This is a genomic window from Sphingomonas epibiotica (assembly GCF_039615155.1).
In the GTDB taxonomy this organism is placed as follows: Bacteria; Pseudomonadota; Alphaproteobacteria; order Sphingomonadales; family Sphingomonadaceae; genus Sphingomonas.
This window is the reverse complement of sequence record NZ_JBDGHY010000013.1, coordinates 1-56,247: the sequence shown is the minus strand read 5'-3', so window position 1 is coordinate 56,247 and position 56,247 is coordinate 1. Positions and strand designations below refer to the sequence as shown.

Genomic DNA, 56,247 nt, shown 5'->3' with positions numbered 1-56,247 from the left:
ATAAGCACGTCGCATATATCGGTGCCCCTTTGGATGCAGACTGGCCAGGTTTCGGGGGGAGCTGGCCGGGCAGCGATGTCCGATATGGCAAGTTATCTCTACACCCCACAGGCTTGCTCAATCACACCCTACCGTCCACGCGGCGATTTTCCAGGCTGGCTCGAAGCTCGGCGGGCTCAATATTACCCCTTGATCCAGGCCGTGGCGTGCGAAGCTGGTGTGCCAGTCGGGCTTTTCGATGCACTGGTGGCCCAGGAAAGCCGCTATGACCCATTGATCGTATCACCGAAGGGCGCCGTTGGCCTTACCCAATTGATGCCCGGTACAGCGCGTGGACTTGGGGTTTTCAATTCGAGAGATCCGTTGTCGAACCTGAGGGGAGGGGCCAGATACCTCCGCGCGCATCTGGATGAGTTCAAGCGGGTCGATCTAGCCTTGGCCGCGTACAATGCAGGTCCAGGACGCGTTCGATCGATGCGCCGTATTCCGCCGTTTCGCGAGACGATGGACTATGTCGCAGCGATCACTCGAGGGTGGAGCACCGGATCGTTCAGGACAGCATCGATTCAGACCGCCGGTTTGGCAGTGGGTCGACAGGAATTCCGGGGCAGGGGGGTCCAGTTACTCGCTTACACATCTACAAGAGTATCGAACCCGAGGTAGTGCGCGTAATAGATCGCAATTCCGAGGATCGCCGGCGCGCCGAGCAGATAGTTGATCTGCCAACGTATCCACAACCGGGGTGCAACGAGTACCTTATCGAGGACGGTCGCAGTTGGGAGTTTCCTAGTTCCCAGACGATAATCGTAGGCGGTCTTTATCATCGCGAGGACAGCGCACAGCGCCACCATGACGCCGACCGCGGCATAGAGTGAAAGCCAGGCCTGAAGTGTCGCTTGGGGCATGCCGACCACCTAGCAGCAAGATGCTGACGGTCCATTAACCGCTGAATCGCGCATTAGTTACCAGGAGCTGGCGCGCCGTGTCGGCGATCATCGTGCCCAGGCCCTTGTCTCCCATCACCATCGAACTCATCAGACCCTTGGCCTGCTCGAGCGTCAGTTGCGGTGGAAACGGCACGACCTCGGGATCGGTCTTCACCTCGATGAGCGTCGGGCGATCGGCGGAGAGCGCAACTTCCCACGCCGGCCCAAGCGCGGATGGATCATCGACGTAGATGCCGCCAAGCCCCAGCAATTCCGCGAAGCGCGCGTAGGGGACGTCCGGAATATCCTGCGTCGTCGGGAAACGCGGATTGCCTTCCATCACCCGCTGTTCCCACGTGACCTCGTTGAGATCGCCGTTGTTGAAGACGCAGACGATGAAGCGCGGATCGCGCCACTGCTTCCAATATTTCTGGACGGTGATGAGTTCGGCCAGATTGTTCATCTGCATTGCGCCGTCGCCGACCAGCGCCACGACGGGCCGATCAGGATAAGCAAACTTGGCCGCGATCGCATAGGGAACCGCAGCGCCCATAGAGGCTAAACCGCCCGAGAGAGAGGCACGCTGCCCGACCTTCACGCGATAGTCGCGCGCGTACCAGTTGGCGCATGAGCCCGAATCCGAGGTGACGATCGCGTCGGCGGGCAGACGCGGCGACATTTCCCAGACCACGCGCTGGGGATTGACGGGCTTTGCTTCCGCCATGGCGCGTTCCTCGAGCGTCTGCCACCACTGCGCAGTCGCCTTCTCGATGCCTTCGCGCCAACTGCGATCATCCTTGCGCTGGAGCAGCGGGATCAGCGCTTTCAGCGTTTCGGCCGCATCTCCATGCAGGTTGACCTCGACGGGGTAGCGCAGCCCCAGCATCGATGCGTCGATGTCGACCTGCACGGCCCTCGCCTGCCCGTCTTTCGGCAGGAACTCGGCCCAGGGAAAGCCCGTGCCGATCAGCAGAAGCGTGTCGCACTCGCGCATGAGGTCGGACGATGGCTTGGTCCCGAGCAAGCCGATCGCCCCGGTCACGAACGGCAGATCGTCAGGCAGGACATCCTTGCCGAGCAACGCTTTGGCGACGCCGGCGCCAAGCAGGTCGGCGACCTCGGTCACCACGGCCGACGCGCCGCGGGCTCCCGCCCCAATCAGGATAGCGACCTTGGCGCCTGCATTCAGTACCTCCGCCGCGCGCGCGAGATCGGCGGGCTGCGGGACGACGATCGGATGTGCATAGCCGGTGCCCGAGCGGGTGAAGCCGTGCGCCTGGCCCGGCTCCTCATATTTCGTATCCTGTATGTCCTTGGGCAGCACGATGGTTGAGACCGCGTTGCCCGCGACCGCGATCCGGATCGCGCGATCGGTCACATGGCGGACCTGCGCCGGCGCGCTCGCCTCCTGCACATAGGCGGCGACGTCGGCAAACAGTCGGTCGAGATTGAGCTCCTGCTGATAGCTTGCACCGCGCACGGTGCTCTCGGCCTGGCCCGCGATCGCGAGGACCGGGACATGGTCGAGCTTGGCGTCATAGAGCCCGGTGATCAGGTGGGTCGCGCCCGGACCGCCGGTCGACAGGCAGACGCCGAGCTCGCCGGTGAATTTCGCATGCGCCGTCGCCATGAAGGCCGCCATCTCCTCGTGGCGGACCTGGATGAACTCGATGCCCGAGCCTTCCTTCTCGGCGCGCTGGAGCGCCCCCAGCACGCCATTGATGCCATCGCCAGAATAGCCGTAGATTCGGCTCACGCCCCAATCCTTGAGGCGCTGGACGAAGAAATCGCTCGACATGCGGGCCATGCCGCCCTCCACTTTGGGATTTGGTTTCGAGCCGGAGAGGTTCAGTCACGCATGCTCGCGCTGACGAGAAGAACGTCGCAGTGCGCACAGGCGTTCCCGCCGGTCGGCGGCTTCGCCCCCATCGGTGCGCGCTAGGGCCGGCCCGACGGCGAGCTCGCTTCTTCGGTCGTTGAGGCATGTCGGTGTCGCTCACTGCCCAACCGCGCCAGGTCATCGGTTTGCGACTGTCCAAACGCGGACAGCTAAAACCTGTCATTCACCGCCGAAACGCTTCGCGAGACGCGCACTCGCTCCGCTCTTGGCCGCCAGCTTCGCGCCATAGCGCATGACCGTCTTGGGATCGCGCCAGCGATAGGCCTGCATGATGGCGGGCAGGCTCTCTCCTGCCGCAAAATTGTCTTGCGCCACGCCAACCCGGATCGAATGGCTCGACACGGCCGCGACCCAGCGCTCGAGCTCGGCCTCGCTCATCGCCCCCAGCAGTTTCTTGTCGAATGCCTGGCGGATCAACCGCTTGTAGATGAGCGTGATCGTGCCGGGGTTGAGCGCCTCCTCTCCCACACCGCGGATCGAGCCATCGAACCAGGTTTCGACGCGCCGGAACAGGGCCCCGCGCGCAATCCCGGCCTTGTCGCACCATTCAGCGATCGCGCGCATGGTCGCGGGCGAGAGATAGGCGAGAGCCCCCTGCCCTTCCTGATCGGTCTTGCTGCGGCCGATCTCGACCACCCCTGCCCCGTCGACGTCGGGCCCGTCGATATGCTCGATACGCATCGCCGCGAGTTCGGAGCGCCGGCAGCCGGTATCATAGTTGACCTGCAGTAGCGCGCGATCGCGCGCGCCCAGGAGATCGCGGCGCGTGGCCTTGAGGAGGACCGCGAGGCTCACGCCGCTCGCCGGCGCGTCGAGATCGCTGACATCGCCCTTGTAGCGGATACCCCGCGCCTGCGTCTGGCGGGTGCCGAGAAGCTTGCGCGCCGCCTTGTGCTCGAGCTGCACGAGCGGGGCTGCGGTCGGATCGTCCAGCCCCGCCATGCGATAGGCCCAGCCGATATTGACGAGATAGCGCGCGATCGTCGCGGCCGCCCTCTGCGGCGTCGCCCGCGTCGCCTCATCATGATCCTGACCCGACAGCGCGCGGACATAGGCCGCGACGGTCTCGGCGGTCGCCTCCCCTGCCCGCACTCGGGTGCGCCGGCACCAAGCATCCCAGAGCTTCATGTCGGAAAGGAACGCGCGGATCGTGTTCGGCGACCAGGCCCGCGCCGCGGCCGCGATGACCTGCGGATCGACCGCCGCCTTGTCGATAGCCAGCGCGCGGACCTCGCCCACGACGTCGTCGGCGCCGGCGGGCGGCGTGCTTTGCCTGCGGGTGAGGGCCGTTTTCGCCATGACGGCGAGACATAGCCCGGTCCTTCTCATAATAATAGGGTCGTGATAATCTCCCATTATCACGACTACGCATACGAGCCAATTTGACTGAGAGCAGCTCTGGGTTAAAAGACGGCGTGGACGCGCCTCTCTCGAACAGCCGCTACGGCCCCGCCTACAGCGCGAAGATGGTCTCCGCGATCGCCTCCTGCACGGCCGCCATTACGCGTCTCGATGCCCGGTTTTGCGTTAGTTCGGTGGCATCGGCCTGGGCACGCCGCGCCGCCTGGAGTGGCTACACCCGGGCCCTGCAACTGCAATCGGCCGAGATCGACGAAATTGACGTATTTTCCTGGGGCTGCGGGCTGCAAATCCCCGGCCGGCCGCTGCGGTCGACCAACCTCGACCTGTTCGATCGCTTTCCCGCCTGGGAAGCGGCGCTGCGCGATCCCGACCCCCTCGCCTGGCGCGACGCGCTCCCGACCGCGATCGGCGAGATCGAGATAGCCGCGGACCATTCGCCGCTGATCCGCGCGCTCGATCGGGTCCGCCAGCATGCGCGTCTCGACAGCACCGCCCTGCCCTGGCTCTCGCTGCCCTTCGCTCTGCGCGACAAGGGGATGGTGACCACTCCCCTGCCCTGCCTCGTGGGCGGCGTGAAGGCGTTTAGGCTGAAGCGAACTGTCGGAGACGAGGACTGGTATGCGGCCATGCGCAGCCTTGAGGCAAGCGCCACCGCAAACCTCGCACGGTTGCACGAGCTGGAAAAGCTCCATCGCGCGGCCCAGCATGCGATCGTCGCGGAATATCGACCTGGCCACCTCCCGGGGCTCGCGGCCCTCCTCCATCACCGGCCACTGCTCTCGCCTCAGTCGCTGGCGGAGCTGCTCAGCATGAGCGTTGCCGGCGCGAGCAAACTGCTGGGCCGTGCCGTCGACTGCGGCTTGCTCGTGGAGATCACCCAGCGGCGGACCTGGCGCGTGTTCCTGAGCACGGACCTTGCCATCGAGTTTGGCTTTGCAGCGCCCAAGCGTGGACGGCCGCGCAACGTGGTCCCTCCCCCGCCAGCGAGCCGCGAGCTGTCGGAGGTCTTCGATGCCTTCGATCGCGAGATGGAGAACATCGACAAGCTTCTCCAGCATCGCGCCGAGAGTTTGTGAACGACAGTCCGCAGGAGGATCTTTCGCTTGCCGCCCGGTCTGATGAACCGGTCTATCAACCGGAGCATCCTTCTGTCGAACGATTGGAATGTCGTCGGCTGGCTGGGGCCTCTCTACCGAGGTGCGCCGGCAAACCTTTCACCAAAGGGGTAGCTGCCTCCCCTCCCCTGTTCGCAATTCATAGCGCTGGATGCAGCAAGAACTGATTTGCCGGCGAGCGCGGTCTCGTTCCCCTTGTCCCAGTGGTGAAACACGAGCTCTGCAGTCGGCGGCTATCGTCTATCGATAGTTGAAGGCGGTAGCTGCAATGTCCAGTCCACGGGTTCTCTGACCCACAACGGCATGCTTCTCGTGATCAGGCTTGGCAGGAAGGCCCCACAGCGGCCTTCTGGGCGCTTTGCTTGCCGTGGGGATAGCCGAGAGCGGAAACACGCTGTGCGGGCTGCTGGCGGCGCTCAGTGCAGGTCGGACTTCGTTCGGGTCTTGGAAAATGGCTCCTGTCACGGTGCCCTCGGCGACCTGAGCGTAGTGAGGTGCTCCGCGATGGCTGGCTTGCAAGGAGTCTAGGCGCCGCGATAATCGACGTCGATCTGCGGTCGGGTGTGTGAGGCGACGCACGCGACGGAGCTTTTTGGGTGGACGACGTGCTTAGTGCGCGGCGATCGTCCCTTCCCCTTCTTCCCAATCAATTCTTCAAAAGAAGGGAGCGCCGCAGGCGTGTTAATCTCTTTAGAGAATAGGATAAAAAGTTAAGCTGTGGATGGATCTTTCGCGACTCGCCGATTCAGCGCGAGTCGGGAGTTCAGCGCCGTTCCCATTATACCGTTTGGCCGTTCCTGAAATACCCTGCGGGGCGTTCCCATTGAACCGTGATTCGGTTCCTCATGTACCGTGCCCCGTTCCTGAAATACCGTGGGCACGGCGCGGGCCACAGGACGTCTCCAAGGGAGTAAAACGCGTTTTACTCGTCCGCAAAGTGGCTGTTTTCCGTGCCTTTCAGGCATGTTACACCCGGCAGCGCTCGTTGTCGAACTATAGGCGTCAGGCGAGGCCGCCCTGTGTTCGGAGGAGTCGAGCGGCATTTCCGCGGTCCTCCCGAGTCCTTGGGCGAATCATTGACGGTCTTTTAGGAACGGGACCCTGCGGAACTGACCTAAAACGGCGATGATCTCGACGTTTTGTTGCCTTGAGCGCATCCCGCTCGGCTGCCTGGACCGCGAAGTTTCGAGGTTTCTCGGGAGCCGGCCAGTGATCTCGACGGTACATTGAGAACGGGGCTTGGCCAGGCGATGGGCGCCGATTGTGGATGTCTAGCGCTCCCGGAGGCGTTTGCAGTCGAAGCATTCACGGTATTTCAGGAACGGCATCGAAGCAGCGAGGATGACTCCCCCTCCCCTCCCCAGCCTCTTTGGAGCGTCGACAGTTTGACCTTTAGAGTCCTCTAGCAAGGAGGAACCCCTCCGACTTCAGTCGGATACTGGCTTCAGCCACAGACTCGCGTGCTAGCCTGTAACCTCGGGAAAAGCGGAAGCCGCCGAAGGCGTGAAGCTTCCGCTTTTCCCGAGGTTACAGGCTATGGCGTATCGGTCCGGTTGTCACACCACATTCCATCATCGCTACCATCTCGTTTGGGCGCCGAAGTATCGGTACAAGGTGCTGATCGGCGATGTTCGGCTACGGGTGCGCGAGATCATCCGTCAGGTCTGTGCCGAGATGGGCGTGAAGATCATCAACGGCGCGCTGTCGAAGGACCACGTACACATGTTCGTCGAAATCCCGCCGCACGTCTCGGTCAGCGACTTCGTGCGCCGGGCCAAGGGGCGCTCATCCCGCAAGATCCAACAGGAATTCGAGCACATCCGCAAACGATATTGGGGCCAACGCTTCTGGCAGCGCGGCTACTTCTCGACCACATCCGGCAACATCACCGATGACATCATCATGCGTTACCTCGACCGACATACCCACAAGGACGGCTTCAGCCCCACCGCTTGATCCTACCGGCGTCAGCCGGTCAGTGATTCAGCTATCAGATCCGGGCAATCTGATCACAAATCCCACCCTATAAGCGCCGTTCTCTAAGTACCGTGACGGCTGCCTGGAGAGGTGGAACGGGCGATCCTCCCGCTGGCGCAGCTGTGCCCGGCAAAGCTCATCCGAGAAGAAGGCTGGCAAAGGATCGCGCGTGGTTGGATCTTCGCAGCCCACGCACATTTGATGGGGCGCCATACAGACGGGTCCGGGGCCCGGCTCGTTACTTCGGGAACGGTCCACACGGATAAGTTGACGTGCGCGCGCGAGCCATTCTCGACCCTGTTCCTGAAAGACCGTTTTGGCGGATTGCGCCTACGGCGTCGATCAGTTGACCGGACGCTGCTTCGCGCAAAAGGTCGCGAATATCTGTGTGATGTTCTTCGCGTCGAACGCTATCTCGCGCTGCCGGAGGAAGTTCCGGAAATCGTCTCCAACGAGACCGTGGTCGCGTTGGGGGCTGGGCAGGTTGGCGCGGGCGATCGCACCGAATGCCGAATGCGAGATATGCCCGCTCGAGGGGAAGGAGATAGCCGGTTCCTCGGGCGCCTTTTCCTTGACGGCCGCAGGCGAGGCTTGGGCGAGGGCAGGGGAGGGCTTGCCCTCCTCGGACGGCTCGCGATCGCGCCTGGTCATGCGCAGCAGCGGTTCGGCATCGTCACGCTGTTCGATGTCCAGGGAGTAGCCTGGCAGATCGTTCTCCCGAGCGATCTTGGTCATCTCGAACTTGAAGCGCCGATAATCGCCTTCCGCGCCGGATTTCTCGAAGAGCGTTGGCATCGAGATGGCGAAACCGTCGCTTCCGGCCCCACCCGCATGTTTGCGCGCGACCCGATAGAGCCAGCGTTCGCGCCCGCCTGTGAGCGAGAAATAAGCCGGATCGATGGCGAGCACGCCGCCGTCCATCAACACCCCGTCGTAGAACCATTTCGCGAGGGTAATTCTCATTCCCCGCACGTTTCCGGACCGATCCTTAAGCTGGCTGTGACTGTCGATCCAGGAGAAGGTGGTCTCGACGGCATCTCCTGAGCGGATGTTCGTCTTCACCGTGGTCGATTGGAGCCTGTCGAGGGCATTGCCCAGAAGATCGTAAGCGCGTCCACCAACCTCGCGCTTCAGAGTCTTCAGCATGTCGTATGGGACGACGTGGAGCGTCTGCGGGATGTCGTTGGCACCTCGCCGCTTGTGCTCGATCAAAACTGACGCGCAGTAAATCAGTATGTCGAGGTCGTAGATAGTCGCCAGACCATATTCCGAATTAGCGGAGACATGGACGGTGATCTTACGATCCGGACTGACATAGTCGATCGGCTTGAGTCGCTTGCGCTTCGACAGCGAGAAAAAGGGCCGCTCCATCGTTTCGCGCTGATCCCGAAGAGGAAGCGCAGTCAGCTGAGGGAGAAAGAGGTCTACTTGACCGTCTTCGCGGTGATCCTGTTGCATCTCGTGTCCCGTGGCATCGGTAAAACGCATTTTACCGGGAGCCAACTAATTGAAAATAAAGCGTTAAACTAGATTTTACTCAATTTCGACTGAACTTCGCACTCTCAAGGGCAGGGCGGAGCGCTTCGAGGATCTCGTCGACCGACGCTGTGCCCTTGGGGTTGATGTTGATCGTAATTCCCTTGGCCCGTGTATCAGCAAGAACCTGTCCGATCTCGCGACCCGAGGCGGCGGTGAGGGCCGGCTTGGCACGGGGTACAGGCTTCTTCGACGCCGCGGGAGCCACTGCGGCTGCGGCCAGGCGCTCACAGACCTTGATACCCTCAATCTTGTCGCTTCCAGCGTCCTTCAGCGCCTGTTGCTCGGCACCGAGGGCTATAGCTGCGGCGATGATCGCGTCGCGGTGCTGTTCGTTCTTCAGCAGGGGCGAGAGCCGCATGCCGTGTCGGACCTTGAGGTCTCCGGGCTCGGCGAACGCTGCCACGACCTCGTCCGGCAACTCCGCGAGCTGGAGGAGGTTGTGGAGGTTCTGCTTGGCGATGGCCAAGCGATCGGCCATCTGCGTGCGAACCCCGTTGTAATATGCGTCGACAGCGTGCCTGTAATTGCGCGCACGCTCCAAATCGGTGACGTCCTCGCGCTCTCGATTTTCCAAATCGGCGAGCCGGAAAGCGGCCTCGTCATCGAGCGTCTCGATACGCGCTACGAGCTCGATTTCGCTATGGTTGTTGGCATTCAGCCAGGAAACCGAGAAATGCCGGCGGGTGCCGACGATCAACTCGTAGGGGGTCTCGGCGTTCGGCGTCCGCCGCACCACAACCGGCTCGCGGTTCGTCCCCTCCTCGCGGATGGAATCAATGAGCGAGGCACAGCGTTCGTGGCTCAGCGCCGCATGATCGCGAGCATTGCCCGGCCAGATGGAGCATTCCGAGGGCTTCAGACGGATAGTCGGACGTTTGACCGTGCGGGCGATTTCATCGAACGCAATACCACGCCGCTCCAGGAATGAGGGCGTCGAAGGTTCGTCGACCGGCTTATCGCGATCGACCAGCGCCTCGGCATCCGCGACTTCGGCCACGGACGTGGGGGCAGGGGTCGTGCCGATGCTTTCGATGGCATTCGCCAGTAGGCTGCGACGCCGGCCCCCTGCGCTGCTCATGCCGCCTCCGTCAGTCTGTCGGTGCCGACCTGCGCCATACGCGACGGCCACTGCTTGCAAATATCCTTTTCGATCTCGCGAAACACCATGTTGAGGTTGTCACGGCACCGCGTGTACGTCTGGTGCGACCCATATGGTTTGTTGATTTCGTAGATCGACGACATCGACAACCCGGCATTCTTGATCTCTTCCGACAGGAGTATCGGCGTCGACAGCATCTGGCCAGCGTAGGTCTTCTCCATGACCTGAAGCATTTGAGCCTCGTTGGTCCTGTTGGGCTGGAACATGGTGCAGACGACGCGAATGAACCCGTAGTCGATCGAAGTGTCGAACTTCGAGACGAGGTCCATCGCTTCGCGACAGGTCTGCATGAAGTGGATTGTCGAAAGATAATCGAGTTGCCGAGCCGGCACGGGGATCAGCAAGCCGTCCGCGGCCGTCAACGTGTTCACGCCCAAAAAGCCCATGGCAGGGGGAGGATCGAGGATAACGACGTCATAGTCGTGCCGGACCTCTTCCAGGCCAATTCTCAGCATGCGGAACGCGCCGGCAATGGCGGTAGGGCCCTCCTCGATGGTTGCTGTCAGTTCCCACTCGGTGTCCTGGAGGCCCAGGTTGGCGGGGCAGATATCGATATTCGGCCACGCGGTCTTTTGGATCGTCTTTCGCAGCGAATCGGCTTCGTCGATTCTGGGGGAGAGGAAGTTCGAGAGCGTGTGCGTCTCGTCCACCAATGCCTCTAGATTGACGTCGAACATAACACTCATCGACGCCTGGGGATCGCAATCGACAACAAGAACGCGATATCCCCGCAGCGCAAGGTAATCTGCAAGATGCTTGCCCGTCGTCGATTTGCTGACGCCGCCCTTGAAGTTCTGCACGGCGATGACGACCGCGCGCTCGGAGGGCAATTTACCCATCTTGATGCCGAGCTTCTCGCGAATGGCGATCAAATCTTCGACCGTGTAGAATCGGCGTCCGTTGGTGGCCGTCTTGGGGGCGGGCAAGCGTCCGCGCGCCTCAGCCTTGGAAAGCGCTTCCGGCGTTCGGCCGAGCAATTCAGCGGCGACTGTCGCCCCCATTGAAATGTTCAGCGTTTTGCGATCGGATGGATCAATGGCCGCCTGTCGCAGCACGGTCTTGGCATTCTCGCACGAGGTAATCATCGCATCGAGAATCTGACCCGACAGCATGGGCATGTCCCCTTTTTGAACCCAAACCGGCCACGGTTCGTGAAAAGCACCGCATAATGGCCCCTAATCCCGGACAGATATGCCAAATGCAGGGTGGTTAGTCAAATAGGGTGACCTGACCCGGCGTGCGCAGGGACAAGCCCTCTTATTGCCCCCGAGTCCCGGACCATCCGCGTGTGTATCATTTCGCCTATAAACCCGGACGAAAATCAAGATGAGTCACTCGCCAGCACGCGCCGCTTGAGGACTTATCCTCAAGTCTTGTCCGACTTTGAAGCTCAGACAACGGGCATTCACAGCAACGCGAATCATCTCAAAGATGATTGGCGGGCACAGCGTCAGAGATGGAACCTCTCAGTCCACGGCGATTCGGCTCGAGCCGGGACTATTCGCTCCAACAACTGCTTTCGAGACATGAAAAGAGTCGCGTCTCGCACGACCCATCGCGCGATCTGTTCCGTCTTGCTTCTCCGATAACCTCTAAAACGGTGTTCGTGGAGAAGGGGAGGGGGGCCGAGGTTGTGAAAGGAGCCGATCATGGCCCTCACAGCCGAACGACCTTCGCAGCAACTCATCGATCTTGTTGGCGCACTTGGCGGCACATGGCACGGCAGAACCGCCATGTGCCTTTGCCCGGCGCATTCCGACAGCACCCCAAGCCTGTCGATCCGCCAGGGCAATCGCGGAATTCTAGTGACCTGCTTCGCCGGATGCGACCGGGAAGACGTTCTGCGTGAACTCCGACGCGTGCCCATTCGCGACCATTTCAGCTATACCGATACTCCTGCCGTCTCTTCCGGCAATGCCAGCCGGCTATGGGATGACGCCCTTTCCCTCGGAGGCACGCTGGCAGAACGCTATCTATAGCGGCCTGCAATGATGCTCGACCAAACGCGCAATAGAGGGGAGTTTTCGGCGCAGATTAGTTGAGACGGATGGCGTTGCTCGACGCACATTGCGTGAGACGCAGCGCACGATCGGTGAGACGGACGCACAATGCTGATACGCTGACGCAGGATGCCGGTTTGGCGCCATCACAGCGGCAACCCTGCCGCCCTCATCTCGTCGGTGAGTTCACGGGTCCGCACCGGGTCGAGGCCACCATGCAGCAGCTTTCGGAGCTCGGCGAGCTTGGTGTAAACCAAATCGGGTCAACCTCCACCAAGGCCTTTTTCAGCGATCTTCAACTGCTGTGACATCAATTTGAAGCAAACGTGCTGTACACATCGCATGTTAAAGCCTGGAATTAATATCAAAGCTAATCGGAGCCTGCGGTGATGGAAAGGCGCAAGTCACCTCGGCTACTAGGCGTTTTGGCTATTGCCTTGGCGGCGCTTGGCGTTGTCAGTTCCCTGGTTCTTCGTCAATCTGGATCCTATAGCGATAAGCGCGGCGAGGTCCAGGTGGTCACCGGCTCCTCTGCATTGCCTTCCCTGACCCCCAGCGCTATCTCCTCACGCGTGGCCGATACCACAGAGGAGAAGAGTAGCGCATTCGATATTTCAGGCGATCCGGAACGGGTCCGGCGTTCCCTTCACAGCCAAAGCCGCGATCTCGCATGGGCACCGGGTACCGAAGGCAAGATCAGAGAAGTATTTGCCTCGGCTGGCGCTCCCACGCAAATTTCCGTAGATTGTCGATCAGCCGGATGCGAAATCAAGGGTGAGCTTTCGGGCCTTAGCAGCTCAAACTTGCCGCAAGTGTTAAATCGGATCGCTGGCGAACCAGTCAACAAAGCTTTGCGCGCAAGCGGCTTGACGCCAGACAAAAGTCCAACATACAGCATTATTTCAAACGACCCGGTGAGGGTATCGTTTAGCAGAGTCGTCTCGCGTGATATCGCTCAGGTGGAGCGATAAGAGATGCCGTTTCGCTTTATCATACGATCCGTGGCTCTCAAGGGATTGTTTGTATTTACCGGCTGCATTCAACTTTCTGCATGCTCAGCTGTAGCGCCGTACGTAGCGGCATCTCCACCTACCGATATCGTGATCCCGGAACATTTAAATGGCCGGCTGTCGTACCGCGGCAACTGTACCTACCTTATGGTTTCTGGATCAAAGCGGACGCTGATCTGGCCTCATGGTCATGTGTGGGACAGCACCGCGAAGGCAGTGAAGGCACCCGATGGCCGCCTCTTCAAAAGTGGAATGCAGGTTACGATCCGCGGCGGTGATGGGTCGATCGAGTTCCTGCAAGGCGATCCAGAGGCATATCAGCAGCTCCAAGCATGTGGAGGTCCGTACGTAACCAGTAGCTATGTTGAAGGAGAAGGGTGATGAAGAAGCGTGCTTTTCGGCTTGGCGCAGCCTGCGTCCTCGCCTCGGTCGCGATTTCGGCAGCGCATGCCGTATCGAACACGAAAACCATTCGACTTGCAACGTTTGACGAACCGTTCAACGATCCTGACGATGCGACTGCCAAACAGCTCTCGAAGACGGAGGGCCTTACTGTTGCAGAGGCGTCGCGACGTTTGCGGATCATGGGAGAGTTGGGGCGTCTGGCGCCCGCGCTCTCGGCACGTTTTCCCAAAGGCTTCGCTGGGGCCGAAGCGACTACGGGATCCGACTTCCGTGTTGCTATCTATGGTGTAGCTGCGGACCTCGAAGCGATCGGTAACGCCGCACGTCAGTTCGCCGGCAAAGGTGAACTCGCCAGCGTTCTCGATGTTCGCACTGCACCAGTATGAGAGTCTGAGATAGGGGCGCAGGCGCGGGGATATCTCTCATCGCTCGGCTCAAACGCTACGATCGCCACCAATGCGCGAACGGGGCAAATCAAATTATTGGTGAAAGATCCCACTTCCGCCCTCGCGGCGATTGTTGGCGGACGATTTCGTGCGGCGCCTGGAACGCAGATAGAGCAATTCGACGGCATTGCTCTCACGGCAACGGAGGTTCCGGGCGGCCAGAACTATCGCGGCACGTTCTCTAACGGCGACATCAATGAATGTACGCGAGGCTTTAACGTCAAACAAACCAACGGCTCGCTCTATGGCGTGACGACCGCAGGCCACTGCGAGAATAATGGCAGGGATGAAACCACCGGGGTTTCACTCGCATTTCGCCAAGAATGGGTGTCAAACGGCGTGGATAGCCAGTGGCACACATTCTCCGGCGGAAACAACTATCTGGTTGTTCCGAAGTTCTATAACGGTGCTGGGGTCGTTACCGTCACTGGAGCGCAAGGTGTCGCGCAAGGGCAGTATATTTGCAAGTATGGCCGATCGACAGGTCAGACATGCGGTTACACCGACCCATACACCTATACGGATAGTTACGGTGCCTTCTATAGAATGAACAGTAACTCGACCTATCCGCGGCAGAGCCTTGAGCAGCCCCCACCGGGTGGTCCGGGTTGATAGTTAGTGCATTGTCGTCTCCGCCGCCATTGCCGGTCGGAGGTGGAGCGAAGCGGAACCGGAGGCCGGCAATGGCGGTGTCGCCGCTTCCGGGGCGGGTGGTCGATAGCCGAGGCTGCTGTGCGGTCGGACAGTGTTGTAGTGACGCCGCCACGCCTCGATCAGCACCCTGGCTTCAGCGAGGGTGTAGAAGATCTCGCCGTTCAGCAGCTCATCCCGCAGCGAGCCGTTGAAGCTCTCGTTGTAGCCGTTCTCCCATGGCGAGCCCGGGGCGATGTAGAGCGTCTTCACGCCGATCTGCCTGAGCCAGGTCTGGACGGCGGCGGCGATGAACTCGCTGCCATAGCACATTGGGAAGCGCTGGTTCGGGAGCCGCTATGGCCCTGATGAAGACAAGGCCGCGTAGCGGCCGCAGGCTTCATTAGGGCAAGCCATGGCCGGACAGCAGGTATCTAAAGTGAGGTTGTCGAGACAACACTTTGGAGACTGACCGACCATGACCAAGCTCACCCCTACGCCTGCCGGCGCCGTGCTGGTAGCTATCGATATGTCCAAGAGCCGGCAGGAGGTTCTCATCGAGCGACCGGAAGGCGGCCGGCGCCGGCGGATGACCGTCATGGCGACCAGACAGGACTATGACGGCTTTGCCGAGCAACTCGCTGCCATCGGGCGCCGTATCATCGTTGGGTTCGAGGCGACGGGTAATTACCATCGTACGCTGGCACATCGGCTGCTGACGGCAGGGTTCGAGCTGCGCCTCATCTCGTCGGTCGCGCTCGCAAGAACGCGCGAGGCGCTGCACAATGGCTGGTACAAGAACGACCCCAAGGACGCGCAGGTCATCCTGCACATGCTGCGGATCGGTGCGACGCAGCGCTACGTCGATCCTCTCGCCGCGGGCATCAATGACCTGCAGGAGCTCTCGAAGACCCACGAAACGATCTCTAGGATGAAGACGCAGACCTGGCACCGCATCCTGACCCACTACCTGCCGCTGTACTTCCCCGAGATCGCCCGCTTCGCAGGCAACAGCCGGTCCGACTGGTTTCTCGCGCTCATCGAGCGGTTCCCCACTCCTGCCAGCATCACCGCGCTCGACGCTGGGGCATTCTCGGCAGCTGCCTGGCCTCTCATCGGCCGCAAGGTTTCCAAGGCCCGTCTTGTCAATGACATATACGAAACGGCCTGCGCTTCGGTGGCTCTGCCGGTCCCGGAGGATTCGGCAGCAATTACCATGTTCCGCATGGTCATCGCGCAGGGACGCAGCCTTATCCACCAGCGTGACGAGATAGAGCGGCTTGCCCATGACAGGCTGGCCGAGCATGTTGATTATAAGCTGCTGCGCAACATTCCGGGCATTGGTCCGATTAACGCGCTGACCATTCTGGCCGAGGCCGGTGATTTGCGTCGCTTCAACCATCATCGACAGTTCCTGAAGTTCTGCGGCCTCGATCTCGCAACGTGCCAGTCAGGCACGTTTCGTGGCCGCACCAAGCTGTCCAAGTACGGCAACGCGCGTCTGCGCCGCACCTTCTGGATGGCTGCCCAGGTCGCCGCGCGTCAGCGCGACAACAGTTTCCGTGACAAGCTCGGACGGTACACCGCCGGGCACGCGGACGATGCCGACCGTCGCCGCAAGGCGATGACGGCGCTCACCGCCAAGATGGCGCGCGTGGCTCACGCCGTCGTCAAGACGGGGACAGAGTACCGGCCGTTCCTCGAACGGTCGGATGCCAGGTGGAAGGACCCCTCTCTGCAAGTGCCGTGAGGGCGCTCGTCGAGCGACCCTGTAGATAATGTTCGGGCCTTCCACCTGGGTGCGTATCTCGTTTTAAGGATGGTGAGGACCACGGCCGCCCCGGCGCCGCTGGATCCTGTGTTTGCTATGGCAGGGAGCGATCCCGTTGACGGTGGAAGCCATCTGGCTCAGATTGCATGCCGCGCCGATGGTTGTCGGCGCATGGATATCTGCTGGCCCAAACCCGCCGCTGCTTCCCGACATAGGACGTTGTCCGACCTGATATGCGCGGGCGGACCACGCTCGATGAACAACTCGGCCAGCGCTGCCAGTACGTCTTCGTGTTTGAGCTGGCGCGCGACGACGAGTGCCAGGCACTCCCTGCTCGCCTCGTCGATAATGGTAAGGATGCGGAACTTGCGTCCGTCATGGGTGCGTTCCTCGACGAAGTCGTAAGCCCAGACATGCCCCGGATACTCCGGCCGCAACCGGATGCACGAGCCATCGTTCAGCCATAACCGGCCGCGTTTCGGCTGGCGCTGCGGCACCTTCAGCCCCTCGCGTCGCCAGATCCGTTCCACCCGTTTATGGTTCACCGACCAACCCGCCGCATGCAGCAGCGCCGTCACCCGGCGATAGCCGTAGCGCCCGTACTGCCTGGCAAGGGCGATGATATCCTCGGTGAGCGCCAGCTCGTCATCTGCCCCGAACGGCACCTTGCGCTGCGTTGACCGGTGCTGGCCGAGCACGCGGCACACCCGCCGCTCGGATACATCCAGCACCTCCCTGACCTGGTCGATGCAGCGCCGACGCCGTGCGGGGCTCAGAAGTTTCCCTTGGCTGCCTCCTGCAGGATGAGCTTGTCCAGCGTCAGATCCGAGATCGCCCGGCGCAGCCGCAGGTTCTCCTTTTCCAGATCCTTCATCCGCCGAGCCTGATCGGTCTTCAGGCCACCATATTCCTTGCGCCAGCGGTAGTAGGTCTGCTCGCTGACCGCAATGCGCCGACAGGCCTCGGCGGTCGTGCCGCCCTGACCCAGCATGATCTCAACCTCACGTAGCTTCCCGATAATCTCCTCGGGCTTGTGCTTCTTCGCAGGCATTCGTCGTCCCTTCCTTGGTCCAGACTGTAATAGTCGATGGACCACTCAGAAGGGGGCAGCTCAGTTACCGTCACTGGAGCGCAAGGTGTCGCGCAAGGGCAGTATATTTGCAAGTATGGCCGATCGACAGGTCAGACATGCGGTTACACCGACCCATACACCTATACGGATAGTTACGGTGCCTTCTATAGAATGAACAGTAACTCGACCTATCCGCGGCAGAGCCTTGAAGGCGATAGTGGTGGCCCGGTCTTCACCGGGTCGATTGCGCTCGGACAGGTTCACGGACGTGACGGGGGAAATCCGACGCCCGGCCCTGTCACTAACATGTATTTCACCCCGCTGACGGCTTGGGCACCGAACAACGTGACGGTCGGTGTTACCTGCTACTGCTGACGCTCCAAATTGAGCCGTCGTTGAAAGATTAAACAGGCGGAGACTGGCGCCGCTTTCTCGATAGGCGAGGAAGCGGCGCGCTATTAAGGCCCGCCCACGCATGAGTATATAGCGGCAGCCCCAAAACTTGCCGACGAGTTGCCGCAACCAAAATGACCTGTGAGGAGGCCGTTCCGGGAAAGGCGTCCATCAGGCTTGTGGCACGCTACAAAGTAATCAGAAAAACGACCGGGGCTGTTGAAAAATGCGCCGCTGGTGGCTGGGTCCGGTTGGGGGCGGAATGACACCCCAACGCGTAGCGATCCCGTCTCGCATGGGATGGTATTTCGGGAAAGCCATCACATTCCCAAATCCCACGTACGCAACGGAAGCGGGAACCGGCCCACGTGAATCGTAGAGGGCGAGAGTCGGACCGGCACCCGGACAAGTCAGCCCTATGGTGCCGGCCGCCTCGCATACCTTAGAACCGCTTCCGTATCGTCCCAAATACCTGACGTGGCGATCCTGCTTGCAGGGTGTTGTTGAGCGATGCTGCGGTGTTGAAAAATTGCCCCGATCCAAGTGCCGCAATGTATCTCTTGTCGAGAAGGTTTGCGGCGTTGATCTGGAGCTCTAGGCCGGCAAGCGGCCCATCTGCGGGGAAGCGATAGCCGAGCGCGGCATCGACCAGGACATAGCCATCAACCGTGACGTCGCCGGTGTAGGTAACGTTCCGCCGCGAAGTGTACCCTCCCGCCAGATTACCAAACAGACTGCCGTCGTCGTAGTTGATCTCGCCCTTTGCCAGATGAGCTGGCGTATCCACCGTTCGAACGCCCTTGGTGCGCACGGTGGCCGTTCCGTTTACGGTATCGTCGTCGTAAGTGCTGTCGTTGTACGAGTAAGAACCGATCAGCGACAGGCGGGGCATCACTCGGTACGTCGCTGCGACTTCAACGCCCCGGCTGGTCACGCTACCGACGTTCTGAAGAACGCTCGGATTTCCAAGAATGTTGGCGCCGCTGAATGCCGCGAGCAGCCGATTCTCGAATTTTACGTCGTAGACAGCCAGTACACCGCGCAGCGGACCAGCATTGAAACGCCAGCCGCCCTCGACCGTTCGCGATGTCTCCGGTTTCAACACGCCGCGGATAGCCTCGAATCCGACCTGCGTAGTGCCGAAGGGGCCGCGGAACGAGCTGATATAGGCGCGCATGTTCTCTGCATAATTGGCGAAGAACTCCTGCCGTCCAACGCGCCAGGTCGCGCCGATCTGCGGCTGGAACCAGTCTTTCGCGGCGATCTTCCCGTTGATGAACGGAGTGCCGAAGGTCGTTGTGATGCCGTTCTCGACCCGAGCGCCCTTGAAGCCACCCGCGATCGTCAGGGCATCGCTAAGTTGCCAACTGTCGCTGACGAAAAACTGATTGGTAACCGTGGTGAGATCGGTGAGGAAGTCGCTGCGGAACGGGCTCTTCAGCAGATCGGTCACGTCAGGCCGATTTGTTTGACTTACCGCGTAATAGCTACGGTCGGTCGTTGCATCATTGTCTTCGTGCCAGTAGCCGATCTGAAACGTATGCGCGCCCAGGCGAGCAGTCGCACGCGCTATGCCGCCATCCCGGTTGATGCCGTATTCGGTTGTTCGGACCGACAGCGGGAAGCCATCTGGGCTGAACGCCGCCGGCGTGTAAATGCCGCCGCTGCCGCGATCGTAGTGGTGATAGTATGTTGCGCCGAGATCGAGCCAGTCTGCCACCGGCACGTTGAGCGTCAGTGCGCCCAGCCAGTCCTTACGAAAGCCACCGCTGTCGTAATAGGTGTCGTTTACATTGGTATAGGGCGAGGGGAAGACCACGCCGGCCGTGGGGAATGGTAACGCTCGTCTGGCGGCCGCAGCCGTTTGATTGGCACTGACTTGCGACAGCAGGACTGCCGTGTCGAAGTCCGGCCGAAGGAAGTCGAGATCGTAGCCGATGCGGTCGAGCGTCGCCGGTGAGAGATCGGCGTAGTTCCGCTCCTTATGCAGCGAGTAGTTCAGCCACCCGGTCAGCGTGGCGTCGCCGATCCGCTGGACGACCTTGCCATTGATCTTGCGATCGGTCTGCTTGCCAAACCCCTTCCACTTGTCAGCATCGTGATAGACGCCTGACACCGAGATTAGCGTGCCAGTGGAAAGCAGGCCGCTATCGATCCGGCCGTAGAGATGCACAGTGTCGTACATGCCGTAGGTGCCGGCGATCTCGCCGCCGATCGTTTCGGAAGGCGCGCGCGATACGAATTCGAGATTGCCGCCTAGGTTGCTAGTCGAAGCAATCGCAAGTGAGCCGGCACCCTGCGACACGTCTACCCGCGCGATGTTCTCCGCCGCAATTGCGCGGCTGACGTGCAAGCCGTTGTGGCCGTTGTAGAACATGTCCCCAAGCGGCACGCCGTCTAACGTGTAGCCCATCTGGCTCTGATTGAAGCCGCGCACTGACAATCGCGTGCCCAGCTCGTAGCTGCCAAACGGATCGGAGCTTTGCAGCGCCACACCCGGCAACCGTGAAACCGCCTTCAGGGGCGAACTGCCGGGAGGAAGAATGTCGATAGCTGCCTTGGTGACAGTCTGCTCCTGCCTCACACGGCCAGAGCCATAGACGACAATTTCTCCCTGGTCTTCCGAGGCATCTGGTGCGCTGGCGCCTTCAGACGCTGTGGCAGCCGGGCGTTCTGGTAGAGCACCGGATTGTGCCTGGGCCGTGCCGGCGGCCAACAGCAAGGCGCTGACGGAGCTCAGCAGGAGCGTCTTCGAAATCATCTATTCCCCCTGGGATTTTAGCAGACTTTTCACCAAGTCTTGAAATGACGCCGCTAGGGACCTCTGATGGCGACAGCGTTGCGAAGCGGCGACACTTTCGTGACAATATGGCGATTCGTCATCAGCAGGTCACGCCAGGGGCGTACTCAGGATTTATGCTCGAGACGCTGCACCCAACCTGGCATCGCCGCGCTGTCATGATGGCAATGGCATCGCTAGCCATCATGCCATCGACGCCCATCGATGCTCATGCACGCACCGATATTGATCCGTTCGGACTTGGCGTCGCCAGCGGCGATCCGTCGGGCGACGGATTTGTCCTATGGACGCGGTTGATCGGGCGCGGCCTTGCTCCGCTCGATGCGAAGGCCGTCTCGGTGCGGTACGAGGTCGCTGCTGATCGCGGCTTTCGAACGATCGTCCGCCGCGGCGTCCTACCCGCACGGCCGGAAGCCGCCCACAGCGTCCATGTCGAGGTCGGTGGGCTGCCGTCTGGTCGTGCCTTCTGGTATCGCTTTCACGCGCTCGGGGCGACGAGCCCCATCGGCAGGACGACGACCGTACCGCAAACGTCCGCTCGGCTGCGGATAGCGGTAACGTCGTGCCAACATTGGGAGCAGGCTCGCTTCGGAGCCTACCGCGACATGATTGCGCAGCAGCCCGACCTAGTGCTCCAGCTTGGCGACTACATCTACGAGCAAACTTATCCCGATCAGGCAAAGGTCCGCTCGTTTGGCACGTCGGAGCCGCTGGACCTTGGCGGGTACCGGCAGCGGCATGCGCTCTACAAGACGGACCCCGATCTACAGGCCGCCCATCGCGCCTGCCCGTGGGTAGTGACGTGGGACGACCACGAAGTCCTCAACGACTATGCAAATCTCGCCAATCGGACCGGCGAACCCGCTGCCATGTTCGCGACGCGACGTGCCGCTGCTTACCAGGCATACTTCGAGCATATGCCGATCCGGCCGAGCATATGGCACGGTGCCAGTACGCCCCGGCTCTATCGAGCCGTCGATTGGGGCGACCTTGCGTCACTTTCCGTGTTGGATACGCGCCAGTACCGCAGTCCGTCACCCTGCGCTCCTGCCGGCATAGCGCGCAACGTCCGGCTAGACGGATGTGCGGAGGCCGCGGCATCGACGGGGACGATCATGGGGGCAACACAGGAACGCTGGCTCGACCAGCGGCTCGCCAGCGAGCATCGTCCGTGGACGCTGATCGGACAGCAAGTTTTCTTCGCGCCGCTTGCTCTTGATAGCGCAGGCAGAGCAACGTTCAGTGATCAATGGGACGGCTATACGGCGAACCGAAGCCGTATCCTGCAGGGCCTGTCACGATCCACCGTCACGAGCCCACTTGTCCTGAGCGGCGATGTGCATTCCTTTTGGGTCAACGACCTGAACGACAGCGGCGGGCGCCCGGTCGCAGGCGAAATCGTCACGTCCGCGCTAGCCGCGGCCTCACCCCCCAAGGGGCGCTTCGGCGACGCTCTAGCCAACAACGGCCACATACGGTTCTCCGACGTGGAGCAAGCCGGGTACGTACTGATCGACATCGGTCAAACGCAGCTAACCGCCGATCTTCGGGCGATCCGCGACCGTCAATCGGCCGATAGTCCTGTCGCCAGCATCGCCATGTTTGGGATGGCATGCGGAAGCCGCCGACTAGAGCGCGCGTGATTGCCCTCAAGCACGCTGGACCACCCGGGCGGCCGGGGTGGGCCGTCCTGTACATTTCGCAAATAGCTCGATCGCCTGATCGCAGACGAGGCAATGGCCTTCGCAGCAATCGTGCATGAGGAAGGCCACCAGGTCCGACAGCGCCGGGAAAATCGCGCTGTAGATGATCGACCGTCCCTCGCGACGGCTCACCACCAAACCAGCCTGTTCAAGCTGGCTAAGGTGAAAGGACAGGCGCGAGGGCGGCGTGCCGCCCAGCTCCTCGCCGATCGCGCCAGCAGAGCGGCCGTCTGCGCCTGCTACGACCAGCAGCCGAACAATGCGCAGCCGGGTCGCATTCGAGATGGCGGCGAACGCTGTCAGCGCTTGATTCTCATCCATGGTCAGCCCAATGGTTCAACATTATTTGAAATGTAGTCGCCCTGTTAGACGGCATAAGAGGCGATCGATGAACCTTAACCGGGTCGCCGCGAACGGGCCAGCCATCGCTCCTGTATCGCGGTCTTGCAGTGCGAAGTTCGCCGATAACCTGCTAATGCTACTTAGTCGCCATGGCTGGGTCGGTGCGCTTATTGCAATGTTCGTTGCGATCATGCTGGTTTCGCCGGCCAGCGCCCAGACGACCGCCCCGGTGCAAACGGCATGGCGGCTGCTCGATTACGTCGCAGTGGACTATCCCGAAGCGGTGAAGGGCGGCCAGATCGTCAGTCCGACCGAATATGCTGAAATGACGGAGTTCTCCGCCTCGGCACGCGAGCGGATAACCAGCTTGGCATCCTCGTCTGCCAAGGCCGATTTGGCGCGCCGGGCTACTGCACTGGAGCGGCTGATCGCGGCCAAGGCCCCCGCCGAAGCGGTAGGAACCGCCGCACGCAGCCTCGCTGCTGATCTCATCGCCGCGTATCCTGTGCCGCTCGCCCCGGCCGTCGCCCCCAATTACCTGCGCGGGCAAGCGCTGTTCAACCAGAACTGCGCGAGCTGCCACGCCATGACCGGGGACGGAAAGGGGCCGAAATCGGTCGGGCTAGATCCTCCACCGATCGCATTCATCGATAAGGCGCGCGCTCGCGAGCGCAGCACGTTCGCGTTTTATCAGGTGCTGGAACAAGGCATCGACGGCACCAGCATGGAAAGCTTTGCCGATCGTCCGCTTCAGGACCGTTGGGATCTCGCGCTATACGCTGGCACCTTCGCCTTTCCCGCTAGGGTCAGGACTCACTGATCAGAGCCAGAAGATGACGGTGGCTGCGAGGGCGATGGCGGAGAAGAAGACCGTCGGACATCGATCGTAGCGGGTGGCGACGCGGCGCCAGTCCTTCAGGCGCCCGAACATGATCTCAATACGGCTGCGGCGTCTGTAGCGGCGCTTGTCGTATTTGACGGGCTGGTGTCGAGATTTCCGACCTGGGATGCACGGTTCGATACCCTTCGCCTGCAAAGCATCCCTAAACCAGTCGGCGTCATAGCCCCGGTCGCCCAGGAGCCAGCGCGCTTTTGGCAGATCGTCCAGTAGCGCTGCCGCACCGGTGTAGTCGCTGACCTGGCCAGCGGTCATGAAGAAGCTGAGAGGTCGGCCGTTTGCGTCGGTGACGGCGTGAAGCTTCGTGTTCATGCCACCCTTGGTGCGGCCGATCAGCCGCCCGAGATCCCTTTTTTTACCCGCAGGCTCGATGCCGTGCGGTGTGCCTTCAAATAGGTCGCGTCGATCATGACGGTCTTCGGATCGGCACCTGCGGCCGCCAACCCTTCCATCATGCGGAGGAAAACCCCCATCTCGCCCCAGCGCTTCCAGCGATTGTAGAGCGTCTTGTGCGGGCCATACTCCTTTGGCGCATCCCGCCATCGCAGCCCGTTGCGATTGACGAAAACGATGCCGCTCAACACCCGCCGATCATCAACGCGAGGCTTGCCGTGGCTCTTGGGAAAGTACGGTTGCAGACGCGCCATCTGCTCGTCCGTAAGCCAGTACAGGTCGCTCATTCTCAGTCTCCTTTCGGAGCCTGAATCAGATCGCGCCGCTCACATCAATGGGTCCTGACCCTAGCGCAATCTGCCGAAAGCACATCCCTGGATCGGTAATCCGGTGCTGCGAATTGCCGGCACGACGCGCGATCGGATCGAGGCGCCGGTCGAGCGGGGCGGGCTGGCATGGGTCTTCACAGACACCGCGGGGCGCACCGACACGAGCGATCCGATTGAAGCCATCGGGGTGGAGCGTGCGCGCGAGAGCATGGCAGCCGCCGACCTGGTGCTATGGCTGGGGGATGATCCGCCCCCAGCTTCCGGCATGATCGCCGTCCATGCACGGGCGGACGACCCGGACCGCACGCACGTGCCAAAAACGTTCACGCGACAGTCTCTGCCGGCAATCCGTTAGGTGCCCTTCAGTTTCCGAGCGCTGTTGTGCATGGACACGATCTTCCATCGTCCGTTCATCTTCTTAAGCACGCTTGTGGCGACGCCGAGTCGTTCGGCGGCCTCACCGGTTTTTGGCTCGATCCGGTAACGGTAGGTCTCGGTCGCAAGGGCAACCGACCCTTCGAAGCGGACGTCAACCTTGTAGTCGGAGAAGCGGAACGATTTGAACTGCTTCAGCTCGGGACCGAGATGATGAGCCAGGTAGGTGGCGTAGCTGCCCTCAGATGCTCCTGTCTCGAAAACCCGCGCGTCGGTCGTGAACAGTTGCTCGGTTCCAGCAGCGTCAAGCTTTTCGATCGCGTCCTTATACTGTGACAGCGCCGCCGCCACGGCACGTGTGTCAGTGGTGCGGGCGTCTGACTGCGCCCACGCTGCGGCAGGAAGAGCGATCGACACCGCTATAATCATCTTCACGCAGGTGCTCATTTATCATCTCCCAAAACAAAATTAGCCGACCTTAGGATATCTCCATTTGACGCATCAATATGGAGCAGCGGCTGACGTCAGAACGCGAGATGGTCGAGGCCGCCATGCATGAAAGAACCCCCTAGCCAACCCTGGACGGCGATGGCGATGATCGCGCCTACCGAGCCGACGACCAGCATGACGCGTGCCGTATCTCGGTAAAGGCTTGCGCCGCCAAAGCCCGAGTAGCTCCACTGCGAACGCACCGATGATCAAGGCGATCGGAAAGTGAATCACCACCGTGTGCAGGCAACCGAGCCAGCTTGCTAAGCGCTGTCCGAAGGTCTTGTTTTTGGTTGCGGCCTCATCGTGCCCACGACCCATCGCCATGCCGAGCGCCAGTGCCGCCGCCAGCAAAGTCAGCTTCGAAGTCCGCATGATTCAGCGCTTCCCGCAAATTTGCTTACTTTGGTCAATACGTAGCGGCGGACGTTCCCCTCACGGCTCATCGTGCCACCAAGCGTCTGCACCGTTGCAAAATCGGTACGTTCAGCCCGAGCGAAGTAACGGTCCACTTAACGGAACGGCTCGACGCTGGCCGACCGGCGGCTTAGGTCTCGCTTTAACGAAGGGGGCATCGCAACGACAACATGGCCGCGCAACTTGATCAAATAACTACCAAAGAGGATCACGACGGCCTTGTGCGTCGGCTCATTACCCGTTGGCGTGACGATCCGGGCGCGACCTATCGAAGCTGGTTCCTGTGGGACGAGCGGCTGAAGAATTTTCGTTCGATCCGGCGCGGTATCACCCAGGTCGTCGGCGAGATCGAGCGCGGTTCGTTTGGCGTCGCCTATCGCGGATCGTCGCTCGAAACCGTCGTCCATTCCGTTGCCGAACAGCGCCAAATCTTCAAAGGTGCGGACCATGCGTTCCTCTGGAAACCGAAGCTGCGCATCCCCGACATATACGAGAGCCCCGAGAACCAGCGCGCGTTCGGCCGCCTGCTAGACGCCTGTTCGTGTTGCGACACGGCCGAGGAGATCATCGGCCATATCCACGCGATCGACCGCCTGAAGATCAAGGGGCTTGGGCCTGCTGTCGCCAACCTCCTCTACTTCCTTCACCCGACGCTGGTGCCGCCCTTCAACACCGCGATCGTCAAGGGTTACAACGCGCTGACGGGGGCGAACGTGAAGCTTGGGAGCTGGGAGCATTTCCTAGCGATGCGAACCGGCATCCTCGACCTCAACGACCGCTTCCGCGACCTTTTATCGAACGACTTGGGCGCGATCGGCGGCTTGCTGTTCGACATCGGCTCCGATCGCTACCCGGCCCCGCCGCTCGACGTGAGCGGCGCGGCTCTGGCGAGCTGGGGGCAGCGGCTCGAGGCGGCGCGCGAAGAGGCGCGCACGCTTAGCAAGGCCGCGCAGCGTGAAGGCGAGAACGAGCGCACCCATACCGAAATTCAGGCATGGCTTCGCGATCTAGGCTTGGCACTCGGCTATGACGTATGGATCGCCGCAAACGATCGCAGCCGAGCCTTCAACGGATCGCCCTTGGGCGCAGGGTGCCTTGAGCGCTTGCCCGAGACGATCGCGAGGTCGAAGGGCGCTGATTCCATCCGGCTGATCGACGTGCTGTGGCTTGAAAAGGCCGGCGATCACGTCGCCGCAGCGTTCGAGGTGGAGCATTCGACGTCGATCTATTCGGGCATCGTCAGGATGCTCGACCTGGCCTTGAGCGGTAGCGACCTTCACGCGACCGCGGGACTGTTCCTCGTCGCGCCCGACGCGCGCGAGGCGGACGTTCGTGCGCAATTGCAGCGGCCCGCGTTCAGCCGCGTCGCCGACCTCGACATATCCTACCTCCCTTACGGCGAGCTGGAGAGGAACCGCGAGGCCATCGCGCGGTTCGGATCGGGGCTGAAGGCGATCAAGGCCGTATCCAGCAAGCTCGCCTGACACGCCCCGCGCGAGGGCTGGCGCGGGGAGCCACGTATCCTCTAGCATGTAGAGGAGAGCTGCCATGACGATGCCTTCCCCGGCCCCCTGGCTCGACGCCGTGTTGATCGGATGGTTCGTGCTGACCGCGATATCGGTCGCTTACGTCGCGTGGGATGCCTTCACCCGCAACCCCGAGTTGCGGGTGATGAAATGGGGGTGGCTGCTGGTCACGCTCTACGGCGGCCCGATCATGGCCGCGGCCTATGTCCTGTCCTGCCAGGAACCGGCGAACGAGCGGCACGAGGACTTCGTTCGGCCGCTCTGGAAGCAGGCGTTCGGGTCGGCCATTCATTGCATGGCGGGTGACGCGACCGGCGTCATCGCCGCGGCCGCGATCACCACGGCACTCGGCCTGCCGATGTGGCAGGACGTGATTGCGGAATATGTGTTCGGCTTCGCGTTCGGGCTGCTGATTTTCCAGGCGCTGTTCATGCGCGACATGGCGGGCGGTTCCTATTGGGGGGCGCTTCGCATGTCGTTCATCCCCGAATGGCTTTCGATGAATGCCGTTATGGCCGGCATGATCCCGACGATGGTGGTGTTGATGAGCCGGGACATGGCTGCGATGCACGCCAACTCGCTTCGCTTTTGGGGCGTCATGTCGCTTGCGACGCTTGTCGGCTTCGCCGTTGCCTACCCTATCAACCTTTGGCTTGTCGGCGTCCGGTTGAAGCACGGCATGGGCACGGTGCGCGTACTCGGGCATGGCGGGCACGAGGTCGCCGCGGACCGGCAATCGGCTACGCCGATGCCGGACATGAAGCACGATGCGATGGCAGGGATGAGCGGCATGGGGACGGGCCCGCGCGTGACCGGACCGCAGATCGTCGCGATGACGGCGCTGACGCTCCTAATGCTTGGCGCGGGCATCATAGTTGCAACGCTGTTCGGCCGATGGGCGATGTAGCATCGCCTCGATCGACGGAGATCGCGACAAGGGGTGATTCCGCGGCGCGCGTATCAGGGGCAGGCGGGGACTCACACGGAGGTAGAGAGATGCACCAGATCAACCCCGACATGAAGGCGTGCATGGACGCCCTGCCACGAATGCCATGTGCCCTGCCTTCACATGGCGATGAACCATTGCCTTAAATGGGTGGCCAGCACGCCGTGCGGCAATTTGTCATTGGCGGTGCCAATTGGCAGGGAGGCCGAGGCTGTCCCGGGAGACCGAAACGCGATTGAAGACGCCGTAGCCAATCGACAGGAACTGGACCGGGCGACACGTGCCATCGCCGTGTTGCCAACGACCTTGAAGGAATCGCTGGTCCTCCGGACTATCGAGGGCATCAGCCAAGTCGAAACCGCACTGATACTCGACATAAGCGAGAAGGCGGCCGAAACGCGTCTCTATCGCGCCCGCCAACGGGCAGCATCGCTGTCGTAACAGCTTGGCCCCACCCTGTTCGGCAAAAAAGAAGGCACGAGTTTGAGGGGTAAGCGATCTGCCGTCGTATCGTATGCATGGGGGATACAACGGATGCGCGCCGCGGAGACGGCTTTTCGACCAAATCTGGGCAAGACATGGAGCGCGGCGACCAGAAGTCGGGTCAGGGCGCTTTTGCGGTTATGGATGCCATGCGCTGTGTCCTGGCAGTCGTAGTCGCGTTCGCACATGCTTGGTATCTCCTCATCGAAGATTATTGCGGGCAAGCCTCGGTCGCGGCTTCGGCCGGCTATTTTTTGGCTGGTTATGCGCATGCAAGCGTCATTCTTTTCTTCGTGCTCAGCGGCTTCTGGATCGCGCGCAGTATCGACAGACGGATCGGGGATTGGCATTGGTCAAGCTACCTGATCGACCGCCTTGCGCGATTGCTGGTCGTGCTAGTGCCGGCATTGGTGATCGGTGGAGCGCTCGACGCGGTGGGCCTCTACGCCCTCGAGTCATCGACCCATCTCGGCACGACCGAGACTTACGTGCTGCGCAAGGATGTCGTCGGCGCGCTCGAGTGGCATGTGCTGCTAGGCAACATTCTCTTCTTGCAGGGCATCGTGGTTGCGCCGTTCGGCACTAACGGACCACTTTGGAGCCTCGCTTATGAATTCTGGTTTTACATCTGGTTTCCGGCCATTGTCGTCAGTTGGAGGCAACGTCGCCCGTCAATCTTCTTAATTTTTATCGGTCTGGCCTGGATTACGCCATTCATGCTGATCGGCTTTGCTTGTTGGCTTTGTGGTGCTGCGCTTCATGGTATGACCAAAACGCATCTGACCGATTTTCCCCGATCACCGATTGGCCGCACCTGGCTGATCATTGCGAGCAGCATATTACCGGCAATACTTATCGTTGTGCGGGTTGTCGGACTGGAGGGCCTTGAACTGGCACTGGCGGGCGCATTCGCACTTTTTCTATATATATTGCTACGAGCGAATCCGCCAACGCCGCGCTGGTTGCGACCGTTCGCCGGTTATGGAGCAAAAGCCAGCTTTTCACTCTATGCCATGCACTTTCCAATCATGGCATTCGCCGCAGCGTTGTTAGTGGGCTCTGAGCGCTTACCACCAACGGCGGGCAACATCGCACTTGTTGGCGCTACGCTCGCACTTGCAGTTTTTGCCTGTGGTCTGTTTGCGACTCTCACCGAACGGCACACCGCGCGGGTACGCACCTTCTTCTACGCCAAGCTGTTGACCGTCCAGAAAGCGTGCGCGGGCCGTTTGGTATCCTAGAACTGCAGCAAGGCTTGTCGAATCGGTGAGGGGTGGATGGATTACGCACGTATCATCCACTGACTGTTATGGATGCGCTAGCCTGTCCGGCGTAAGCGTGGTCAGCAGGCCGTCTTGCGGTAGCGCCGGTAGCAGGGATGCTTGTCGCCTTTGACGAGGGCGCGGCGGTGCGGGAAGTTTTGGGTTCTACGACCAGTCATACGAGCACTCGTATGACTGGTCGGATGGAGGTGGTTGGCCGGGTGTCAGGCCGGCGCCGATGGTCGGACACGGAGAAGCTGGAGATCCTGGCGGAGGCGTTCCGACCGGGGGGTCGGGTCTGCGATGTCATCGCGCATCGCGAGGTATCGAGCAGCCTGATCTACACGTGGCGCAAGCAGCTGCGCGAAGGCAAGTTGGCCGGGGCGATGCCGTCGCTGCCGGTATTTGCCGAGGTACAGGTGGCGGAACTGACGCCGCCAGCGCCACAGCCGGCGCCATATCCATCGGGGCTCATCCAGATCGAGTTGCCGGGCGGCGTGCGGGTGAGTGTCGACGCAGGCGTGGATGCAGATGTGCTTGCACGGGTTTTGTCGGTGCTGCGATGAGCCCGGTGCCAGTGCCGTTGCCGACGCGGGTGTTCCTGGCGTGCGGCGTGACCGACATGCGCAAGGGGTTCGATGGCTTGGCGGTGCTGGTGCAGCAGGTGCTGGCGCAGAACCCGCATTCGGGTGGCTTGTTCGCGTTCCGTGGCAAGCGGGGGCATCTGGTCAAGCTGCTGTGGTTCGACGGCCAGGGGCTTTGCCTGTTTTCCAAGAGGCTCGACCGTGGCCGTTTCGTCTGGCCAGTGACAGCGACCGGCACGGTGACGCTGACGCCAGCGCAATTGTCGATGCTGCTGGAAGGCATCGACTGGCGGCGCCCCGAGCGGACGTTCACGCCGACGCTGGCAGGGTAGGAACGGCGGTTTTGCGCCACTTTCTCTCGCTCGCCGACCTGCAATCTGCTATGGAAACGGAGTGTCGGAAGCGCCTGTTTCCCCTGCTGATGCGACCGCGCGGATCGCCGCGCTGGAGGCTTCGCTCGCCCGGGCCAATGCCGCGCTTGCCGCCCGCGACCTGCTCATCGATACGCTGCGCGGACAGATCGCGCGGCTGCGGCGAATGCAGTTCGGCGCGTCGTCCGAAAAGCTGGGGCGCGAGATTGAGCAACTCGAACTGGCGCTGGAGGAACTCGAGACCGAGCGCGATGCGCCTGGGCCTGAGATGGTTGACCCTGGCGTGGCGGTTCGGCCGGTGCCCGTCCGCAGTCTGCCCGGACATCTGCCGCGCGAGGAGGTCGTCCACGAGCCGGCGTCGGGTGCCTGCACCTGCCCGGACTGTGGCGGTGCGTTGCGCGCGCTCGGCTTGGACACACACGAGATGCTCGACATTGTGCCGGTGCGCTGGCGCGTCGTGCGCAACGTCCGCCCCAAATACAGTTGCCGGGTATGCGAGAAGATTGTCCAGGCACCCGCACCGGTGAGCGCTGTGGCCAGAGGCAAGGCGACCTTCGCGACGCTGGCGCACGTCGTCGTCTCCAAGTTCGACCACCATCTGCCGCTCTACCGCCAGGCCGAAATGATGGCAGCGCAAGGTATCGACATCGACCGCTCGACATTGGCGAGCTGGACCGGACAGGCCGCAGCACTTCTCGACCCCATCGTCAGCCGCATCCGCGACGAGGTGCTCAAGGCCGACAAGATCCATGCCGACGACACGCCGGTGCCGGTGCTCGACCCCGGCCGGGGCAAGACCGCGACTGGCCGGTTATGGGTGTACGCGGCCGACGACCAGGCATCCGGCAGCACGGCGCCGCGCGCGACCTGGTATCGCTTCACGCCAGACCGCACCGCCGCGCACCCGCTGTCTCATCTCGCCGGCTTCCGCAACTTCCTGCAGGCGGATGCCTATGCCGGTTATGACGGACTGTATCGGGGTGGCGTCACCGAGGTGGCATGCTGGGCACATTTCCGGCGCAAGGTCTTCGACCTGCACGAACGGTCGCCTACACCGCTGACCACCGATATCCTCGAGCGGATCGGCACGCTTTACGCTGTCGAGGCCGAGGTCCGTGGCCAACCACCCGACGTGCGATGGCGAGCCCGACAGGAGAAAAGTCGACCGCTGGTCGACGCCTTGCGCGAGGTGCTCGACGCCAGCTTGCGCCGCCTGTCGTCGAGGTCCGACATGGCAAGGGCCATCGCCTATGGCACGAAACGCTGGCTAGCGCTGTCGCGCTTCCTGGGTGATGGTCGCCTGGAGATCGACAACAATATCGCGGAGCGTGCGCTGCGCGGTGTCGCGGTCGGACGCCGCAACTGGCTGTTCGCCGGTTCGCGCGCAGGCGGCGAGCGGGCCGCGGCCATCTACACCATCATCCAGACGTGCAAGGCGAACGGCGTCGACCCACCGGCGTATATCGCCGATGTCATCGCCAAGGTGGCCGGTGACTGGCCAGCCAGCCGCTGGGACGAACTCATGCCGTGGAACTGGTCCCCCGAACCTGCCAGACTGGCGGCATGAGCGTCGAGACCATCGCCCGCCTGCATATCATCCTCAACGACATCGAACCCGCCATCTGGCGCCGGGTCGACGTGCCGGCCACCGCCAGCCTCAAGATGCTCCACGACATCGTCCAGGCTGCGATGGGTTGGGAGGACTATCATCTGTGGCATTTCGAGGCCGCCGATCGGCGCTACGGCATCCCCGACCCAATGTGGCCGGAGAGCGGCATGACCGCTGCAAAGAACGTGAAGCTCGCGACGCTCATCAACCGGGGCGTGCGGGAGTTCGTCTATACCTACGACATGGGCGACGACTGGCGGCACACCATCACCGTCGAGACGGTCGGCCCCGGCGAACCCGACGTCAAATATCCGTGCTTCGTCGACGGGGAACGGCGCTGCCCGCCCGAAGATGTCGGCGGCTTGCCCGGGTTCGAGATGTTCCTCGATGCCATGGCCGACCCCGGCCACGAAGAACACGACCGCTTACGTGAATGGTATGGCGGCCCCTACAACGCCGACGACATCGACGAACGCTTCACCCGCCGCGCCGTCGCCGCCATCGCCATCCGCCGCCACGCCGGCAAACTCGCCTACCAAAAGAGCCGCACTCAATAGCAAGGCGGTCTGCTGCCCACGCTTACTGTCCGGCGACGCGCGACACGGCGCGGCGCACTTATGCGGGCGGGCGGCATCAACACGGGAGAGTAGCGATGATGAAGAACGCATATGTGAGCTTGGCGGTGCAGACCGTCGTCAGCGGCATCATCATGTATTTCGTTATGTTCGTGATGATCGACAGTTTAGGCAGCTTCTACAACAACCTGAATATGTTCTATATGACGCTGATGATGGTCGCGCCGATGGTAGTCGCGATGATCCTCGCCATGCGCCATATGTTTCCTTCCAGGGCGGCGAACAGCGCACTAATTATCGGCTCGATCGCGGTCTTCCTCGGCAGCTACGCGCTGATCCGGACGCAGACGACGATCGGAGACCGGGCGTTCACGCGGTCGATGATTCCGCATCACTCGGGCGCGATCCTGATGTGCCAAGAGGCGTCGCTCCGTGATCCCGAGTTGAAAGCGCTATGCGGCGAAATCATCAAGGGGCAGCGCCGCGAGATCGATCAGATGAAGGCCATTCTTCCCCGGCTTTGAACCGAAGCGCGACTGATAGGACAAGCCACCCAACGATTATCGCTTCGGCGGATGAGGGGGGCGCGCTTCCGGCGCGTAGAAAATTGACACGACCCGAGGAGATCGAGCTGCGTATTGTACCCGTGCTGGCGACCCTTGCCTTGCTCGCTACCCCGGCCCTAGCCCAGCAGGCGGGGCATCAGGGCATGAACCATCAAGGCATGGATCATTCCAAGATGATGCAGCCAACCGCGGCCAACCCCTACGGCCCGGCCGAGATGGACATGCACCAGAAGATGATGGCGGCGAAGGGAGCCGATGCCGGCGAGACGTGGATTCGCAAGATGATCGAGCATCACCGCGGTGCGGTCGCGATGTCGCAGATCGCGCTTCGCAGTTCCCAGAATGCAGAGGTCCGGGGCGAGGCGCAGAAAGCCATCACAAGCCAGAACCGCGAAATCGCGACCCTGAATGCGATGCTCCGCAAAATGGGCAAGCCTGCTCAATAACCGCATGGTCCCGCTCCAATCGGACGGGACCGCCAACGATGCTTCGACCAAGATCTGTATGCGCTACCTGATCGCCGCGCTGGCGCTGGGCGTTCGTCGGACGACCTTGGCGGCGACGTGACGGTGAAGGCCGAGCGGGGGACACGCCAGTTCGCGACCGGCGACCGCATCATGTTCCTTCGCAACGAACGGGGCATGGGGGTCAAGAACGGCACGCTCGCCCGATCGAGCGGGTATCGCCCGAGGGCATGGCGGTGCGCCTCGATGACGGGCGCGGTGTCGCGTTCGACACCAAGGATTATGCCCATGTCGATCATGGCTATGCCGCCACCATCCATAAATCGCAGGGGGTGACGGTCGATCGCGCCCCTGTCCTCGCCACCCCCGGCATGGACCGGCACAGCGCCTATGTCGGCATGTCGCGGCATCGCGACGACGTGCATCTCCATTACGGCCGCGCGACTTCGCCGACCAGCGCCAGCTCGTCCGCGCCCTGTCGCGTGATCGGGGCAAGGGACATGGCGGGCGACCATGCCCGGCCCGAGCAGGACCAGGCCCGCGCGTTCGACCGGTTGCGTGCCGCGATAGAAGGTCAGGACCGTGAGCTGGCATTGCTACGCCGTGCCGTGGAGGGCTTGGCGGCCGAGCGCGCCGCGCGATCAACGTGCCCGACTACAGCAAGGCGCTTGGCGTGCTTCAGCAGGGCGTGGACACGGCGACCGGCCGCATCGACCATGTTGTCCATATTCTTTCCAAAGCCCCGGTCATGGCGATGACGCCCAAGCAGATGGCGCAGCGCATCGCGGCGTGAACGCTCGGCCTACCACGTTGGGAAGCAGGGCAGCGCCTAATGCAGAGCGCCAGCCCGACCGCGTTCCGTGGGATCGTCGCGGCCGACAGAATCGTGACGGTTAATCGCGAAGCGATTGAAAGGTGCGTAGAAGCTGCTGCGAAAGCCCGTGAGACGGTGCGATGCACCGTCAAGGTCGCGCCCGCCCCATAAAGTAACAACGCGGACTTTTGAGGCTTCAGCCGGTGTCATGACCGTTTCAGGCCGGTGCACTTATGATCGCGAGGCGGGCGCGTGCGGATCAACGCACAATCCTTTTACGCGCCCGCCCCGAAAGCCCTCAGGCAAAATAGGGCTCTCTATTGCGTCACCGCGAAGCCGGCCTTCTCTATGGCCCGCTTGAGTTGCTGTACATCGGCCGTCGAGCTTACCGAAACGGTCTTGCTCGCCAAGTCGACGTTGACGACGGCCTTGGCATCGACGCGCTGAAGCGCGCTGGTCACACCGCGCGCACAGCCTCCGCAGGTCATTCCCTGAACTTTGAAATCGATCATCTTCGTTCTTCCATGAGGTGGATGAAGCAGATGTGGGGTTTGACACTGTGTCAGGGTCAAGGGGTGTATTTAGCTGTTGACCTTGACACGATGTGAGGGACGATAAGGCCATCGACTCAGTAGTGGAGACGACCATGAGCGCCCCGGCGCAGCTGCCAATGCAGACACAGGCGAGAAGCGAAGACAGGCTGTCGCTGGCCATCGATGGCATGACCTGCGCGACGTGTGTCGGGCGGGTGGAGCGCGCCATCGCCGGGGTGCCGGGCGTCGCCGGCGTCTCGGTCAATCTCGCGACGGAGCGCGCGAACGTCGAGTTCGTCGATGGACGATCCGATGTCGCTGCCGTAGCCGATGCGGTTCTTGCGGCGGGCTACACCCCGTTGACGCAAACGACCGAGTTGACGATCACGGGCATGACCTGCGCCTCATGTGTCGGCCGGGTCGAGAAGGCGCTGCTGAAAGTGCCCGGCGTCCGCTCCGCGAGTGTCAACCTGGCAGCCGAGACGGCGCGGATCGAAACGGTGGGTGGCGTCCCCACTTATGTCTTGGTCGAGGCCGTCGAAAGCGCTGGTTACACCGCATTCGCGCGCACCGGATCGGCGGAGGCGGAACGAAGCGCCGAGGACGCCCGCCGCGACGCAGCCGCAACAAGAGAGCTCCGCCACGTGCTGATCGCCGCGGCGCTGTCGCTGCCGCTGGTCGTTCCGATGCTGCTGGCCCCGTTCGGTATCGAGGTGGCGGTGCCGGGCTGGATCCAGCTGCTGCTCGCGACGCCCGTGCAGTTCTGGCTGGGCGCGCGCTTCTATCGCGCGGGTTGGAAGGCCGCGCGCGCCCGAACCGGCAACATGGACCTGTTGGTCGCGATCGGCACATCGGCCGCCTACGGGCTCAGCCTCTACCAGCTGCTGTTCGCGCCGATGCACGGCATGGATGCGCATTATTACTTCGAGGCTTCGGCCGTCGTCATCACCCTTATCCTGCTCGGCAAATGGCTCGAAGGCCGCGCCAAGCGTCAGACCGGAGAGGCGATCCGCGCGCTGATGGCGCTGCGGCCCGACCAGGCTCGCGTTGTCGGCACCGACGGCAGCGAACGAGAGATTGCCCTGGCGGAGGTGCGCTCGGGTGACCGCGTCCGCGTCCGGCCCGGCGAGCGCATCCCCGTCGATGGACGACTGATCGAGGGAGCAACCCATGTCGATGAATCCATGCTCACCGGAGAGAGCCTTCCGGTCGCCAAGGCCGCTGGAGACCCAGTGACCGGCGGATCGATCAACGCGGACGGCCTCATCCTGGTCGAGACGACGGCGGTGGGGGCTGAGACCACCCTCGCTCGCATCGTGCGCCTTGTCGAAAGCGCGCAGGGCGCCAAGGCTCCGATCCAGCGGCTCGTCGACAAGGTCAGCGCCGTGTTCGTGCCAATCGTCCTCGTCATAGCCGCGCTGACCCTCGCCGGCTGGCTGATCGCCGGCGCCGGAGTGGAAGTCGCGATCCTGAACGCGGTCGCGGTGCTCGTCATCGCCTGTCCGTGCGCGCTCGGCCTGGCCACGCCGACCGCGATCATGGCCGGCACGGGCGTTGCCGCGCGGGCCGGTGTCCTCATCAAGGACGCGGAGGCGCTGGAGACCGCGCACCGCATCAACATCGTCGCGTTCGACAAGACCGGCACGCTGACCGAGGGCAAGCCCTCGCTGCTGGCCGCACTGCCGGCCGAGGGGGCCGAACGCGCCGAGCTGATCGCGCTCGCCGCGGCGCTTCAGGCTGGAAGCGAGCATCCGCTCGCCCGGGCCGTCTTGGCGTGGGCCAGCTCGGAAGGCGTCGAACCCGCCCGCGCCAACGGGATGCGCGGCTTGCCCGGCCGCGGGGTTGCTGCAGACGTCAACGGCCGCAACCTGATCCTCGGCAGCACGCGCTTGATGGACGACGAAGCTATCGTGATGACACCGCTGGCGAGTGAGGCGGCCAGGCTGGAAGCCGAGGGACGGACGGTCTCCTGGGTCGCGGAACGCGCGCCCGAACGCCGCCTTCTCGGCCTTCTGGCGTTCGGCGACGAGGTCAAGGCTTCCGCCGCTGCTGCCGTGGCGGCGCTGCATGGCCGTGGCATACGCAGCGTGATGCTGACCGGAGACAATGCGGGAAGCGCCCGCGCAGCGGCGGCCAAGCTCGGCATCGACGATTTCGTTGCCAATGTCCTGCCGGAAGGAAAGTCGGATGCGGTAGCAGCATTGCGGGGCGGGGACCGCACGGTCGCGATGGTCGGGGACGGCGTCAACGACGCCCCTGCCCTCGCTGCAGCAGATGTCGGCATCGCCATGTCAACCGGAACAGACGTTGCGATGCACGCAGCGGGCATCACGCTGATGCGGGGCGATCCGCGCCTGGTCGCGGACGCGATCGACATCTCCAAACGGACATATTCCAAGATCCGCCAGGGGCTGTTCTGGGCGTTCATCTACAACCTGGTCGGCATCCCGCTGGCAGCGTTCGGGTATCTAAGCCCGGTGATCGCCGGCGCGGCGATGGCGCTGTCGAGTGTCAGCGTCGTCGCCAATGCTCTGACGCTTCGCCGTTGGCGTCCGACAGCGGCTTGAGGAGGCGATACGTGAATATAGGACAGGCGGCCAAAGCTTCGGGCGTCAGCCAGCGGATGATCCGCCATTATGAGGCGATCGGCCTCATTCCGAAGGCCACGCGGCGTGATTCCGGCTACCGCGACTATGACGAACGCGAAGTCCACATGTTGCGCTTCATCGGCCGCGCACGCGATCTGGGCTTTCCAATTTCGGAGATCGGCCAGCTCGTCGCGCTGTGGCAGGACGGCGATCGGGCGAGTGGTGAGGTCAAGGCCCTCGCGCTTGCACGAGCCGCGGAGATGGAGCGCAAGGAGCACGAGCTCCGAGCGATGCGCAAGTCGCTCGAAGATCTGGCGCGTCGCTGCGCGGGCGGAGATCGACCGGATTGCCCGATCCTGGACGATCTTGCGATCGGAGTGGAACATGTGAGTCTGCGTTGCGCTAAAGAAAAGGGTTGACCTTGGACCATGGTCCGAGCCGCAAGGACGGTGAAGTCCCGACCCCGGCGAGGGAAAGCGCCAAGAACCGCGTATATACAAGGGGAGGGGGGCGCATATGGAAGGAAAGACAATGCATCAGATCGATCCCGAGATGAAGGCGTGCATGGACGCCTGCCATGAATGCCACATCACCTGCCTTCACATGGCGATGAATCACTGCCTGGAGGCGGGCGGGCGACACGTCGAGCCTCAGCACATGAAGCTGATGCTGGACTGTGCTCAGATTTGCAGTGTCGCGATCGACTTCATGGCGCGCAAGTCCGAGCACCACCGGCATATCTGCCGCGAGTGCGCCGAGATTTGCCGGGCGTGCGCGTCGAGCTGCGAAGGGCTGGACGGCATGGAGGATTGCGTCGCCGCGTGTCGCAAGTGCGCCGACGCTTGCGACAAGATGGCCGCGTAAATGGCCCGAGGGCGGCGCTTTCCCCGCCGCCCTCCCGTTACATTGCGAGCCAAGGCGCGTGAGACGGTGCGATGCACGGTCAGGGTTGGCAGCAACGCTTTAGAGAGGGGCGTCACCTGCCCTGCCGCTAGGCTAGCGGCCCGCCCGTCCGCGGCTTGGCGCGGCGGTTCCAGGCGAACCCGATCATGATCGCGGCAAGCATCAGGAGTTGTGCCAGCACCGACTGAAATGTCGGGAACAGGCCCAACATCGAGATACGTGGCACGCTGGCGAGCGGCGCTATGTCGATGATCCCCGCCTCTTGGAGAGCAGCGACTCCCTTACCGGCCAGCACGACCGTCAGAGCGGCCATCAGCCATGAGCTGTAGCGGAAGAACTGCGTAATCGGCAGCGTCCGGCTGTAGCGGAGCATTGCCCAGGCGATGACGGCGAGAAGGCTGATCGCTGCGCCGGCCCCGGCCAGCAGCATCGCGGTGTTCCCCTGTGTCGAGAGCGCGGCGTAGAAAAGGATCGTCTCGAATACCTCCCGATAGACAACCAGGAATGCGAGCCCGAACAGGAACCATCCCGACCCGCCCGATAGCGCCCGTGACATTTTCTCGCGGATATAGCGTTGCCATTGATCAGCTTGTGCCTTGCCGTGCATCCAGATTCCGACCGAGAGCAGGACCACGGCCGCGAACAGCGAGCCGAACCCTTCCGTCAGTTCCCGGCTCGCGCCGCTTATACCGATCGCATAGGTGGCAACCGCCCAGGTAATCCCGCCGGCGACGAGCGCGCCGACCCAGCCACCATGCACATAGCGCATGGCTTCCGGCCGCTCCGCTTTGCGGAGGAACGCAATCATGGCCACCACGATCAAGAGAGCTTCCAGCCCTTCGCGCAGCAGGATCGTGAAGGCTCCCAAGAAGGTGGACGCCTGCGTCGCGGCGTCGGGCGCGAGCGCGGCCTCGGCATCATCGAACAGGCCGCCCAGCACTGCCACTCGTTCGGTCACGTCATCGGCTGACGTGCTGCTCTCCACAGCGGCGCGATATTCTCCCATCGCGCCTTCGATCCGGGACATGAGGTTCGGGTCGCGCGCCGAGAGCGTCGGTTCGATCGGCTCGAACCCGTCGAGGTAGGCGGACAGCGCCAGTTCCTTTGCAGCGCGCCGGTCGCCGCGCTGGAACGCGGCGAGGCTTTGCGCAAGCTTGGCGCGCGCCACGGCGAGCGGGCTTGGGGCTTGTTGCATCACCTGATCGGGGTGGCGACGCAGATAGGCGAGCACCGCGTCGGCTTTCACCTGCCCGATGCTGCCCGCAAGCGCGGCGGGGGTGAGCGCGACCAGGGTTTTCAGGTCGGGAATTCGTGCCCGCAAGCTCGCGTCCGACTTCCACAGCCGCTCACCCTCGACCGCTTGTGCGTCGGTGGAGGCGAAGCTGCCGGAGCGGAACGCGAGCGCCCAGCGCTGATCGCTAGACAGATCGACGAAGCTCTGCATCGCGGTTCCGTCGATGCCTTGGCTTATCACCTGATAGAGCGCGAACACGCTGCGCTGGCGCGCTCGCTCGGCATCAGTAAAGGCGATCGGTGGCGGGTCGAGCTTGGCGGCGTCGGGACCGTGCCCGTTGCCTGTCATGCCGTGGCAGGACGCGCAGGATTGTCGAAAAACCGCTCCTGCTGTGGAGATGTCCGGTGTCTTGTCCGGGGCGAGCGGAACCGGATAGGCCTTGAGCAGATCGGCGGCGAGCCCGTAGGCGAGCGCCGCGACCTGTTGGGCCGAGCCCTTGCGGGCAATCACGCCTTGGAGCTGCGAAGCCCGTTGGATCAGGGATTGCCGCTCAGGTGTCGCAGGGAGCGCGCGCAGGCGGGTGGACACGCCTGCGGCGAACTCCGTCATCTCCGCGTATTCGGACGCACTTGTGACCGCGCCGTTGGCGACCGCACCGCCATAATCGACCGCCATATAATCGAGCAGACGCCAAGCGGTTTGCACGTCGCCGGGATCGGCCGTCGCCGCAGCGGGAATCAACAGCAGCATAAGCGACGCGACCAGCGCGAGTGCAGGCTTAATCAGCGCGACCCGAAGTGACAGCATATGGGTGATCGTCTCCAAGCTTTACTCGTCGCGCACTATGCGAACAGCTCTCATTAGCAGTATTGGGCGGAGGGCGCGATCACCAAGGCAGCCGATGATGAACATCGCCGCGTCAACGGGCGATCGTCGCCGGCGACAGATCGTGACCGTGAACCGGTCCCGATTGAACGACGCAAGAAAGCGGCGACGAAGGCACGCGAGACGGTGCGATGCGCGATCAAGGTCCGCAATGGAGCCAGCAGTGATCGAGGATACTTTCAGATCACGTACTTGTCCCAGCCTGCATAATGCTCGGCGCTGCGCTTCCCCCTTGGAAAGCTGAGGCCGACGAGCGCAATGCCCGCTACGACCGAGGCCACGGCACCAAGGTGACCAACGCCGTCCAGGAGGAAAGGCGCGGCCACGAGCCAGGCTCCGAACGCGACATTGATCAGCCGCAGCACGCGGGCAACCTCCGCTGTGGCGATGATCGCGACCGTGATGACCAGCGCACCCACAACGTGATCGCTGTTCGCCATCCCGCCTTCCGTGCCGAACAATACCCGGGTGAGCATCAGCAGGACGCCGATGACGATGCTCGCAGTCAGCGTCCATGGCAGGGTCAGACCCTTCTTCGCGTCCGCCCAGAAGGTGCTTGGCGAGGCCATCGCGTCCGAGGTGTCCTCTCCGCCGGCCGCGATCGCGTCGCCTTGGAAGAAGGTGCGGATCAGCGGTTTGCCTTGCCGGCGCGCCCAGAGAAGGAACTGACCCATCGCAATCACCTCGTCGAGCGCGAACGGGATCATGATCAGCATGGCGAGCGCGGCGATCAGCGCCAGCGTGCTCCACGTGCCGATGACGATGGGCTGACTGATGATGAAATAGATGCTGATGACGCCGAGCGGGATGACAAGGATGCCGAAGAAGGTCACCATCCACGGCATGGTCCGCCAGCGGTCGCGGGTGCCCATTACCGCCATCAGGATCTCGAGGACATAGCTGACCGTGCCGAGCCCACCATCGGGAATCGGCCAGGCCTTGGACATGTCCGAGGTGATGATCTCCTCGGTGCCGTTGCGTGGATCGCTCAGGGAGCCGGCGAAAAACGGCTCCCAAACGCCGTCAATATGCCCCAGTTGGTAGGCGGTGAGGATGCGCGAGGTGAGAAGGCCGATCAGACCCATGGCGACGATCGGCAGCCGCTGTGCGTCGGTGGATGGCGAATAGGTCCAGCCGGGCGGGATGTTCTTGGGGTCCATCATGCCCGCCATGCTCATGCCCGGCATCATCGGCACGAGCACCGACAGGGCGATCACGGCCGAGCCGATGAGCAGGTTGTTGTTGTACTGAGCGGCGCTCGGGCTCCAGAAGATCAGCGGGGCGAAGAACAGCCAGATGCCGACGAACGCGACCGCCCACTGCGCCCATGTCTTGGTGCGCGGAACGAGCGACAGCGCGCCGAACAGCACGATGGCGAGGCCGCTGACGACATCGCTGATGGCCAGCGCGTTCGCCCGCCACTCGATCGACGGCAGCCCGCGATCAATAGTTACGAAGCGCGCCGCCTCGCCGACACTGTGAGTGGTCACGGAGTCGTAGATAAGCGGGCTGGAGGCGAGCCACAGCCCAAGACCGATGTTTGCGTAAAGAGCCCAGCGCGCACGGCGCTCGTCGCGGTCCATTATGGCCATGTGATCGCCGTGTGCACCGTGACCGGTCATCGCCATGTCCGCCGCGCCAGGTCGGTGCCCCATGGCAGCATGGTCCATGCTGCTATGGTCCGCAGCCCCGTGATCCATACCGGCCATTCCACCGCCTGCCGCTGCGGGTTGTTGGCCCGGCGCTACAGGTTCGGCCTTTAGCTTATCGTGCCAGGCAACCAGATTCTCGTTAAGCTTGTTGTTCCGATACCAGGCCCGCGGGTGGCGCTTCAGCGCGGCGACGATCGTCGGCAGCGTGTCCCGGAGGCGATGCTTCGGTTCCCAACCGAGCAGCAAGCGGGCGCGTGAAATATCGAGGATATAGTGGTCGTTGCTGCTGTCGATCATCCAGGGCTGGATGAAGTCGTCGCTGCCGAGCGCTTCGTTCTGCAGGATGATCCCGGCTTTCGCGAGCGGCTGCGGAATCCGGATCGTCTTCCAGCCCTCGCCGTGGAGCGCCTCGCCGACGATGTCCTGGATCTCGGCATAGCCGGGTGCGTCGGGCTCGCCGATGAGCAGCGGCAGTTCTGACGGCAGTTCGTGCCGCCGATCGACCAGACGCAGCACGGCGTCAGCCAAGTCGTCGCGGTGCACCGATGACTGCGCCGCACACAGCATGCCGGGATAAAAGTGCGAGATCAGGCGGTGCTCGTAAATCTGCGATATCTGCTGCGCGAGAAAAGCCGAGCGTCCGTCGTCGTCGTAAACTCCGGCGGCGCGCATATAAACGACGGGGATGTTTCCGTGGCGCTCATGCAGCAATGTCTCGGCGTCGACCTTGGACTGCGGATAGGCCCAGGACGCGCCGATCGGCGAGTCCTCGTTGATGCGCTCGTAGGGTGTGGGGGTCGGCTTATGAACGAGCATCGTGCTGGCGAAGACGAATTGTCCGACTTCGAACGATTGCAGCCCGTCAATCAGCCGGCGGGTGCCCTGCACGGTGACCTTGTCATAAAGCGGATTGGCATCGCCCGTAATATCGTAATAGGCGGCGAGATGGATCACCGAGGCGATGCGGTTGCCATAGCGGGCACGAACCTCATCAAGTGCAGCGCGCACTGCCTCGTCAGAGCCGAGATCGAAGTCGACTGCTGCGGCGGGCGGCGGCGGATCGGGAGGACCAGCGCGATCGAGGCCGACGACCCTATAGCCCTCGCTAAGCTTGGCGATCAACGCGGCCGCGATGAAGCCGCTCGCGCCCGTGATGAGGACGACTTCGCCACCCTGGCCGCTGCCGGCTTCACTGCGTTTGCCATCGTTCATGACTTTGCCACCCTTGTTCATTCATCTCTGAAAACACTGACAGGCCCACCCGGACCAACCCTCTCGCACGCCCAGCTTTGCAGCGCGACGCGGCCTTCCCGCAAGCGCCTGTGGGCGACTTAGGGCGTCGGACACGTAAGCTCAGTCCAAGCGGGGGGTGTCTTGGGAGGCGAGGGTTAAGCCGCGTAAGTGGGTAAAAGAAGGTGGAAGGCCTGAGCGGCGCTTGCGTGGACGGTTGGTCCATAGCGCTTACATGCCCGACGCGGGTGGCGCGAGGGTGCCTAGCCATGCCACGAGCGCCAGGATGCCGATCACGCAGGCTGTCTCGACCGCAAGGCTGGCCCGCAGCGCCGTAAGCGCCCCGCCATGGTCGTTCATGGCAATCGAGCGCTCGAAGGCCGGCGTGAGGCGGAAACGATTGAGTGAAGCGAGCCCCAGCATCGCTGCGAACAAGACCAGTTTGGCGAGCAGCAGCAGGCCGTAGAGTGTCGTCCCCAAGGCCGTGAAATTGGTCGGCCCGACGAGCAGCCAACTATTGATCAAACCAGTTACCACCAGGGTAACAACAACGAGCGTACCAACGGAGCCAAACCCGTGCAGGGCGCGATGGGTCAGCCGAAGGTGCGCAGCATCGATCTCCTCGGCGCGCCGCGCCATCAGGAGAAGCAATCCGAACAGCGCCCCGACCCACAGACCGGCAGCAAGGAGATGGAGGATGTCCGCAGTGAGGTGAAGCCATCCCGTGCTTCCCTCGCTCGCGGCACCATGCCCGTTCCACGCGAGTGTCGCCAATGCCGCGGCTGCCGCAATCATGGCCATAGCCAGCCATGATGCTCTGCCTCGCGCCAGCAGGGCTGCACCGCCGGCGATGACGAGCGCCACCATACGCACCTTCCAGGCGGTGCCAACCGCCGACCCTCCGAGCAGCGCGGCCGCAGCAGCCTGATCGATCGGCCAGAACGGAGATCCGGCCATCGCCGAGGCCATGAGGATCAGGCCAGCGGCCGAGAGAAGCAACCCGAGCGCCGCGCTTGCCGTGAGCCAAGGCCGCAGCGCGATTGCATCATCGCGCTCGCCAAGGCGAAGGCCGTAGAGGCTGAAGGCCGACAGGCCGAACAGCGCCGCCAGGACCAGGTACAACGCCAAGCGGATGGCGACGGTCGGCCAGTCGAGCATTCGCTCACTTCACCGTGAAATTGTAGCTGCCGGTGATTTTATGTGTGTCGCCAGAGACGACCTGCCAGTCGACGCTGTAGCGTCCACGCGGGAGACGCTGCTTCGGGGTGATGGTGAGCGTCCGGCCATCGGCGCCGACTGCGGCGCTGCTGGGCATTTTCATGGCCGCCATGCCCGGCATCGCTGCCATGGTAAGGTCGGCCTTGGAGAAAGCCGGCACGAGTTTCTCGCTGAACTGAAGGCTGATCTTCTCGGGGGTCGCGACGGCCGCGTTGGCGGCGGGGCTGGAGGACACCAGCTTCGGGTGCGCGTTCGCCACGCCGCCTGCGAAGAATAAGGCCGCGGCGGCAGTCGTGATGAACAAGCGACGCATCAGGGTAATCTCCATTTCGATTGGGTTCACCTGTATTACGCAGCCGGGCGGGTCACCCCTCACGATCTTTTTCGTGCCGACGCACCGCTCTCGATGAGGGGCCGGCGGTGGCGGCGCGTATTCAGAAGGGAGCATGGGGCGCTTTTCACCGCGTCTCCTCTCGAGACGAACTGTGGCCGCGGGCCTGGACGGGCGCATGCGCGGGGTAATGATGAGGTTGCGATTGACCGATCAAGGCTGGACGGGCGACCCCGAGGAGGTCATCGACTGTCTGATTGTGGGCGGCGGTCCAGCGGGCCTCATGACCGCGATCTATCTGTCGCGGTTTCTCAGGAGCTGCGTCGTCTATGACGCGGCGGCAGGGCGCGTCGCCTCCATCCCGCACTCGCGCAACCTGCCAGGATTTCCCGGAGGCATTTCCGGCGTCGCGTTTCTTGCGCGATTGCAGGCTCAGCTGCGCGAATATGGCGGTACGGTCCAGAGAGGTGAGATTGACGCAATCGTCGCGTCAGGCGACCACTTCTCGGCAAGCTGCGAACTGAACGTCCTGTATGCGCGGACCGTTGTCCTTGCGACGGGCGTCGTCAACCGGCGTCCCGAGATGCCTGATGCGATGCATGACATCGGCGTGGCGCGTGGGCTTCTCCGCTATTGCCCGATCTGCGATGGTTATGAGGCCCGGCGCATGAACGTGGCGGTGCTCGGCGGCGATGGTCATGGTGCTGAAGAAGCCGAATTCCTGAGGGCTTATGGGGCCAAGGTCACGCTTCTGGCCGAACGCTCGCTCGATCTTGGGCCGACCGAACTTGCCAAGCTGGACCAGCAGGGCATTGATGTCGCCCCCTCGCCTGTCGGGCAGTTGCGTCTTGGCGAGTGTGTCGAGGTGAGGCTGGCCAATGGCTTGGAGCTACAATTCGACACGCTTTACCCCGCACTCGGCTCATCACCTCGGACGCGGCTTGCCTCTTTGCTCGGAGCACAGCTCAGCGAATCCGGGTGCGTGCTAACCAATGCCCACCAACAAACCTCGGTTAAGGGTCTCTACGCAGTCGGCGACGTCGTGGAAGGGCTCGATCAGATCAGCGTCGCAGCCGGACAAGCGGCGATCGCTGCGACCGCAATTCATAACCTGTTGCGCGACCGCGACAGTGGATTGTCATCCGCCCTCGCCGGGCTGTATTCCGCTCGGAGCGTACCGCCGACGTAGCGGGAGCCATTGGCGGTGCGACGAGCGAACACCGCCAACAAAGCGCTGATCGCCGGCTCGCTTGTCATCTTCTTCGGCTGCTTCGCGCTTATTCGTATCCACACGACGATCGGCGACACGGCCTTTCTCCGTTCGATGATCCCGTACCACGATCCCGTGGCTCGCGCGCGAGTGCATCGAGACAGTGTGCTATTATCAGGGTCGGGGTTCCTCGACACGCCCGAGCGGAGCCGGGATCGCTGGCGGCATCCTACGGCACGAAGGTCGGCGCTGCCGCATTCTCCTTCGAACCGCGCCAACACGCGAGCGGCTACTAAGCGTCGGGCCCCTCAGAACGCCAAGTGGTTTATTCCGCCATGCATGAAGGTTCCGCCGAGGAACCCCTGAATTGAGATCGCGAGCGTCATCAGGCCAAGCACCACCCAATACAACGACCGCGACCGCTCGGGACCCTTGCGGTGGCGGGCTGCCATCCAAGCCAGCACGACGCCGAAGACCGCGATCGATGTTCCGAGCCAGCGATGCGTCATCAGGATAGGGTTGCGGTCGGTCAGGTAGAACCCGCCTGCGAACCAGCCCAGGAACGCCGCTGCGATCGCTCCCAGCGCGCCGACCACCAGCATTATGTGTGCGACATGCTGATAGTCCCGGTTGCGGCGCCATAACCCGAACAGCTCTAACCCGAACGCGCCGATGAACATGGCGATGGGAAAATGAATGACCATGGTGTGCAGCCGGCCCAGCCAGCTCACAAGCCGTTCGCCGAAACTCTTGTTCTTGTTGGCGGTCTCCTCGTGCATGCCGCCCATGTCCATGTCGTCGCCGGCGATGTCGCGGCCACCCATGTTCATGTCCACAGTCGACATAGAGCCCATGCCCATGTGGCCGTCGCCAGCGTCCGCCCCATCTGCTTTCTGCGTCTCGGCTGCGCTGTTAGCGACCGGCCCGGGACCCGCCCCGAGCGCATTGTGATCTTCGTGCGCCGATGCCGACGTGCTGACTGATATTGCAACCGCAAGAAGTATAGCGAAGGTCCCGCCTCGTTTGCCGCCCATCACCTGACCCCTTGATCCGTGTTCATCCATTCCCGTTTACGCACGCCCGCCTTCTCCCCTCACCCGCCCACTAGCTCTTTCCGTGAGACTTTTCGTCTGCTTCGACGCGAACTGGATGGAGGAGTCACGCTGGCAGCGGCAGGCGCGTCCTGCCGGCCCTAACCAGAAAAATCGCCGATCAGCTGCCGTGGCGGGCGAACAAGCGGCGTCCGCCGGTGCCGAAGGCGACCACGTCATAGGCCTGCGCCTTGACGCCCGGCACTTCCATTCCCGGCGAGCCGAGCGGCATACCGCCGACCGCCAGGCCCCGCACGCCCTTGGGCCGGGTCGCAAGAGCCCGCTTCATGTCGGCGATCGGCACGTGGCCCTCGAAAGCCATGCCATCGGCGATCGCGGTGTGGCAGGACGAGAGGTCCGCGGGAACGCCCGCGCGCTTCTGCAGCGCCGGGCGGTTAGAATCATCGACGACGCGCACCTGCCGGCCGAGCTGCTGCTGCACCTGCGCCGCCCACTTGGCGCAACAGCCGCAGCCGGGGTCGCGGTGCATAACGATCGGGGTAGCCGCGCTGGCGGCAACCGGAACCAACAAGGCTGCGGCAGTAAGCGCAAATCGCAACGCTGACTTCATGGAAGAATCTCCTTGGTCATTCCTCCCGTTGCTCGCTGGGGGCGGGAGGAATGAGGCTTATTACTGAGGACGCTTGCCCATCGACCGGAGCATCGCCTGGAGTTCACCGATGCTCTTGTTCTGCTCGGCAATCGATTTCTGAGCCATTTGCCGGGTCTTCGCATCGGGCGACTCCCGGAGAACGATCTGCGACATGGCGATCGCACCGCGGTGATGCTCGATCATCTTGCGGACCCACGTCTCGCTCGCATTAGCGCCCTTGGCCTTCATCATCTTTTCATGCATCGCCATTTCGGCGGGCATGAAGGGCGTGTTCATGCCAGGCATGTTGTCGTGGTTCATGCCTTGCATTTTCGAGTGGTCCATGCCCTGCTGAGCCAAAGCGGGGCTCGCCGACATCGCGGCCAGAGCCAGAAGCGTTACTGCCTTGAACATCGATTTCTCCTTCTTGGCCTTGGCCAACGCAACAAGACTAGTTGGCCTTAGAACCATGTGCGAATGCCCAGAACGAGGCTGGTCGACGCCGCGCCCTGGCCTTCGGCGCGCGCGAAGCGGGCTGTGTCCCCGAAGCTGCGGTCGTACGATATGCCCACATAGGGCGCGAACTCGCGCCTGATCTCGTAGCGGAGACGCAGACCGAGTTCGGCCGTGGAAAGGCCTGAGCCGATGCCGATTTCCGGCACGTCCTGCGCGGCGAAGTTGAGTTCGGCGCGTGGCTGAAGAACCAGCCGCTGCGTGATCCGCTGATCGTAATAACCTTCCAGGCGCCCCAGCAGGTCGCCCTTGTTGGACAGGAACAGTGCGCCCTCGACATCGAAGAAGCCGGGTGCCAGCGTTTCGAAGCCGACCGACGCATAGACGCGCGAGGGGTTGGGCTTGAAATCGTAGCGGACGCCAAGCTGTATATCGGTGTATGGGCCAATGGCGCGCGAATAAAGCGCCTGTACCTCCGCCGCTTCCAGACTTCCCCCGATATTCCCTTCGCCCTCGGTCTTGAGCACCAGCCGGTTGATATCACCCCCATACCAGGCACTGCCGTCCCACCGGTAACCATCGCGACCGTCCCGGATCTGGACTTCAGCCAGATTGAATATGACCTGGGAGAAATTCTGCCCGCCGTGCATCGACCGCAGATGCTGCTGCGAATGCGCCATAGCAGCGGCAGAGTAGACCTGGTCCGCGGCCCGATCGGTCGGGATGGGCGGCGGCGGAGCGGTGCCGGCCTGAAGGTTGGTGCCGATCATCGCCGCGCCCGTGGCTGAGGGCATGCTTCCCATGCCGTGTCCCGGCATGCCTTGCATCGCGCCCGAACTTTGGCCCATTCCCGGCATCGATCCATGGTCCATGCCTTGCATAGCACCTGGCTCAGCGGGGTTGGCGCCGCCGGACGCACCTGGCATCGCGGACATGTCGTGCCCCGAACTGGCATCAGGTTTGGCTTCAGGCATATTCATACCGGGCATGGCGGACATGTCATGACCGGCGTGAGGATCAGCAACAGCCGGTCCACCGACCGGAGGCTTGGCGGACCGACTTGCGGCAGGCTTGGCCCCCGATCCCGCCTTCGCGCGCGGTGTCGACCTGGCGGCAGGCTTCGCGGACTCCTTGTGCACGGCGGGCTTGGTCGCTGAGGGCTTCTTGGCGGCAGGCTTTTTTACCGCTGGCGCCTTTGGCGGCGGCATCTTCATGCCGGGCATGTTGGAATGGTCCATCTGCGCGGCCGCCGGCGTTGCGAGGCCAAGCGCCGCGCCGCCGGCGATCAAGAGGAACTTAGGCTGCATCGCGGTTCTCCTCGCCCATCGGGCGAACCGTCACGACACGCATCATCCCCGCGGTCATGTGATAGAGATTGTGGCAGTGGAACGCCCAGTCGCCGGGCGCATCGGCCGTTACGTCGAATGTCATCTTACCGCCGGGCGCCACATTCACCGTGTGCTTGCGAGGCGCGAAGTCGCCATGTCCGGTCACCAGCTCGAAGAAGTGGCCGTGCAAATGAATTGGGTGCGGCATCATCGTGTCATTGACCAGGGTGACGCGCGCGCGCTCGTCCTTGCGGAACGGGATGGGGTCGGCAGGGTCGCTCATCTTCTGGCCGTCAAAGCCCCACATGTAGCGCTCCATATTGCCCGTCAGGTGGATCTCCAACTGACGCGACGGGGCGCGAACGTCCGGGTTGCGGTCGAGCGCGACAAGATCGCGATAAGTGAGCACGCGATGATCCGCGTCCTCCAGCCCCTGCGGCGGCTCGCCCGTGCGGTCCTTCGGCATCGGCGAGATGGTCTGCACTCCCGGCCCCATCTTGACGCCGGGCGCGTTCTTGGGGTTGCGCATGTTCATGTCCATGCTGCCGCCTGACCCATGATCCATCCCGGCCATGCCGCCGCTGCTCATCTGACCATGGTCCATGCCCGCCATCCCGGCAGCGCCCGCCGCCATTTGGCTATGGTCCATCCCAGGCATAGCGCCGCTCATCTGGTCGCCCCCCATCCCAGCCATGCTGGCCATCGCAGCGCCTATCGCCTTCGTTCCGTGATCGGTGGGCTCTTTCCACCCGGTGAGCTTCCACAGGTTGCGCGAGGCATTCTGCATCAACGTGGGATCCGGCCCGCGCTTTGCGACCGGGTTCTCGTCCGCCATACCGGACATCCCCTCCATCCCGCTCATGCCGCTCATGTCCATGCCCATGTCGGTCATGGTCAGCAACGTGCGTGGGCGGAGCGGCGGGACCGGGGCGATCATGCCCTCGCGCGGGGCCAGTGTCGCGCGCCCCATGCCGGATCGGTCGATCGCCTCGGAAACGAAGCTGTAGGCGCGGTCCTCGGGCGTCACGATCACGTCGAAGGTTTCCGCGACGCCGATCTGGAATTCGTCCACGGTTACCGGCCGGACGTTCTGGCCGTCGGCCTGCACCACCGTCATCGGCAGGTCAGGGATGCGCACGTTGAAGTTCGTCTGCGCCGCGGCATTGACGATGCGCAGCCGAACCCGCTCGCCCGGTCGGAAGAGACCCGTCCAGTTGTCGTAAGGTCCAAAGCCATTGACCAGGAAGGTGTAGGTCGAACCAGTGACGTCCGCGATGTCCGCCGGGTCCATCCGCATCTGCCCCCAATCGAGGCGATCCTTAAGGCGCATTTCGCGGCCGGCCAGCAGCCCACTCAGCGTCGGGCGTTGATAGTTGAAATAGGCGCCGCCCATCTGCTTGAGCTTGCGAAAGATTTCCTCGCCCGTCATTTCGCTATGGTCGGAGAGGACGATCACATGCTCGCGGTCGAACGCGACTGGGTCGGCACCCGCCGGATCAATCACGATGGGTCCGTAGAGTCCTGCCTGCTCCTGCTCGCCCGAGTGGCTGTGATACCAGTAGGTGCCGGACTGCAAGATCGGGAACTCGTACACAAAGGTCGAACGCGCCTTGATGCCGGGGAAGCTGATCCCGGGTACGCCGTCCATTTGGAACGGCAGAATGAGCCCGTGCCAGTGGATCGAGCTATCTTCGTCGAGGTTGTTGGTCACCGCAAGGCGGACCTTCTGGCCCTCTTTGAGGCGGACGAGTGGTGCCGGGACCGTGCCGTTTACCCCGATCGCGGGCGTGGTGATCCCGTCCATGACCAGCTTCATTCGGTCGATGGTCAGCGCGATGTTTGTGCCCGACACGGTCGGCAGGGGTTTGGCGATACCGCGCGACACAGGTTGCGCCCAAGCTGGCAAGTAGGCCGACATGGCCAAGGTGCCGCCGAGCGCGGCGGTTCCGCGCATTACGTCGCGCCGGTTCAGTTTGCGGCTCATGCCGTTCCTTCGCTCCAAGTTCATGGCTTGCGGCCGGCGACCCGGGGGAGGGCCGCCGACCTTACCTTTCACTACGCGCGAACCGGCCCATCCCCTCACACTAAGTCGAGATTTTTCGACAATCTTTCACGCGCGCGCCGGAGTCGCATCTCCACGGCCTTGCCGCTGATCCCCAGCGCGGCCGCGGTCTCCCCCTGGGACAGTCCTTCCACGGTCCGCAGCAAAAGCGTCTCCTTGAGCGTGGCCGGCAGCTCGGACACCGCGCGCGAAAGCCGCGCAAGCTCTGCGCGATCGAAGGTTACCGCGTCGGCACCTGGCGCCTCGTCCCGCCCACTCTCCATGGTCTCGGGCGGCAGCGAAGAGGCGAACGATAGTATCTGGCGTATGCGCCGCCGCCTGTGCCAGTCGCGGCTCTTGTTGATCGCCACGCGGGTCAGCCACGCAGCGAGCGGTCGCTCTCCGTCATACTTTCGCAAGTTCTGAAAGGCGGCCACGAAGCATTCCTGAGTGAGGTCAAGCGCCTCTTCGGCGTCGCCGATATGCGAGCGGATCAGGCGGTAGACCGGTTTTTGGTGCCGCCGCATGATCTCAGCGAACGCAGCCTGACGTCCGCCGAGCGTCAAGGCGGCGAGTTCGCCGTCCGTGCAGGCCGCGAGATCGAGGCTCACCGCGCGTCTGCGGTCAGCGCCTTCACCACCGCGCGGTCGAACGCCGTCGTCTGATCCGGCCGCAGGATCTGCCGCATCGCGAACATATGGTTCAACGTCTCCTTTTGGAGCTCACCCATCGCGCCGTGCGAACGATCGACGGCCGCCGCGACCTGCGGCCCGTTACCATGTTCGGCCTCGATGGCGGCGGCGAGCCGGGCGTTGTCGGCTCTGAGCTCCAGCTCCAAGGCACGCCTTCGAACGGCGAAGTGAGACTCCAGCGCCTGGAGCTTAGTCCGTTGAGCTTCGTCTAGCTCGAGCCCGTCGTGGAGCAAGCTGTGAAGCTCAACGCCCGGGCTTGGCGGGGACGGGAACAACTCACGTCCAGCCCAAACGCCTGCGACCGCCGCCACGAACGCGATGATGGCGATCAGCATCGCCCTCCGGTCGCCGCTCGTCACTGGAACGCGAGCAAGGTCGAAGGCGCTAGCGGCATGGCAGGCCCGAAGGGTGTTAGCGTCGGCACCTGCGCAGTCGCCGCTGTGGACGACAATCCGCCGCCCACCACTCCCAAGGCGACTGCGCCTAGCGCTGCCAGCATGCCGGATCGCAGCGCCACTACGCCACCCGCGCGGCGCTCCGCCGCGATCAGTCGCATGACTTCGCCTTCCAGTTCAGCGAGCCGGGGATCAAGCGGTTGCTCGCCAAGGCGGCGCAACGCGCTGTCTAAATCCATGTCCATGGTCATTCCTCCGCCGTCCTCACATCCATTACGCACGGCCGGCGAACACCCCTCCAATCTGGAGTGAACGAATGCCACACGCCCCTCGGCGCGACTGCGCACTCTTCCATTGCGTCCAATCGCTCGCAGCTGGCTACGCAGCCGACAATCCACGCGTCCCGCTGTTCAAATTCCTTGGCAACTCTGTTTGCAGGCCGAGCGCGCCACTGAGCGGACGCCGCGGCGTTAGAAATAGAGGAGCCGGGCGACACCGGTCGGCACGGCTCTTCCGCTGTTTACAAATGAATGTGCTATCTCTTGGAAACCCTAGGGGCTGTTGAAAAACGTGCCGCTGGTAGCCGGGTCCGGTTGGGGGCGGAATGACACCCCAAAGCATAGCGATCCCGTCTCGCATGGGATCGAGAAATGGGAAAGTGACTATCCCTCCCGTTGCGGCGGCAGCCTTCGATATGTCGCTTTTACTTTCCCGGCCGCAAGCCATCTGGGTAGTCGTTCATTGTACCTCGGCGCACAGCGATATGGAAGAACCCAGATCGCCGCACGATCGCTTCAGCCTTACGAACGCAACTAGCTGCCCGCTTGTCGTCTGAAACCAAATCGATTTTCCGTTGCTTATCTGGCAATTCTCTTAACCAATCGCGAACTTCTCGCTCTTTCGACATGACCATATCTTGGATTTGAAAATGGCATACCCCCTCTTCGACATGAACATAAACGGGATAGCCAAGAGACTGTCCTGCTAACGATAGCGCCAGTGCCATGTATGTATTGGTCATGCGTACACGCCTAACACGTATGATCGGATCCGCAATAATGCTGTCTGCTCGCCGCCTATTCCCGATTGGGAAGGCGCAGCGAGAAAGCTGGGCAGGATCGTTCTCTTGATGCGCCTAGGGGAGCTACTTTCTCGAAATCTGTTCCCGATTGAGTTTTCTCAAAACAGCCCGTCGTACATGGGAAAGCGGGAATATTTCTGCACGGCAAATGGCCGGTTTCGAAACGCCGAGACGATTTACTGAACGGCAGGATTTGGGCGGTTCCTGCCGTCGCCGTCAAACGCTGGTATGCCGGTCAGCGTCAGAGTGTCCGGCAGCGCACGGTTTTGACGGCTTGCCGGACAAGATCGGCGCGCAACGGGTTTACGGACACGTTCTGTTCGCTCCTAGCGTACGCAAAACTCACTTTCGTGTCGTGACCCCAATGTGAGCATGAGGGCACCGATATCGAGCAAGCTACGCTGAATGCGAGCACAGCGTCGTTGAGCGCGAGCACGCGCGGTCGCCCGTTCTCACCAAGCGTGAGCAGGAATCTACGCTGATTGCGAGCAAGACAAGCTGTAAGCGTGGCCTGAGGGCCGCCTTGCCCGTTTGGCCGTAGCCGGGATGCTTATCGTCTTTGACGAGGGCGCGGGCGGTGCGGGAAGTTTTCGGTTCTGAGACTGGTCGTACGAGCGCTCGACGGCCTCGGTGGAGGTGGAGGCGATCCGCGAGCGGTGGGCCGGGATGGTCAACAGCGCGCTGGAACACGCCCAGGTAGCCGAGCGGGTCGATCACCGCAGTTACGAGCGTCAGGGGCTGGATATCGAACCGACCGTGAAGATGGGCCATGCGTCGGCCGCGATCGAGCGGCGCGCGTCGGCCGAGCAGATCGCGGCCGGCAAGGAGCCGCACGCCGTTACCCCGCGCGGGCAGATGAACGAGGCGATCATGGAGAAGCGGGGGCTGGGCTTCTACATCGAGCGTGGTCAGGAGCGGATACGGGAGTGGTCCCACCAACTCCGCGAGCGTGCCGATCTAGCGATGCAGGGCATGTCCAGCTTGGTCCAGGGCGCAGCGCGGGCGATGCGATCGGGGCTACAGACCAGCAGCGAGGGCGGGTTCGGGGCGGTGCCGGCGCTCGACCAGTCACCCCAGCGCGACCAGGTGCCGGCGATTGAGCTGGACCAATCGGGGCAGCGTGGGCGCGATCGGCAGCGAGAGCAGGAGCTAGACCGTCAGCGTGGACGTGACGGGCCGGATATCGGGTTCGGGCGGTAGGGTCGCTGTCGAAGAATCGTTTTCGGCAGAGTGTAAGGTAATGCTTGACAAATGTCAGGAAATGCCTTACAATGTGTCTATGATTAAAACATACACCAGCAAGGCGCTCGAAGCCTTCGCCACCAAGGGAGATGGCTCAAAACTTCCCGTCCAGAACCACAACCGCGTTCGCCGCATCCTGCTCACGCTGGATGCTGCCACGAAGCCCGAGGACATGAATGTTCCGGGCTTTCGCTTTCATGGGTTGAGCACCAAGCCCAAACGATATGCGGTCGATGCCAGCGGCAATTACCGGGTCACATGGGCTTGGGATGACGGCGATGCGATCGACGTGAACATCGAGGACTATCACTAGGAGGGTGTCCCCCCTCCTAAAAATCTGTCAGTCATTGCTTGACATGTAAGGCTTTAGTTTACACATAGGACTTACACAGAGACGCATGATGATCCGGGATCGGCCCGGACAGGAGACAGATGATGAACCAGCTCGTATCCGGCCTTGCCCCGATGCACCCCGGTGAGCTGCTGCGGGAGGACATTCTGCCCGCGCTCAACAAGCCCAAGGCGGAGATCGCCAGGCTGATCGAGGTGTCGCGGCAGACCCTCTACGATATCCTCGCTGAAAAGCAGGATGTCACCCCGACTATGGCGCTTCGGATCGGCAAGCTCACCGGCACCACGCCCGAAATGTGGGTGAACATGCAGCGCAATTACGACCTGCGCGTGCAGGCCGTGAAGGATGCCGATATCATCGCGCGTATCCCGACCTTGGAAGCCGCCTGATCCTTTCTCGATTTCCCGTCGAGGTCGAGCCATTTCGGGAAAAGTGAATTGGGAACAAATTCTGGGAAAAGCCCGCCTCGCCGCCCGCTTTACGCCGACAGCGAGGCGGGCTCTCTCATACGCCCTCGTTTCAGAGAAGCGCAGGTCGGACCTGCA

The 56,247-nt window shown here is 62.7% G+C and carries 54 protein-coding genes and 6 pseudogenes (1 of these 60 only partly in view); 33 read left to right on the top strand and 27 right to left on the bottom strand.

Features of this window, described 5'->3' with window-relative positions; all coding sequences use genetic code 11:
- Window positions 1-663, top strand: partial view of a lytic transglycosylase domain-containing protein gene (locus AAIO73_RS18800; RefSeq protein WP_171007652.1) — the 3' portion only. 255 nt of this gene lie to the left of the window's left edge; only the last 663 of its 918 coding nucleotides appear in the window; its start codon lies off the left edge, out of view; it ends in the stop codon at window positions 661-663.
- On the opposite strand, the gene AAIO73_RS18795 is transcribed toward AAIO73_RS18800, so the two are convergent.
- From AAIO73_RS18795 to AAIO73_RS18785, 3 genes are all read right to left on the bottom strand, one after another.
- Window positions 630-914, bottom strand: coding sequence for a hypothetical protein (locus tag AAIO73_RS18795; protein ID WP_245842223.1), 285 nt, complete (start codon window positions 912-914; stop codon window positions 630-632). The genes AAIO73_RS18800 and AAIO73_RS18795 overlap by 34 nt on opposite strands.
- A gap of 25 nt (window positions 915-939) precedes the next feature.
- Window positions 940-2,733 (bottom strand): thiamine pyrophosphate-requiring protein, encoded by a 1,794-nt coding sequence (locus AAIO73_RS18790; RefSeq protein ID WP_037447408.1) that lies wholly within the window; start codon window positions 2,731-2,733, stop codon window positions 940-942.
- A gap of 252 nt (window positions 2,734-2,985) precedes the next feature.
- On the bottom strand, window positions 2,986-4,125 hold the full coding sequence (locus tag AAIO73_RS18785) for a tyrosine-type recombinase/integrase (RefSeq protein ID WP_010408866.1): 1,140 nt from the start codon (window positions 4,123-4,125) through the stop codon (window positions 2,986-2,988).
- 116 nt (window positions 4,126-4,241) lie between these two features.
- Between AAIO73_RS18785 and AAIO73_RS18780 the strand changes: the two genes are divergently transcribed.
- Window positions 4,242-5,264 carry a hypothetical protein gene (locus AAIO73_RS18780; RefSeq protein WP_205499236.1) on the top strand — a complete coding sequence of 341 codons (1,023 nt, stop codon included), beginning with the start codon at window positions 4,242-4,244 and terminating at the stop codon, window positions 5,262-5,264.
- Window positions 5,265-6,839: 1,575 nt separating this feature from the next.
- Window positions 6,840-7,259 (top strand): IS200/IS605 family transposase, encoded by a 420-nt coding sequence (gene tnpA / locus AAIO73_RS18775; protein ID WP_010408862.1) that lies wholly within the window; start codon window positions 6,840-6,842, stop codon window positions 7,257-7,259.
- Between the two features lie 363 nt (window positions 7,260-7,622).
- Here tnpA (AAIO73_RS18775) and AAIO73_RS18770 read toward each other — a convergent pair whose 3' ends face one another.
- The 3 genes from AAIO73_RS18770 to AAIO73_RS18760 all read right to left on the bottom strand — a co-directional run bounded on the left by AAIO73_RS18770 (window position 7,623) and on the right by AAIO73_RS18760 (window position 11,090).
- Entirely contained in the window at window positions 7,623-8,738 is a 1,116-nt protein-coding gene (locus tag AAIO73_RS18770; RefSeq protein ID WP_029623214.1) for a replication initiator protein A, read from the bottom strand.
- 79 nt (window positions 8,739-8,817) lie between these two features.
- A complete protein-coding gene (locus AAIO73_RS18765; RefSeq protein ID WP_010408848.1) occupies window positions 8,818-9,897 on the bottom strand; it encodes a ParB/RepB/Spo0J family partition protein in 1,080 nt (359 codons plus the stop codon).
- The gene (locus AAIO73_RS18760; protein WP_029623213.1) at window positions 9,894-11,090 is read right to left on the bottom strand and encodes an AAA family ATPase; all 1,197 of its coding nucleotides are present in this window, start codon (window positions 11,088-11,090) and stop codon (window positions 9,894-9,896) included. The genes AAIO73_RS18765 and AAIO73_RS18760 overlap by 4 nt, the downstream gene beginning before the upstream one ends.
- Window positions 11,091-11,627: 537 nt before the next feature.
- On the opposite strand from AAIO73_RS18760, the pseudogene AAIO73_RS18755 reads away from it, so the two are divergent.
- The 6 genes and pseudogenes from AAIO73_RS18755 to AAIO73_RS18730 all read left to right on the top strand — a co-directional run.
- A pseudogene (locus AAIO73_RS18755) lies at window positions 11,628-11,954 on the top strand (DUF7146 domain-containing protein); the annotation flags it as partial.
- Window positions 11,955-12,025: 71 nt separating this feature from the next.
- Window positions 12,026-12,286, top strand: coding sequence for a hypothetical protein (locus AAIO73_RS18750; RefSeq protein WP_164522010.1), 261 nt, complete (start codon window positions 12,026-12,028; stop codon window positions 12,284-12,286).
- A 264-nt stretch (window positions 12,287-12,550) separates the two neighbouring features.
- Window positions 12,551-12,949, top strand: a complete 399-nt coding sequence (locus AAIO73_RS18745; RefSeq protein WP_125985081.1) for a hypothetical protein — start codon at window positions 12,551-12,553, stop codon at window positions 12,947-12,949.
- 30 nt (window positions 12,950-12,979) lie between these two features.
- The gene (locus AAIO73_RS18740) at window positions 12,980-13,369 is read left to right on the top strand and encodes a hypothetical protein (protein WP_231472252.1); all 390 of its coding nucleotides are present in this window, start codon (window positions 12,980-12,982) and stop codon (window positions 13,367-13,369) included.
- Window positions 13,369-13,779 carry a hypothetical protein gene (locus AAIO73_RS18735; RefSeq protein WP_037447418.1) on the top strand — a complete coding sequence of 137 codons (411 nt, stop codon included), beginning with the start codon at window positions 13,369-13,371 and terminating at the stop codon, window positions 13,777-13,779. Before AAIO73_RS18740 ends, AAIO73_RS18735 begins: the two co-directional genes overlap by 1 nt.
- A 99-nt stretch (window positions 13,780-13,878) precedes the next feature.
- Window positions 13,879-14,451 (top strand): chymotrypsin family serine protease, encoded by a 573-nt coding sequence (locus AAIO73_RS18730; protein ID WP_143058617.1) that lies wholly within the window; start codon window positions 13,879-13,881, stop codon window positions 14,449-14,451.
- 3 nt (window positions 14,452-14,454) lie between these two features.
- On the opposite strand, the pseudogene AAIO73_RS18725 reads toward AAIO73_RS18730, so the two are convergent.
- Window positions 14,455-14,793, bottom strand: a pseudogene (locus AAIO73_RS18725) (integrase core domain-containing protein); the annotation flags it as partial.
- Window positions 14,794-14,947: 154 nt separating this feature from the next.
- On the opposite strand from AAIO73_RS18725, the pseudogene AAIO73_RS18720 reads away from it, so the two are divergent.
- A pseudogene (locus tag AAIO73_RS18720) lies at window positions 14,948-16,244 on the top strand (IS110 family RNA-guided transposase).
- 214 nt (window positions 16,245-16,458) lie between these two features.
- Here AAIO73_RS18720 and AAIO73_RS18715 read toward each other — a convergent pair.
- Window positions 16,459-17,291: pseudogene (locus tag AAIO73_RS18715) on the bottom strand (IS3 family transposase); the annotation flags it as partial.
- Between the two features lie 856 nt (window positions 17,292-18,147).
- The gene (locus AAIO73_RS18710; RefSeq protein WP_345880139.1) at window positions 18,148-20,466 is read right to left on the bottom strand and encodes a TonB-dependent receptor; all 2,319 of its coding nucleotides are present in this window, start codon (window positions 20,464-20,466) and stop codon (window positions 18,148-18,150) included.
- Between the two features lie 107 nt (window positions 20,467-20,573).
- Here AAIO73_RS18710 and AAIO73_RS18705 point away from each other — a divergent pair, with 107 nt between their 5' ends.
- Window positions 20,574-22,148 (top strand): alkaline phosphatase D family protein, encoded by a 1,575-nt coding sequence (locus AAIO73_RS18705; protein ID WP_345880138.1) that lies wholly within the window; start codon window positions 20,574-20,576, stop codon window positions 22,146-22,148.
- Between the two features lie 6 nt (window positions 22,149-22,154).
- Here the strand turns inward: AAIO73_RS18705 and AAIO73_RS18700 are convergent, their stop codons facing one another.
- Window positions 22,155-22,529 carry an ArsR/SmtB family transcription factor gene (locus AAIO73_RS18700; protein ID WP_066760075.1) on the bottom strand — a complete coding sequence of 125 codons (375 nt, stop codon included), beginning with the start codon at window positions 22,527-22,529 and terminating at the stop codon, window positions 22,155-22,157.
- Window positions 22,530-22,596: 67 nt separating this feature from the next.
- Between AAIO73_RS18700 and AAIO73_RS18695 the strand changes: the two genes are divergently transcribed.
- Entirely contained in the window at window positions 22,597-23,370 is a 774-nt protein-coding gene (locus AAIO73_RS18695) for a c-type cytochrome (protein ID WP_231729973.1), read from the top strand.
- On the opposite strand, the gene AAIO73_RS18690 is transcribed toward AAIO73_RS18695, so the two are convergent.
- A protein-coding gene (locus AAIO73_RS18690) for an IS5 family transposase (RefSeq protein ID WP_093067894.1) occupies window positions 23,371-24,128 on the bottom strand; the annotation gives its coding sequence in 2 pieces (ribosomal slippage) (window positions 23,371-23,795 and window positions 23,795-24,128; 759 coding nt in all).
- Window positions 24,129-24,231: 103 nt separating this feature from the next.
- Here AAIO73_RS18690 and AAIO73_RS18685 point away from each other — a divergent pair.
- A complete protein-coding gene (locus tag AAIO73_RS18685; RefSeq protein ID WP_046195646.1) occupies window positions 24,232-24,525 on the top strand; it encodes a GTPase in 294 nt (97 codons plus the stop codon).
- Here AAIO73_RS18685 and AAIO73_RS18680 read toward each other — a convergent pair.
- Window positions 24,522-24,992, bottom strand: coding sequence for a YybH family protein (locus AAIO73_RS18680; protein ID WP_046195645.1), 471 nt, complete (start codon window positions 24,990-24,992; stop codon window positions 24,522-24,524). The genes AAIO73_RS18685 and AAIO73_RS18680 overlap by 4 nt on opposite strands.
- A 77-nt stretch (window positions 24,993-25,069) precedes the next feature.
- The gene (locus AAIO73_RS18675; protein ID WP_235399244.1) at window positions 25,070-25,237 is read right to left on the bottom strand and encodes a hypothetical protein; all 168 of its coding nucleotides are present in this window, start codon (window positions 25,235-25,237) and stop codon (window positions 25,070-25,072) included.
- A 384-nt stretch (window positions 25,238-25,621) separates the two neighbouring features.
- Here AAIO73_RS18675 and AAIO73_RS18670 point away from each other — a divergent pair, with 384 nt between their 5' ends.
- The 12 genes and pseudogenes from AAIO73_RS18670 to AAIO73_RS18615 all read left to right on the top strand — a co-directional run bounded on the left by AAIO73_RS18670 (window position 25,622) and on the right by AAIO73_RS18615 (window position 34,822).
- Window positions 25,622-26,935, top strand: coding sequence for a type II restriction enzyme NmeDI-related protein (locus AAIO73_RS18670; protein WP_046407118.1), 1,314 nt, complete (start codon window positions 25,622-25,624; stop codon window positions 26,933-26,935).
- A 64-nt stretch (window positions 26,936-26,999) separates the two neighbouring features.
- Window positions 27,000-27,884 (top strand): DUF4396 domain-containing protein, encoded by an 885-nt coding sequence (locus tag AAIO73_RS18665; RefSeq protein ID WP_046407119.1) that lies wholly within the window; start codon window positions 27,000-27,002, stop codon window positions 27,882-27,884.
- A gap of 162 nt (window positions 27,885-28,046) precedes the next feature.
- Window positions 28,047-28,364, top strand: a complete 318-nt coding sequence (locus AAIO73_RS18660) for an RNA polymerase sigma factor (RefSeq protein WP_017183481.1) — start codon at window positions 28,047-28,049, stop codon at window positions 28,362-28,364.
- A gap of 137 nt (window positions 28,365-28,501) precedes the next feature.
- Window positions 28,502-29,647, top strand: a complete 1,146-nt coding sequence (locus AAIO73_RS18655) for an acyltransferase family protein (RefSeq protein WP_066487700.1) — start codon at window positions 28,502-28,504, stop codon at window positions 29,645-29,647.
- Between the two features lie 224 nt (window positions 29,648-29,871).
- Window positions 29,872-30,234: an IS66-like element accessory protein TnpA gene (gene tnpA / locus AAIO73_RS18650; protein WP_234703086.1), complete on the top strand. Its 363-nt coding sequence runs from the start codon at window positions 29,872-29,874 to the stop codon at window positions 30,232-30,234.
- Window positions 30,231-30,584, top strand: coding sequence for an IS66 family insertion sequence element accessory protein TnpB (gene tnpB, locus AAIO73_RS18645; protein WP_037447084.1), 354 nt, complete (start codon window positions 30,231-30,233; stop codon window positions 30,582-30,584). The genes tnpA (AAIO73_RS18650) and tnpB overlap by 4 nt, the downstream gene beginning before the upstream one ends.
- A gap of 61 nt (window positions 30,585-30,645) precedes the next feature.
- On the top strand, window positions 30,646-32,190 hold the full coding sequence (tnpC, locus tag AAIO73_RS18640; protein ID WP_037447087.1) for an IS66 family transposase: 1,545 nt from the start codon (window positions 30,646-30,648) through the stop codon (window positions 32,188-32,190).
- Window positions 32,187-32,789 carry a plasmid pRiA4b ORF-3 family protein gene (locus AAIO73_RS18635; protein ID WP_037447092.1) on the top strand — a complete coding sequence of 201 codons (603 nt, stop codon included), beginning with the start codon at window positions 32,187-32,189 and terminating at the stop codon, window positions 32,787-32,789. The genes tnpC and AAIO73_RS18635 overlap by 4 nt, the downstream gene beginning before the upstream one ends.
- Before the next feature lie 95 nt (window positions 32,790-32,884).
- Window positions 32,885-33,331: a DUF305 domain-containing protein gene (locus AAIO73_RS18630; RefSeq protein WP_081796470.1), complete on the top strand. Its 447-nt coding sequence runs from the start codon at window positions 32,885-32,887 to the stop codon at window positions 33,329-33,331.
- Window positions 33,332-33,414: 83 nt separating this feature from the next.
- Complete coding sequence (locus tag AAIO73_RS18625; protein WP_007406997.1) at window positions 33,415-33,819, top strand: DUF305 domain-containing protein; 405 nt, start codon at window positions 33,415-33,417, stop codon at window positions 33,817-33,819.
- A 90-nt stretch (window positions 33,820-33,909) separates the two neighbouring features.
- Window positions 33,910-34,376, top strand: a pseudogene (locus tag AAIO73_RS18620) (Ti-type conjugative transfer relaxase TraA); the annotation flags it as partial.
- A 293-nt stretch (window positions 34,377-34,669) separates the two neighbouring features.
- Complete coding sequence (locus tag AAIO73_RS18615; protein ID WP_007407005.1) at window positions 34,670-34,822, top strand: DUF6118 family protein; 153 nt, start codon at window positions 34,670-34,672, stop codon at window positions 34,820-34,822.
- 146 nt (window positions 34,823-34,968) lie between these two features.
- On the opposite strand, the gene AAIO73_RS18610 is transcribed toward AAIO73_RS18615, so the two are convergent.
- The gene (locus AAIO73_RS18610; protein ID WP_066706735.1) at window positions 34,969-35,163 is read right to left on the bottom strand and encodes a heavy-metal-associated domain-containing protein; all 195 of its coding nucleotides are present in this window, start codon (window positions 35,161-35,163) and stop codon (window positions 34,969-34,971) included.
- 122 nt (window positions 35,164-35,285) lie between these two features.
- Between AAIO73_RS18610 and AAIO73_RS18605 the strand changes: the two genes are divergently transcribed.
- The 3 genes from AAIO73_RS18605 (at window position 35,286) to AAIO73_RS18595 (ending at window position 38,636) form a co-directional block, all read left to right on the top strand.
- Window positions 35,286-37,751: a heavy metal translocating P-type ATPase gene (locus AAIO73_RS18605; RefSeq protein WP_281254096.1), complete on the top strand. Its 2,466-nt coding sequence runs from the start codon at window positions 35,286-35,288 to the stop codon at window positions 37,749-37,751.
- An 11-nt stretch (window positions 37,752-37,762) separates the two neighbouring features.
- Window positions 37,763-38,191, top strand: coding sequence for a Cu(I)-responsive transcriptional regulator (cueR, locus tag AAIO73_RS18600; RefSeq protein ID WP_082731082.1), 429 nt, complete (start codon window positions 37,763-37,765; stop codon window positions 38,189-38,191).
- A 112-nt stretch (window positions 38,192-38,303) separates the two neighbouring features.
- Complete coding sequence (locus tag AAIO73_RS18595) at window positions 38,304-38,636, top strand: four-helix bundle copper-binding protein (RefSeq protein WP_066760088.1); 333 nt, start codon at window positions 38,304-38,306, stop codon at window positions 38,634-38,636.
- A 127-nt stretch (window positions 38,637-38,763) separates the two neighbouring features.
- On the opposite strand, the gene AAIO73_RS18590 is transcribed toward AAIO73_RS18595, so the two are convergent.
- The 4 genes from AAIO73_RS18590 to copC form a co-directional block, all read right to left on the bottom strand.
- Window positions 38,764-40,716, bottom strand: coding sequence for an FTR1 family protein (locus AAIO73_RS18590; RefSeq protein ID WP_345880190.1), 1,953 nt, complete (start codon window positions 40,714-40,716; stop codon window positions 38,764-38,766).
- Window positions 40,717-40,973: 257 nt separating this feature from the next.
- Complete coding sequence (locus tag AAIO73_RS18585) at window positions 40,974-43,679, bottom strand: vitamin K epoxide reductase family protein (RefSeq protein ID WP_345880104.1); 2,706 nt, start codon at window positions 43,677-43,679, stop codon at window positions 40,974-40,976.
- Between the two features lie 228 nt (window positions 43,680-43,907).
- The gene (gene copD, locus AAIO73_RS18580) at window positions 43,908-44,834 is read right to left on the bottom strand and encodes a copper homeostasis membrane protein CopD (RefSeq protein WP_066778374.1); all 927 of its coding nucleotides are present in this window, start codon (window positions 44,832-44,834) and stop codon (window positions 43,908-43,910) included.
- A 4-nt stretch (window positions 44,835-44,838) separates the two neighbouring features.
- The gene (copC, locus tag AAIO73_RS18575; RefSeq protein WP_066778377.1) at window positions 44,839-45,207 is read right to left on the bottom strand and encodes a copper homeostasis periplasmic binding protein CopC; all 369 of its coding nucleotides are present in this window, start codon (window positions 45,205-45,207) and stop codon (window positions 44,839-44,841) included.
- Between the two features lie 223 nt (window positions 45,208-45,430).
- On the opposite strand from copC, the gene AAIO73_RS18570 reads away from it, so the two are divergent.
- Complete coding sequence (locus AAIO73_RS18570) at window positions 45,431-46,414, top strand: NAD(P)/FAD-dependent oxidoreductase (protein ID WP_231731777.1); 984 nt, start codon at window positions 45,431-45,433, stop codon at window positions 46,412-46,414.
- A gap of 33 nt (window positions 46,415-46,447) precedes the next feature.
- A pseudogene (locus tag AAIO73_RS18565) lies at window positions 46,448-46,564 on the top strand (DUF305 domain-containing protein); the annotation flags it as partial.
- A gap of 179 nt (window positions 46,565-46,743) precedes the next feature.
- Here the strand turns inward: AAIO73_RS18565 and AAIO73_RS18560 are convergent.
- The 9 genes from AAIO73_RS18560 to AAIO73_RS18520 form a co-directional block, all read right to left on the bottom strand.
- Entirely contained in the window at window positions 46,744-47,265 is a 522-nt protein-coding gene (locus AAIO73_RS18560) for a DUF2231 domain-containing protein (RefSeq protein WP_245842209.1), read from the bottom strand.
- Window positions 47,266-47,647: 382 nt separating this feature from the next.
- On the bottom strand, window positions 47,648-48,097 hold the full coding sequence (locus tag AAIO73_RS18555) for a DUF411 domain-containing protein (RefSeq protein ID WP_004212951.1): 450 nt from the start codon (window positions 48,095-48,097) through the stop codon (window positions 47,648-47,650).
- A gap of 60 nt (window positions 48,098-48,157) precedes the next feature.
- A complete protein-coding gene (locus AAIO73_RS18550) occupies window positions 48,158-48,559 on the bottom strand; it encodes a DUF305 domain-containing protein (protein ID WP_495779466.1) in 402 nt (133 codons plus the stop codon).
- A gap of 20 nt (window positions 48,560-48,579) precedes the next feature.
- A complete protein-coding gene (locus tag AAIO73_RS18545; RefSeq protein WP_066486608.1) occupies window positions 48,580-49,878 on the bottom strand; it encodes a copper resistance protein B in 1,299 nt (432 codons plus the stop codon).
- Window positions 49,868-51,883 (bottom strand): copper resistance system multicopper oxidase, encoded by a 2,016-nt coding sequence (locus AAIO73_RS18540; RefSeq protein WP_066778372.1) that lies wholly within the window; start codon window positions 51,881-51,883, stop codon window positions 49,868-49,870. The genes AAIO73_RS18545 and AAIO73_RS18540 overlap by 11 nt, the downstream gene beginning before the upstream one ends.
- Before the next feature lie 95 nt (window positions 51,884-51,978).
- A complete protein-coding gene (locus AAIO73_RS18535) occupies window positions 51,979-52,551 on the bottom strand; it encodes an RNA polymerase sigma factor (protein WP_046407140.1) in 573 nt (190 codons plus the stop codon).
- Window positions 52,548-52,967, bottom strand: coding sequence for a periplasmic heavy metal sensor (locus tag AAIO73_RS18530; protein WP_046407154.1), 420 nt, complete (start codon window positions 52,965-52,967; stop codon window positions 52,548-52,550). The genes AAIO73_RS18535 and AAIO73_RS18530 overlap by 4 nt, the downstream gene beginning before the upstream one ends.
- A gap of 20 nt (window positions 52,968-52,987) precedes the next feature.
- Window positions 52,988-53,272 (bottom strand): hypothetical protein, encoded by a 285-nt coding sequence (locus tag AAIO73_RS18525; RefSeq protein WP_007407013.1) that lies wholly within the window; start codon window positions 53,270-53,272, stop codon window positions 52,988-52,990.
- Window positions 53,273-53,730: 458 nt separating this feature from the next.
- Window positions 53,731-54,048, bottom strand: coding sequence for a hypothetical protein (locus tag AAIO73_RS18520; protein ID WP_125962618.1), 318 nt, complete (start codon window positions 54,046-54,048; stop codon window positions 53,731-53,733).
- A 696-nt stretch (window positions 54,049-54,744) separates the two neighbouring features.
- Between AAIO73_RS18520 and AAIO73_RS18515 the strand changes: the two genes are divergently transcribed.
- The 3 genes from AAIO73_RS18515 (at window position 54,745) to AAIO73_RS18505 (ending at window position 56,091) form a co-directional block, all read left to right on the top strand.
- Complete coding sequence (locus tag AAIO73_RS18515) at window positions 54,745-55,308, top strand: MobA/MobL family protein (protein WP_131818580.1); 564 nt, start codon at window positions 54,745-54,747, stop codon at window positions 55,306-55,308.
- Window positions 55,309-55,387: 79 nt separating this feature from the next.
- Window positions 55,388-55,663 (top strand): type II toxin-antitoxin system RelE/ParE family toxin, encoded by a 276-nt coding sequence (locus tag AAIO73_RS18510; protein ID WP_037447529.1) that lies wholly within the window; start codon window positions 55,388-55,390, stop codon window positions 55,661-55,663.
- A 119-nt stretch (window positions 55,664-55,782) separates the two neighbouring features.
- Window positions 55,783-56,091 (top strand): HigA family addiction module antitoxin, encoded by a 309-nt coding sequence (locus tag AAIO73_RS18505; RefSeq protein ID WP_037447531.1) that lies wholly within the window; start codon window positions 55,783-55,785, stop codon window positions 56,089-56,091.
- Window positions 56,092-56,247 lie beyond the last annotated feature (156 nt).

What these genes read in the sequence shown, in the direction of transcription:
- AAIO73_RS18750 (WP_164522010.1), top strand. Translation starts at nt 12,026, where the DNA reads ATGGCGTTGCTCGACGCACATTGCGTGAGACGCAGCGCACGATCGGTG.
- tnpB (WP_037447084.1), top strand. Translation starts at nt 30,231, where the DNA reads ATGAGCCCGGTGCCAGTGCCGTTGCCGACGCGGGTGTTCCTGGCGTGC.
- AAIO73_RS18560 (WP_245842209.1), bottom strand. Translation starts at nt 47,265, where the DNA reads ATGAACATGGGTGGCCGCGACATCGCCGGCGACGACATGGACATGGGC.
- AAIO73_RS18540 (WP_066778372.1), bottom strand. Translation starts at nt 51,883, where the DNA reads ATGAGCCGCAAACTGAACCGGCGCGACGTAATGCGCGGAACCGCCGCG.
- AAIO73_RS18700 (WP_066760075.1), bottom strand. Translation starts at nt 22,529, where the DNA reads ATGGATGAGAATCAAGCGCTGACAGCGTTCGCCGCCATCTCGAATGCG.
- AAIO73_RS18760 (WP_029623213.1), bottom strand. Translation starts at nt 11,090, where the DNA reads ATGCTGTCGGGTCAGATTCTCGATGCGATGATTACCTCGTGCGAGAAT.
- AAIO73_RS18510 (WP_037447529.1), top strand. Translation starts at nt 55,388, where the DNA reads ATGATTAAAACATACACCAGCAAGGCGCTCGAAGCCTTCGCCACCAAG.
- AAIO73_RS18555 (WP_004212951.1), bottom strand. Translation starts at nt 48,097, where the DNA reads ATGAAGTCAGCGTTGCGATTTGCGCTTACTGCCGCAGCCTTGTTGGTT.
- AAIO73_RS18665 (WP_046407119.1), top strand. Translation starts at nt 27,000, where the DNA reads ATGACGATGCCTTCCCCGGCCCCCTGGCTCGACGCCGTGTTGATCGGA.
- copD (WP_066778374.1), bottom strand. Translation starts at nt 44,834, where the DNA reads ATGCTCGACTGGCCGACCGTCGCCATCCGCTTGGCGTTGTACCTGGTC.
- AAIO73_RS18790 (WP_037447408.1), bottom strand. Translation starts at nt 2,733, where the DNA reads ATGGCCCGCATGTCGAGCGATTTCTTCGTCCAGCGCCTCAAGGATTGG.
- AAIO73_RS18765 (WP_010408848.1), bottom strand. Translation starts at nt 9,897, where the DNA reads ATGAGCAGCGCAGGGGGCCGGCGTCGCAGCCTACTGGCGAATGCCATC.
- AAIO73_RS18630 (WP_081796470.1), top strand. Translation starts at nt 32,885, where the DNA reads ATGATGAAGAACGCATATGTGAGCTTGGCGGTGCAGACCGTCGTCAGC.
- AAIO73_RS18770 (WP_029623214.1), bottom strand. Translation starts at nt 8,738, where the DNA reads ATGCAACAGGATCACCGCGAAGACGGTCAAGTAGACCTCTTTCTCCCT.
- AAIO73_RS18695 (WP_231729973.1), top strand. Translation starts at nt 22,597, where the DNA reads ATGAACCTTAACCGGGTCGCCGCGAACGGGCCAGCCATCGCTCCTGTA.
- tnpA (WP_234703086.1), top strand. Translation starts at nt 29,872, where the DNA reads ATGGAGGTGGTTGGCCGGGTGTCAGGCCGGCGCCGATGGTCGGACACG.
- AAIO73_RS18735 (WP_037447418.1), top strand. Translation starts at nt 13,369, where the DNA reads ATGAAGAAGCGTGCTTTTCGGCTTGGCGCAGCCTGCGTCCTCGCCTCG.
- AAIO73_RS18595 (WP_066760088.1), top strand. Translation starts at nt 38,304, where the DNA reads ATGCATCAGATCGATCCCGAGATGAAGGCGTGCATGGACGCCTGCCAT.
- tnpA (WP_010408862.1), top strand. Translation starts at nt 6,840, where the DNA reads ATGGCGTATCGGTCCGGTTGTCACACCACATTCCATCATCGCTACCAT.
- AAIO73_RS18680 (WP_046195645.1), bottom strand. Translation starts at nt 24,992, where the DNA reads ATGAGCACCTGCGTGAAGATGATTATAGCGGTGTCGATCGCTCTTCCT.
- AAIO73_RS18785 (WP_010408866.1), bottom strand. Translation starts at nt 4,125, where the DNA reads ATGGCGAAAACGGCCCTCACCCGCAGGCAAAGCACGCCGCCCGCCGGC.
- AAIO73_RS18525 (WP_007407013.1), bottom strand. Translation starts at nt 53,272, where the DNA reads ATGGACATGGATTTAGACAGCGCGTTGCGCCGCCTTGGCGAGCAACCG.
- AAIO73_RS18590 (WP_345880190.1), bottom strand. Translation starts at nt 40,716, where the DNA reads ATGCTGTCACTTCGGGTCGCGCTGATTAAGCCTGCACTCGCGCTGGTC.
- AAIO73_RS18705 (WP_345880138.1), top strand. Translation starts at nt 20,574, where the DNA reads ATGGCGATTCGTCATCAGCAGGTCACGCCAGGGGCGTACTCAGGATTT.
- AAIO73_RS18710 (WP_345880139.1), bottom strand. Translation starts at nt 20,466, where the DNA reads ATGATTTCGAAGACGCTCCTGCTGAGCTCCGTCAGCGCCTTGCTGTTG.
- AAIO73_RS18670 (WP_046407118.1), top strand. Translation starts at nt 25,622, where the DNA reads ATGGCCGCGCAACTTGATCAAATAACTACCAAAGAGGATCACGACGGC.
- copC (WP_066778377.1), bottom strand. Translation starts at nt 45,207, where the DNA reads ATGCGTCGCTTGTTCATCACGACTGCCGCCGCGGCCTTATTCTTCGCA.
- AAIO73_RS18635 (WP_037447092.1), top strand. Translation starts at nt 32,187, where the DNA reads ATGAGCGTCGAGACCATCGCCCGCCTGCATATCATCCTCAACGACATC.
- AAIO73_RS18520 (WP_125962618.1), bottom strand. Translation starts at nt 54,048, where the DNA reads ATGACCAATACATACATGGCACTGGCGCTATCGTTAGCAGGACAGTCT.
- AAIO73_RS18585 (WP_345880104.1), bottom strand. Translation starts at nt 43,679, where the DNA reads ATGAACAAGGGTGGCAAAGTCATGAACGATGGCAAACGCAGTGAAGCC.
- AAIO73_RS18655 (WP_066487700.1), top strand. Translation starts at nt 28,502, where the DNA reads ATGGAGCGCGGCGACCAGAAGTCGGGTCAGGGCGCTTTTGCGGTTATG.
- AAIO73_RS18530 (WP_046407154.1), bottom strand. Translation starts at nt 52,967, where the DNA reads ATGCTGATCGCCATCATCGCGTTCGTGGCGGCGGTCGCAGGCGTTTGG.
- AAIO73_RS18505 (WP_037447531.1), top strand. Translation starts at nt 55,783, where the DNA reads ATGATGAACCAGCTCGTATCCGGCCTTGCCCCGATGCACCCCGGTGAG.
- AAIO73_RS18545 (WP_066486608.1), bottom strand. Translation starts at nt 49,878, where the DNA reads ATGCAGCCTAAGTTCCTCTTGATCGCCGGCGGCGCGGCGCTTGGCCTC.
- AAIO73_RS18660 (WP_017183481.1), top strand. Translation starts at nt 28,047, where the DNA reads ATGGCGATGAACCATTGCCTTAAATGGGTGGCCAGCACGCCGTGCGGC.
- AAIO73_RS18615 (WP_007407005.1), top strand. Translation starts at nt 34,670, where the DNA reads ATGCAGAGCGCCAGCCCGACCGCGTTCCGTGGGATCGTCGCGGCCGAC.
- AAIO73_RS18610 (WP_066706735.1), bottom strand. Translation starts at nt 35,163, where the DNA reads ATGATCGATTTCAAAGTTCAGGGAATGACCTGCGGAGGCTGTGCGCGC.